This window comes from Streptomyces sp. NPDC085937 (genome assembly GCF_044540535.1).
GTDB lineage: Bacteria > Actinomycetota > Actinomycetes > Streptomycetales > Streptomycetaceae > Streptomyces.
In genome coordinates this window covers 1-55,979 of sequence record NZ_JBITSH010000015.1, presented here as the reverse complement: position 1 = coordinate 55,979, position 55,979 = coordinate 1, and the positions used below count along the sequence as shown (strand labels likewise).

At 71.8% G+C, this 55,979-nt stretch carries 52 protein-coding genes and 1 riboswitch; of the genes, 32 read left to right on the top strand and 20 right to left on the bottom strand.

Annotated elements, in window-relative coordinates; translation table 11 throughout:
* The first annotated feature begins 21 nt into the window (after positions 1-21).
* On the top strand, positions 22-1,191 hold the full coding sequence (locus tag ACIF8S_RS27020; RefSeq protein WP_400002411.1) for an NlpC/P60 family protein: 1,170 nt from the start codon (positions 22-24) through the stop codon (positions 1,189-1,191).
* Here the strand turns inward: ACIF8S_RS27020 and ACIF8S_RS27015 are convergent.
* Genes ACIF8S_RS27015 through ACIF8S_RS26995 form a run of 5 tightly spaced genes read right to left on the bottom strand, consistent with a single transcriptional unit; the run spans position 1,155 to position 7,397 of the window.
* On the bottom strand, positions 1,155-2,417 hold the full coding sequence (locus ACIF8S_RS27015; protein ID WP_400002410.1) for a styrene monooxygenase/indole monooxygenase family protein: 1,263 nt from the start codon (positions 2,415-2,417) through the stop codon (positions 1,155-1,157). The two genes, ACIF8S_RS27020 and ACIF8S_RS27015, sit on opposite strands and share 37 nt — an antisense overlap.
* Positions 2,418-2,439: 22 nt before the next feature.
* Entirely contained in the window at positions 2,440-3,078 is a 639-nt protein-coding gene (locus tag ACIF8S_RS27010; RefSeq protein ID WP_024884457.1) for an ATP/GTP-binding protein, read from the bottom strand.
* Positions 3,059-3,490 (bottom strand): DUF742 domain-containing protein, encoded by a 432-nt coding sequence (locus ACIF8S_RS27005; protein ID WP_215215538.1) that lies wholly within the window; start codon positions 3,488-3,490, stop codon positions 3,059-3,061. The genes ACIF8S_RS27010 and ACIF8S_RS27005 overlap by 20 nt, the downstream gene beginning before the upstream one ends.
* Entirely contained in the window at positions 3,487-4,044 is a 558-nt protein-coding gene (locus tag ACIF8S_RS27000) for a roadblock/LC7 domain-containing protein (protein WP_400002407.1), read from the bottom strand. The genes ACIF8S_RS27005 and ACIF8S_RS27000 overlap by 4 nt, the downstream gene beginning before the upstream one ends.
* Positions 4,041-7,397, bottom strand: a complete 3,357-nt coding sequence (locus ACIF8S_RS26995; protein ID WP_400002405.1) for a nitrate- and nitrite sensing domain-containing protein — start codon at positions 7,395-7,397, stop codon at positions 4,041-4,043. Before ACIF8S_RS26995 ends, ACIF8S_RS27000 begins: the two co-directional genes overlap by 4 nt.
* 407 nt (positions 7,398-7,804) lie before the next feature.
* Here ACIF8S_RS26995 and ACIF8S_RS26990 point away from each other — a divergent pair, with 407 nt between their 5' ends.
* The gene (locus ACIF8S_RS26990) at positions 7,805-8,599 is read left to right on the top strand and encodes a hypothetical protein (protein ID WP_400002403.1); all 795 of its coding nucleotides are present in this window, start codon (positions 7,805-7,807) and stop codon (positions 8,597-8,599) included.
* Positions 8,600-8,988: 389 nt separating this feature from the next.
* On the opposite strand, the gene ACIF8S_RS26985 is transcribed toward ACIF8S_RS26990, so the two are convergent.
* Positions 8,989-9,483 (bottom strand): MarR family winged helix-turn-helix transcriptional regulator, encoded by a 495-nt coding sequence (locus ACIF8S_RS26985; RefSeq protein WP_400002402.1) that lies wholly within the window; start codon positions 9,481-9,483, stop codon positions 8,989-8,991.
* A gap of 226 nt (positions 9,484-9,709) precedes the next feature.
* Between ACIF8S_RS26985 and ACIF8S_RS26980 the strand changes: the two genes are divergently transcribed.
* Positions 9,710-10,540, top strand: coding sequence for a lysozyme (locus tag ACIF8S_RS26980; RefSeq protein ID WP_400002400.1), 831 nt, complete (start codon positions 9,710-9,712; stop codon positions 10,538-10,540).
* A 72-nt stretch (positions 10,541-10,612) separates the two neighbouring features.
* Here the strand turns inward: ACIF8S_RS26980 and lon are convergent, their stop codons facing one another.
* Positions 10,613-13,027, bottom strand: a complete 2,415-nt coding sequence (gene lon, locus ACIF8S_RS26975) for an endopeptidase La (RefSeq protein ID WP_400002398.1) — start codon at positions 13,025-13,027, stop codon at positions 10,613-10,615.
* Between the two features lie 150 nt (positions 13,028-13,177).
* Between lon and ACIF8S_RS26970 the strand changes: the two genes are divergently transcribed.
* The 7 genes from ACIF8S_RS26970 to ACIF8S_RS26940 all read left to right on the top strand — a co-directional run bounded on the left by ACIF8S_RS26970 (position 13,178) and on the right by ACIF8S_RS26940 (position 22,482).
* On the top strand, positions 13,178-13,867 hold the full coding sequence (locus tag ACIF8S_RS26970) for a spermidine synthase (RefSeq protein ID WP_400002396.1): 690 nt from the start codon (positions 13,178-13,180) through the stop codon (positions 13,865-13,867).
* Positions 13,868-13,992: 125 nt separating this feature from the next.
* Positions 13,993-14,733, top strand: coding sequence for a response regulator transcription factor (locus ACIF8S_RS26965; RefSeq protein ID WP_019522934.1), 741 nt, complete (start codon positions 13,993-13,995; stop codon positions 14,731-14,733).
* Positions 14,730-15,872, top strand: coding sequence for a sensor histidine kinase (locus tag ACIF8S_RS26960; protein WP_400002394.1), 1,143 nt, complete (start codon positions 14,730-14,732; stop codon positions 15,870-15,872). The genes ACIF8S_RS26965 and ACIF8S_RS26960 overlap by 4 nt, the downstream gene beginning before the upstream one ends.
* A 290-nt stretch (positions 15,873-16,162) precedes the next feature.
* Positions 16,163-19,951 carry a multifunctional oxoglutarate decarboxylase/oxoglutarate dehydrogenase thiamine pyrophosphate-binding subunit/dihydrolipoyllysine-residue succinyltransferase subunit gene (locus ACIF8S_RS26955; protein WP_400002392.1) on the top strand — a complete coding sequence of 1,263 codons (3,789 nt, stop codon included), beginning with the start codon at positions 16,163-16,165 and terminating at the stop codon, positions 19,949-19,951.
* Between the two features lie 87 nt (positions 19,952-20,038).
* Positions 20,039-20,218, top strand: coding sequence for a DUF6104 family protein (locus ACIF8S_RS26950; protein ID WP_023586593.1), 180 nt, complete (start codon positions 20,039-20,041; stop codon positions 20,216-20,218).
* A 328-nt stretch (positions 20,219-20,546) separates the two neighbouring features.
* On the top strand, positions 20,547-21,419 hold the full coding sequence (locus ACIF8S_RS26945) for a DUF4097 family beta strand repeat-containing protein (RefSeq protein ID WP_400002391.1): 873 nt from the start codon (positions 20,547-20,549) through the stop codon (positions 21,417-21,419).
* Position 21,420: 1 nt separating this feature from the next.
* On the top strand, positions 21,421-22,482 hold the full coding sequence (locus tag ACIF8S_RS26940; RefSeq protein WP_400002390.1) for a helix-turn-helix transcriptional regulator: 1,062 nt from the start codon (positions 21,421-21,423) through the stop codon (positions 22,480-22,482).
* Positions 22,483-22,488: 6 nt separating this feature from the next.
* On the opposite strand, the gene ACIF8S_RS26935 is transcribed toward ACIF8S_RS26940, so the two are convergent.
* From ACIF8S_RS26935 to ACIF8S_RS26920, 4 genes are all read right to left on the bottom strand, one after another.
* Positions 22,489-23,049, bottom strand: coding sequence for a Clp protease N-terminal domain-containing protein (locus ACIF8S_RS26935; RefSeq protein ID WP_400002388.1), 561 nt, complete (start codon positions 23,047-23,049; stop codon positions 22,489-22,491).
* Positions 23,049-23,258, bottom strand: coding sequence for an HTH domain-containing protein (locus ACIF8S_RS26930; RefSeq protein ID WP_024884443.1), 210 nt, complete (start codon positions 23,256-23,258; stop codon positions 23,049-23,051). The genes ACIF8S_RS26935 and ACIF8S_RS26930 overlap by 1 nt, the downstream gene beginning before the upstream one ends.
* Before the next feature lie 102 nt (positions 23,259-23,360).
* Positions 23,361-24,326: a zinc-binding dehydrogenase gene (locus ACIF8S_RS26925; RefSeq protein ID WP_400002385.1), complete on the bottom strand. Its 966-nt coding sequence runs from the start codon at positions 24,324-24,326 to the stop codon at positions 23,361-23,363.
* A gap of 169 nt (positions 24,327-24,495) precedes the next feature.
* A complete protein-coding gene (locus ACIF8S_RS26920) occupies positions 24,496-25,731 on the bottom strand; it encodes an NADP-dependent malic enzyme (protein WP_400002383.1) in 1,236 nt (411 codons plus the stop codon).
* Between the two features lie 579 nt (positions 25,732-26,310).
* On the opposite strand from ACIF8S_RS26920, the gene ACIF8S_RS26915 reads away from it, so the two are divergent.
* Genes ACIF8S_RS26915 through ACIF8S_RS26905 form a run of 3 tightly spaced genes read left to right on the top strand, consistent with a single transcriptional unit; the run spans position 26,311 to position 29,038 of the window.
* Positions 26,311-27,279 carry an ABC transporter substrate-binding protein gene (locus ACIF8S_RS26915; protein WP_024884440.1) on the top strand — a complete coding sequence of 323 codons (969 nt, stop codon included), beginning with the start codon at positions 26,311-26,313 and terminating at the stop codon, positions 27,277-27,279.
* A gap of 32 nt (positions 27,280-27,311) precedes the next feature.
* Entirely contained in the window at positions 27,312-28,280 is a 969-nt protein-coding gene (locus ACIF8S_RS26910; protein ID WP_400002381.1) for an amino acid ABC transporter permease, read from the top strand.
* A complete protein-coding gene (locus ACIF8S_RS26905; RefSeq protein ID WP_400002379.1) occupies positions 28,277-29,038 on the top strand; it encodes an amino acid ABC transporter ATP-binding protein in 762 nt (253 codons plus the stop codon). Before ACIF8S_RS26910 ends, ACIF8S_RS26905 begins: the two co-directional genes overlap by 4 nt.
* Before the next feature lie 63 nt (positions 29,039-29,101).
* Here the strand turns inward: ACIF8S_RS26905 and ACIF8S_RS26900 are convergent, their stop codons facing one another.
* The gene (locus ACIF8S_RS26900; protein WP_400002378.1) at positions 29,102-29,872 is read right to left on the bottom strand and encodes a class I SAM-dependent methyltransferase; all 771 of its coding nucleotides are present in this window, start codon (positions 29,870-29,872) and stop codon (positions 29,102-29,104) included.
* 99 nt (positions 29,873-29,971) lie between these two features.
* On the opposite strand from ACIF8S_RS26900, the gene ACIF8S_RS26895 reads away from it, so the two are divergent.
* A complete protein-coding gene (locus ACIF8S_RS26895; RefSeq protein ID WP_400002376.1) occupies positions 29,972-30,622 on the top strand; it encodes a CGNR zinc finger domain-containing protein in 651 nt (216 codons plus the stop codon).
* Here ACIF8S_RS26895 and sodX read toward each other — a convergent pair.
* Positions 30,505-30,939 (bottom strand): nickel-type superoxide dismutase maturation protease, encoded by a 435-nt coding sequence (gene sodX, locus ACIF8S_RS26890; protein WP_400002374.1) that lies wholly within the window; start codon positions 30,937-30,939, stop codon positions 30,505-30,507. The genes ACIF8S_RS26895 and sodX overlap by 118 nt on opposite strands.
* Positions 30,940-31,084: 145 nt before the next feature.
* Here sodX and sodN point away from each other — a divergent pair, with 145 nt between their 5' ends.
* The 3 genes from sodN to ACIF8S_RS26875 all read left to right on the top strand — a co-directional run bounded on the left by sodN (position 31,085) and on the right by ACIF8S_RS26875 (position 32,516).
* A complete protein-coding gene (sodN, locus tag ACIF8S_RS26885) occupies positions 31,085-31,480 on the top strand; it encodes a superoxide dismutase, Ni (protein WP_006136256.1) in 396 nt (131 codons plus the stop codon).
* Between the two features lie 165 nt (positions 31,481-31,645).
* Positions 31,646-32,068 (top strand): helix-turn-helix transcriptional regulator, encoded by a 423-nt coding sequence (locus tag ACIF8S_RS26880; RefSeq protein WP_349798384.1) that lies wholly within the window; start codon positions 31,646-31,648, stop codon positions 32,066-32,068.
* A gap of 19 nt (positions 32,069-32,087) precedes the next feature.
* Entirely contained in the window at positions 32,088-32,516 is a 429-nt protein-coding gene (locus ACIF8S_RS26875) for a VOC family protein (protein ID WP_145827462.1), read from the top strand.
* Between the two features lie 255 nt (positions 32,517-32,771).
* Here ACIF8S_RS26875 and ACIF8S_RS26870 read toward each other — a convergent pair whose 3' ends face one another.
* The 3 genes from ACIF8S_RS26870 to ACIF8S_RS26860 form a co-directional block, all read right to left on the bottom strand.
* The gene (locus ACIF8S_RS26870) at positions 32,772-33,395 is read right to left on the bottom strand and encodes a GNAT family N-acetyltransferase (protein ID WP_400002372.1); all 624 of its coding nucleotides are present in this window, start codon (positions 33,393-33,395) and stop codon (positions 32,772-32,774) included.
* A 195-nt stretch (positions 33,396-33,590) separates the two neighbouring features.
* Positions 33,591-34,712: a family 2 encapsulin nanocompartment cargo protein polyprenyl transferase gene (locus ACIF8S_RS26865; protein WP_400002370.1), complete on the bottom strand. Its 1,122-nt coding sequence runs from the start codon at positions 34,710-34,712 to the stop codon at positions 33,591-33,593.
* A gap of 133 nt (positions 34,713-34,845) precedes the next feature.
* The gene (locus tag ACIF8S_RS26860; protein WP_400002368.1) at positions 34,846-36,249 is read right to left on the bottom strand and encodes a family 2B encapsulin nanocompartment shell protein; all 1,404 of its coding nucleotides are present in this window, start codon (positions 36,247-36,249) and stop codon (positions 34,846-34,848) included.
* A gap of 289 nt (positions 36,250-36,538) precedes the next feature.
* Between ACIF8S_RS26860 and ACIF8S_RS26855 the strand changes: the two genes are divergently transcribed.
* Complete coding sequence (locus ACIF8S_RS26855) at positions 36,539-37,132, top strand: N-acetylmuramoyl-L-alanine amidase (RefSeq protein WP_349798376.1); 594 nt, start codon at positions 36,539-36,541, stop codon at positions 37,130-37,132.
* A 162-nt stretch (positions 37,133-37,294) separates the two neighbouring features.
* Positions 37,295-38,221, top strand: coding sequence for a 1-aminocyclopropane-1-carboxylate deaminase/D-cysteine desulfhydrase (locus tag ACIF8S_RS26850; RefSeq protein ID WP_400002367.1), 927 nt, complete (start codon positions 37,295-37,297; stop codon positions 38,219-38,221).
* 169 nt (positions 38,222-38,390) lie between these two features.
* Here the strand turns inward: ACIF8S_RS26850 and ACIF8S_RS26845 are convergent, their stop codons facing one another.
* A complete protein-coding gene (locus ACIF8S_RS26845; RefSeq protein ID WP_400002365.1) occupies positions 38,391-39,983 on the bottom strand; it encodes a Na+/H+ antiporter in 1,593 nt (530 codons plus the stop codon).
* A 60-nt stretch (positions 39,984-40,043) separates the two neighbouring features.
* Between ACIF8S_RS26845 and ACIF8S_RS26840 the strand changes: the two genes are divergently transcribed.
* The 3 genes from ACIF8S_RS26840 to ACIF8S_RS26830 all read left to right on the top strand — a co-directional run bounded on the left by ACIF8S_RS26840 (position 40,044) and on the right by ACIF8S_RS26830 (position 42,100).
* Positions 40,044-40,304 carry a UBP-type zinc finger domain-containing protein gene (locus tag ACIF8S_RS26840; protein ID WP_349798370.1) on the top strand — a complete coding sequence of 87 codons (261 nt, stop codon included), beginning with the start codon at positions 40,044-40,046 and terminating at the stop codon, positions 40,302-40,304.
* A gap of 258 nt (positions 40,305-40,562) precedes the next feature.
* The gene (locus tag ACIF8S_RS26835; protein WP_004925829.1) at positions 40,563-40,976 is read left to right on the top strand and encodes an anti-sigma regulatory factor; all 414 of its coding nucleotides are present in this window, start codon (positions 40,563-40,565) and stop codon (positions 40,974-40,976) included.
* 17 nt (positions 40,977-40,993) lie between these two features.
* Entirely contained in the window at positions 40,994-42,100 is a 1,107-nt protein-coding gene (locus ACIF8S_RS26830; RefSeq protein WP_400002363.1) for an RNA polymerase sigma factor SigF, read from the top strand.
* A 79-nt stretch (positions 42,101-42,179) separates the two neighbouring features.
* Here ACIF8S_RS26830 and ACIF8S_RS26825 read toward each other — a convergent pair whose 3' ends face one another.
* Positions 42,180-42,632, bottom strand: coding sequence for a hypothetical protein (locus tag ACIF8S_RS26825; RefSeq protein WP_400002362.1), 453 nt, complete (start codon positions 42,630-42,632; stop codon positions 42,180-42,182).
* A 116-nt stretch (positions 42,633-42,748) separates the two neighbouring features.
* On the opposite strand from ACIF8S_RS26825, the gene ACIF8S_RS26820 reads away from it, so the two are divergent.
* Together ACIF8S_RS26820 and ACIF8S_RS26815 are read left to right on the top strand one after the other, a co-directional pair.
* Positions 42,749-43,717, top strand: a complete 969-nt coding sequence (locus tag ACIF8S_RS26820) for a diacylglycerol/lipid kinase family protein (protein WP_400002360.1) — start codon at positions 42,749-42,751, stop codon at positions 43,715-43,717.
* Positions 43,718-44,034: 317 nt separating this feature from the next.
* Positions 44,035-44,292 carry a WhiB family transcriptional regulator gene (locus ACIF8S_RS26815; RefSeq protein WP_003992873.1) on the top strand — a complete coding sequence of 86 codons (258 nt, stop codon included), beginning with the start codon at positions 44,035-44,037 and terminating at the stop codon, positions 44,290-44,292.
* A 238-nt stretch (positions 44,293-44,530) separates the two neighbouring features.
* On the opposite strand, the gene ACIF8S_RS26810 is transcribed toward ACIF8S_RS26815, so the two are convergent.
* On the bottom strand, positions 44,531-45,997 hold the full coding sequence (locus ACIF8S_RS26810) for a PAS domain-containing sensor histidine kinase (protein ID WP_349798482.1): 1,467 nt from the start codon (positions 45,995-45,997) through the stop codon (positions 44,531-44,533).
* 520 nt (positions 45,998-46,517) lie between these two features.
* Between ACIF8S_RS26810 and nagB the strand changes: the two genes are divergently transcribed.
* From nagB to ACIF8S_RS26775, 7 genes are all read left to right on the top strand, one after another.
* Positions 46,518-47,303 (top strand): glucosamine-6-phosphate deaminase, encoded by a 786-nt coding sequence (gene nagB / locus ACIF8S_RS26805; protein WP_349798357.1) that lies wholly within the window; start codon positions 46,518-46,520, stop codon positions 47,301-47,303.
* A gap of 158 nt (positions 47,304-47,461) precedes the next feature.
* Positions 47,462-48,226, top strand: a complete 765-nt coding sequence (locus ACIF8S_RS26800) for a GntR family transcriptional regulator (RefSeq protein WP_024884420.1) — start codon at positions 47,462-47,464, stop codon at positions 48,224-48,226.
* A 195-nt stretch (positions 48,227-48,421) separates the two neighbouring features.
* Positions 48,422-48,688, top strand: coding sequence for a DUF3311 domain-containing protein (locus ACIF8S_RS26795; protein WP_349798353.1), 267 nt, complete (start codon positions 48,422-48,424; stop codon positions 48,686-48,688).
* Positions 48,685-50,313 carry a monocarboxylate uptake permease MctP gene (gene mctP, locus ACIF8S_RS26790; RefSeq protein ID WP_400002357.1) on the top strand — a complete coding sequence of 543 codons (1,629 nt, stop codon included), beginning with the start codon at positions 48,685-48,687 and terminating at the stop codon, positions 50,311-50,313. Before ACIF8S_RS26795 ends, mctP begins: the two co-directional genes overlap by 4 nt.
* A 79-nt stretch (positions 50,314-50,392) precedes the next feature.
* Complete coding sequence (locus ACIF8S_RS26785) at positions 50,393-50,899, top strand: GNAT family N-acetyltransferase (RefSeq protein ID WP_400002355.1); 507 nt, start codon at positions 50,393-50,395, stop codon at positions 50,897-50,899.
* A gap of 12 nt (positions 50,900-50,911) precedes the next feature.
* Positions 50,912-51,083, top strand: a riboswitch (cobalamin riboswitch).
* Positions 51,084-51,207: 124 nt separating this feature from the next.
* Entirely contained in the window at positions 51,208-53,571 is a 2,364-nt protein-coding gene (locus tag ACIF8S_RS26780) for a ribonucleoside-diphosphate reductase subunit alpha (RefSeq protein WP_400002354.1), read from the top strand.
* 56 nt (positions 53,572-53,627) lie between these two features.
* Positions 53,628-54,584, top strand: a complete 957-nt coding sequence (locus tag ACIF8S_RS26775) for a ribonucleotide-diphosphate reductase subunit beta (protein ID WP_349798479.1) — start codon at positions 53,628-53,630, stop codon at positions 54,582-54,584.
* A 21-nt stretch (positions 54,585-54,605) separates the two neighbouring features.
* Here ACIF8S_RS26775 and ACIF8S_RS26770 read toward each other — a convergent pair whose 3' ends face one another.
* Positions 54,606-54,827 (bottom strand): hypothetical protein, encoded by a 222-nt coding sequence (locus ACIF8S_RS26770; protein WP_400002352.1) that lies wholly within the window; start codon positions 54,825-54,827, stop codon positions 54,606-54,608.
* 93 nt (positions 54,828-54,920) lie between these two features.
* On the opposite strand from ACIF8S_RS26770, the gene ACIF8S_RS26765 reads away from it, so the two are divergent.
* Positions 54,921-55,979 (top strand): GlxA family transcriptional regulator (locus tag ACIF8S_RS26765; protein WP_400002350.1); only part of this gene is annotated, 1,059 nt, incomplete at its 3' end.

Below are 55,979 nucleotides of genomic sequence, written 5' to 3'. Positions count from 1 at the left end.
CCCCGCGTCGGAGGTGATGGCGTGTCAGGAATGCTTCTGCGTCTGGTGTGTACGGCGGCGCTGGCGGCCGGGACCGTGCTCGCACCCGTGCCCGCGACGGCCGTCCCGGAACCGGGCGGCTCCCCCGCCGCGTCCGGCGGCCGCTCCGTCGCCGAGCTGCTGACGGACCTTCAGACCCTGTATCGCGAGGCCGAGAAGGCCACCGAACGCTACAACGCCACCGAGGAGGCGCTGACCGAGCAGCGCGCCGAGACCGCGCGGCTGGACCGGGCGCTCGCCCGCACCCGACTCTCCCTGCACGACAGCCGCGGCGCGGCCGGACGGCTCGCCCGGCAGCAGTACCAGAGCGTCACCGGCCTCTCCCCCTACCTGCGGCTGCTGCTGGCGCGCGACCCGCAGCGGGCGCTGGAGCAGGGGCACGTGATCGGGCAGCTGGCGCGGGAACGGGCGCAGACGGTGGGCCGGCTGACCGGTGACGCCAAGGAGGCCGACGAGCTGGCACGCACAGCGCGCAAGGCACTGGACGAGCGCATCGCGCTGACCGAGCGCCGCAAGAAGGAACGCGACCAGGTCGTCGAACGACTGCACGACGTCGAGGAGTTGCTGGCCTCCCTGACCGCCGACCAGCTGGCGCGGCTGGCCGAGCTGGAGCGCACCCGGGTCGCCGACGCCCAGCGGGAGCTGGTGGCGTCCGGGGCGCTGAGCGGCACGGGCGCGCCGTCGGCGGCCGGCGAGCGGGCCGTGCGGTACGCGGTCGAGCAGCTGGGCAAGCCGTACGAGTGGGGGGCGGAGGGCCCGGCGACGTACGACTGCTCGGGGCTGACGTCCGAGGCGTGGCACTCCGCGGGCGCCCCGATTCCCCGGACCAGCCAGGAGCAGTGGGCGCGGCTGGAGCGGATCGAGCTGGTGGACCTGCGCCCCGGCGACCTCGTCGTGTACTTCCCGGAGGCCACGCATGTCGCCCTCTACCTGGGCGACGGCATGGTGGTGCAGGCGCCCCGGCCCGGCGCGCGGATCAAGGTGTCGCCGATCGCGGCCAACCCGGTGCTGGGCGCGGTGCGGCCCGACCCCGGCGGGGAGCCCGTGGAGCACTATGTGCCGCCGGAGCTCCCCGAGGGGGCGACGGACGGGTCCGACGAGGGATACGGCGCCGTCTACGCGCCGGCCGCGCCGGAGACCTCGGCCAGGTAGGCATTCGTCTTCTCCGGCTCGTAGAAGAAGTTCTCGAAATCGGCCGGGTTGTCGAAGCCGTTGGCGAAGCGGTCGGCGACGGGCTGGAGCTGGCCGGCGGCGCCGATCAGGTTCAGGACGTGCTCCGGAGGCGGGGCCAGCATGGCGTTCGTCCACTTGGTGACGTGCTGTGCCGTGTCCCAGTAGCGGTCGAAGGTCCGCCGCATCCAGTCCTCGTCGAACGGCTTGTCGCCGTGTTCGAGGATGGACGCGAGGTAGGCGGCGGCGCACTTGGACGCGGAGTTGGAGCCCTGGCCGGTGATCGGGTCGTTGGCGACGACCACGTCGGCGACGCCGAGGACGAGACCGCCGCCGGGGAGGCGCCCGACCGGGTTGCGGACGGTCGGGGCGTAGCGCCCGGCCAGGGTGCCGCCGGCGTCGGTCAGCTCGACCTTGGTGGCGCGGGCGTACTCCCAGGGCAGGAACTTCTCCATCAGTTCCAGGGTCAGGGAGAGGTGCTCGGCCGGGTCCTTGACGTCCTTGAAGGCGTCCAGCGGGCCGCCGGGGACGCCCTCCCAGAAGAGGATGTCGGCGCGGCCGGACGTGGTGTACGTCGGCATGATGAACATCTCGCCGACGCCGGGGACCAGGTTGCAGCGGACCGCCTCGGTGTCCGGGTGCTCCGGGCGCGGGCCGAGGCCGTGCACGTAGGCGACGGCGAGGGCGCGCTGCGGCTCGCTGTACGGGGAGCGCTCGGCGTCCCGGGCGAACATCTGTACCAGCTCGCCCTTGCCCGCCGAGACGAGCACCAGGTCGTAGGTGCGGGAGAAGTAGTCGAGGTCGCCGACGGCGGCGCCGTGGATGACGAGCTGCCCGCCGCGCTGGGCGAAGGTCTCCATCCAGCCGGCCATCTTCACGCGCTGGTCCACGGACTGCGCGAACCCGTCGAGCCTGCCCAGCCAGTCGATGGCGCGCTGCGAGGGGCCCGGGTCGAAGGAGCCGGGGGCGGCGACCGAGACGCCGAGGCCCTGGATCTTCGGCGCCTGGGACTCCCAGAAGTTCAGCTGGAGGTCGCGCTCGTGCTGCAGGGCCGTGTGGAACATGCACTGCGTCGACATGACCCGTCCGGTGCGGATCTCGTCCGCGGTCCGGTTGGACATGAGGGTGACCTCGTACCCGTGCGACTGGAGGCCCAGGGCGAGCTGGAGACCGGACTGACCGGCCCCGACGACGAGTATCTTCCGCATACGGGGGACGCTCCTAAGGGGGCTACTCGGGGGTTTCGTCGAGCGCGTGGCCCACGAGGGACAAGAGGGTCTCGATGACCGAGATCCGGCGGCGCGCATCCATGATCATGACAGGTATGTGCGCGGGGATCGTGAGGGCCTCCCGCACGTCCTCCGGGTCGTAACGCTCGGTGCCGTCGAAGTGGTTGACGGCCACGACGTACGGCATCCCGCAGCTCTCGAAGTAGTCCAGCGCCGGCCAGCAGTCCTTCAGCCGGCGGGTGTCGGCCAGGACGACCGCGCCTATCGCGCCGCGCACCAGGTCGTCCCACATGAACCAGAACCGCTGCTGACCGGGCGTGCCGAAGAGGTAGAGCACCAGGTCGTCGTCGAGCGTGATGCGCCCGAAGTCCATGGCCACGGTGGTGGTCAGTTTGCCCGGTGTGGCGGTGAGGTCGTCGGTCTCCTCGCTCGCCTCGGTCATCAGCGCCTCGGTCTGCAGGGGCGTGATCTCGGAGACGGCGCCGACGAGGGTGGTCTTGCCGACGCCGAAGCCGCCGGCCACCACTATCTTCGTGGCGATCGGTGCCCGGGTGGGGTCCGTCTGCCAGGGCAACAGGGGCTCGTCCGCTTCGACGAGCGGGGAGACGCCGTACGCGACGTCAGAGACGGCGGAGTCCACTCAGCACCCTTTCCAGCAACGCGCGGTCCGGGCGGCCCGTGCCGTGGCCGGTTCCCGTTCCGTAGACACGGATCTTTCCCTGGTCGGCGAGGTCGCTCAGCAGGACGCGGACCACGCCGAGCGGCATCCTCAGCAGCGCGGCGATCTCGGCCACCGTGCGCATGCGGCGGCACAGTTCGACGATGGCCCGCACCTCGGGCATGACCCGGGTGCCGAACCCGCCGGAGGTGAGCTCCCGGCGCTCCTCCGCGGCTTCGAGCGCCGCCGTGCCGGCGGTGGCGCCGACGAACGTCTCGACCAGCAGCACGTGGCCGAAGCGGGTGCGGCCGCCGGTGAGCGAGTAGGGGCGCACGCGGGCGGGTTTACGGTCCCCGCCGCGGACCGGGAGATGTTTCTTCGGGGCGCTGGTCATCGGTGGCTCCCGGCGGACTCGTGCTCCGTACTCCCCGCGTTCCCTGCGCCTTCGAGGTTCTTGCGCAGTTCGCTGCGGAGTTCGGGGGTGAGGACGTGGCCGGCCCGGCCGACGAACAGGGCCATGTGGTACGCCACGACGCTCATGTCGCAGTCGGCGGAGCCGTGCACGCCGAGCAGCGAGCCGTCGCTGATCGACATCACGAAGAGGCTGCCCTCGTCCATGGCGACCATGGTGTGCTTCACGGGCCCGTAGTCCATCAGCTTCGAGGCGCCGATGGTGAGGCTGCCGATGCCGGAGACCACGGTGGCCAGGTCGGCGGAGGAACCGCGCGGCCCGGGCCGTGCGGCGCCCCGCTCACCTCGGACCGGGTCGGTTCCGCCCGGGCCGCCGCGGGCGCGGGCGAGCGTCTCGTCGGAGGAGAGGAGCAGCAGGCCGTCGGAGGAGACGACCGCGACGGAGAGGATGCCGGGCACCTCCTCGACGAGGTTCGTCAGCAGCCAGTGCAGGTTGCGGGCCTCACTGCTCAGTCCGAAGGTACTGGGCGCGGTCAACTGCTTGCCTCCTCGACGGTGCCCCCCGTGGCTTCTTCGGTTGTGGCGTCCGCCCCGGCCGGTGCCCGGTCGTGGCCGCGCCCGGTCGCCAGCTCGGCCTCGACGTCCCGCCTTCCGGCGTCCGCCCCGCGGCGGAACCCGCCGAGCCGCCGGCGCAGCGCCTCGGCGTCCACGGAGCCGGAGCGCGGCCGCGGGGGCGCCACCGGTGCGCTGATCTTCGGCGTCCGCTTCGGCAGTCCCTTGGCGGTGACGGGGTCGTCGTCGGCGGGGCCGTCCGCGACACGCGTGTGCTCGTGCCCGCCGGCGGCGTCGTCGGCGACAGGGCGGCCGGGCAGCCCGCCCCTCGCCTCCTGCGGGGCTGCCGGGGATTCGGGGGCGGTGTCCCCGGGCGCCTGTGCCGCTTCGCGAGCGGGTTCCGGACGTACGGCGTCGGCGTCGGGCCGGGTGCCGGCCGGTTCCTGCGTGCGCGGGCCGGGTGCGTGTCCGGCGCCCGGGCGTACGGCCTCGTCGGGGAGCCGGGCGGTTCCGGCTCCGTGTCCGCCGGCCGCGGTGGGGCGGTCGGCGTCCTCACCGCCGGCCGCGGTACGGCCGTCCGGCTGGGCCGGGATGAACAGCTCCATGGTGGTCTCGGCGGGCCGCTCGACGGGGGCGGTGGCCTCCGGCTCGTCACCGGTCGGTGCGGTCGGCGCCTCCGGGGCCGGTGCGGCGGGCGCCTCCGCGGTCGCGTCCGGCGCGGGGTGGCCGGCGGGCTCGTCCGTGCGGTCGGGGGCGGCGGCCTCGTCCGGCCGCGGCTCGTCCCCGGCCGCGGGATCCCCGGGCTCGCGCACGGCGTCCGGCAGGGTCTCGTCCGCATCCGGCGGCTCGGTGCCCGCCGGAACGCTTTCGTCGAGGCCGGACGCCGGCACGGTGGCCGGGGCCACGGCGGCCGAGCCCCGCGCCGGCACCGCGGCCGGACGGGCGTCACCCCGGGCCGGGTCGTCGAGGCCGTCGGTGAGGGCCGCCTCGTTCGCCGCCGCCTGGTCCACATCGCCCGGCGCGGCGGTGACCGCCCGCTCACCGGCGGGGGCGGGACCGGACGCCTGCGGGGCGTCCGCGGCCGCCGCTTCCGCCGCCGCGTGGGCCTGGACGGAGCGTTCGGCCAGGTCGACCAGGGGGTCGCCCGTCGCCGAACGACCCGGCAGCACGTTGGAGTTGGCCTCGGCGTCCGCGCCCGGCAGGGACACCGCGTGGGCGCCGCCGGGGACCGAGGCGGGGACCGCCGTGGGCGTCGCGGGCGCCAGCAGGGGGTCGGGCAGGACGACGACCGCCGCTATGCCGCCCTGCTTCTGCTTGCGCAGCTGCACCCGGACACCGTGCCGGTGGGCGAGGCGGGCCACGACGTAGAGGCCGAGGCCGAGACCTTCGTCGGACTCCGCGTCGTACGCCGCCTCCGGGTCGAACTCGGACAGCCGGGTGTTGAGCCGCTCCAGCCGGTCGGCGGCCATGCCGATGCCCTCGTCCTGGACGGAGAGCATGACCTCGCCGTTCTCCAGCAGCCAGCCGGAGACCTCGACAGGCATGTCGGGCGGGGAGAACGAGGTGGCGTTCTCCATGAGTTCGGCCAGCAGGTGGGACAGGTCGTCCGCCGCGAACCCGGCGATGTGCGCGTGCGGCGGCAGCGCCGCGATCCGCACCCGCTCGTACCGCTCGATCTCGCTCACCGCGGCGCGGACGACGTCGACCAGCGGGACCGGGCCCGCCGTGTGCCGGCCGTGCTCGGTGCCGGCGAGGACCAGCAGGTTCTCGCTGTGCCGGCGCATGACCGTGGCGAAGTGGTCGAGCTTGAAGAGGGTGGCCAGGCGGTCCGGGTCGTCCTCCCGCTCCTCCAGTCCCTCGATCACGCCGAGCTGCCGCTCGACCAGACCGAGCGTGCGCAGCGCGAGGTTGACGAACGTACCGCCGATGCTGGTGCGCAGCCGTTCCATGTGGGCGGTGGCCTCGGCGAGTTCGGTGCGCAGTTCCTCGCGGGCGTCGGCCATCTTCTGGCGCTGCCCGACCAGGTGCTTGCGGTCGGCCTCCAGCGTGGCGATCCGCTGGGCGAGTCCGGCGGCGTGCGCGTGCAGGGCGTTGACGGAGCGGACGACCTGGGCGAACTCGTCGTTGCGGCCGGTGAACGTGACCGGTTCCTCGACGGTGGGGTCCTCCGCCTCCGCGAGGCGCGCCGAGCCCCGGCGCAGCACCGACAACGGGCGGGTGAGGGTGCGGGCCATCGCCGTGGTGATGCCGACGGTGAGCAGCATGAGGGCGCCGAGGACGGCGATCCGGATCTCCAGCTCGGTGACGTCGTCGTCCCGCAGCTGGGCGAGTTCCTTGGTGCGCTCGTCGAACAGCGCGGACTCGGCCCCGCGCATGGTCTCGATGCGCGCGGTGAGCGCCGCCGCCAGCTTCTTGGGGCTGGTGTTCAGCTCGGAGTCGGAGAGGGTCGGCTTGTCGGTGAGCTTCCCCAGGTACTTCTCGGCGGTGTCGACCTCGGGGCCGGTGACCGTCGAGTCGTAGGAGGCGCGGGCGGCCTTGGGCGCGGCGTCCCGGAAGTCGGCGAGGGCCGCGTCGGAGCGCACCCGCGCCTGGAGCGCGGCGGCGGACAGCGCGTCGCGCCGCTCCTCGTCGGCCTCCGAGGTGCTGGTGGAGGTGACCGGCAGCCCGGTGATCGGGTCGATCACGGTCTCCGTGGTGCTCGGCACGTTCAGCACGGCGAGCAGCAGCCCGCGGGTGGCGGCGGCCTGCTGGACGGCGGTGTCCAGCTCGGCGAGCGCGTGCGCGCCGGACCCGGCGCGGGGCGGGGTCTCGTCGGCCAGGCGTGCGGCGAGCCGGTGCAGCTGGGAGATGGCGGTGGAGTACGCCTGGTGGGCCTCCAGGGCGCTGCTCCTGCCGGTGAGCGCGGCCCGGCGCACCGTGCCGACGGCGTCGAGCTCCTCGCGCAGCGCCGTCGAGGTGTCGGTGTCGGCGCGCAGTTCCTCGACCTGCCGGTCCACCCGGGCGCTGTGCTCCTCGGAGGGCGCCTTCGCCTTGGGGCGGCCCGCCGCGATGTAGGGGACGACCTCGTCACGCTCGTCGGCGAGGGAGTGGGCGAGGGCGAGCGCGTCCTCGGTCCGCTCGGCGAGCGTGACCAGTTCCTGCGCTTCCTTCAGCTGCTGGGAGGCCGCCAGTACGGAGGGCGCGCCGGCCCCGGCGATCGCCGCGGCCACCACGGCCACGGCGACGACGAGCCGGTTGCGTACGTGGGTGGGGCGGCCTTTGCCCACGGTGGGCGTCTGCTGCGCGTCCCCCGTGAGGGCCGCCTGCTTGTCCTTGCGACGAGGCCGCGTCTTCTGCACCGGTGCTCGCATTCCTGACTCGTGTACCCGTGGGCCCGCGTGACGCTCCGTCAACGGGCGCGGGCGCTCCTCCCGAGCCGCTGGCCGCGCTCGGACAGCGAGGCGCCCCCATCGCTCCCCGACCCTCCCAGTGCCCGTGGACAGTGGATGCGCATCACCTGACCCGCCACTCGAAGGAGTGAACATCGGAGGCGAGTTGAGGAGCAAGTTCCGTTGCGCCCCGCAGCGGGCCCGCGCGGAGGGCCGGTTGGACGTCTGCGGCGGGCGGTGGCAATATTCGCCGCCACGCCTTCCCGGAGCCCTTCATTCCCTCCCAAACCAGGCGTCTGACCTGCGCGCCTGTGGAGAACGTACGAGCCCTGCCCGGCTTCTGCGGGCGTTGTGGGGAGCTCGTGCAGACTGGCCGGATGCGCACGGAACTTGTTTCGGAGCCCGGTGATCCGGGACGCCCCAACGAGGACTTCGCGAGCGTCGGACTTCCGGCCTCGGGACAGGGCGGTTCACTCGTGGTCCTGGACGGCGTCACGCCGCCGTCCGACGGGGGCGGCTGTCTGCATTCGGTGCCCTGGTTCACCGCCCGGCTGGGCGGCGCGCTGACCGAACTGACCGTTTCCCTCCCGGATGTTCCGCTGGCCGAGCTGCTGTCCCGGGGCATCGCGCGCACGGCCGGGAGCCATGCGGCGACCTGTGACCTTTCTCACCCCCGAACGCCGCAGGCGACGGTGGTGCTGGCCCGCTGGTCGTCCGACTCCGTGGACTGGCTCGTGCTGTCCGACTCGGTGCTGCTGGTGGAGTCGACGGACGGCTCGGTCACGGCGGTCAGGGACGACCGGCTGGACCGGCTGCCCCCTTCGGCCCTGGCCAGCCACACCGTCGTGGACACCACGCTGCGCAACAAGGAGGGCGGCTTCTTCACCGCGGCGGCCGACCCGGCGGTGTCCTCCCGGGCGGTCACGGGCTCCCTCCCGCGCGGGCGGGTCCGCGCGCTGGCGGCGCTGACGGACGGCGCGGCGCGGTGGGTGGAGCGGTTCGGCGAGGGCGGCTGGGCGGACTGCCTCGCCCTGATCCGCGAGAAGGGCGCGCGGACGCTGGTGGACCGGGTCCGGTCCCTGGAGCACGGGGACGCGACCCGCGTCCCGCCCCGCCGCGGCAAGCCCCACGACGACGCGACGGTCGTCCACACCGAGCTGCCCCCCGCCTGACGGGACGGCCGTCGTCCGCACGGCGAACTGTCCCCGCCCGAACGGCCGGGCACCACCCCCACGGCGGACACCTGCCGGCCGCTCGCCACCGACGTGTGGCCTCGGGGCTCCCTCCCCGGGACACGGGCACCAGCCCCCACCCCGCGAACCCGGTCACGCGGCGTCCCCGCACCCACCCGCGCCGCAGGGGCCGCCCCCCGATGCGCTCGGGGCCCCGGGTCACGGACACCGGCCCCCACGCCGCGACCCCCGGTCACGCGGCGCCCGGCACCCGGCACCCGGCACCCGGCACCCGGCACCCGCAGGCACCGTGGTGCCCGCACCCGCCGGATCACGGTCCGGGCCTCCCGGCCGTCCCCGCGCCCGTAGCCGGGCGGCGGAGCCGCCCCCTATCGTTCCGTCCCCCGGTTCAGCCGGTTGAGCAGGCGGGCGAGTTCCGTGACCTCCTTCGGGTCCCAGTCGGCGAACCGGCCGGCGTAGAGGGCGCGGCGGGCCTCGCGCACCCTGCTCACCCGCTGCCGCCCCTCGTCCGTGAGGGTGACGAGCCAGGCGCGCCCGTCGGCGGGGTCCGGCTCGCGCCCGACGAGTCCGAGCTCTTCGAGAGCGCGCAGCTGGCGGGACATCGTCGCCTTGCCCACGCCGATGTAGGCGGCGAGTTCGGTGGCCCGCTGCCGGCCGCACTCATCCAGACGGACCAGCAGGCCGTACGCGGACGGCTCCAGGTCAGGGTGGACCTCGCGCGCCATCTCCCCCTGGCTGGCCCGCGCCCGGCGCAGCAGAACCGTCAACTCCCGTTCCAGGGCCAGGAACGCGGGCGGTTCCACACCGGACGCGGGCTCCGGCGAGGCGGCGTGTTCCCCGCCGCCGTTTACGTCTTCGTGCACGTGTGCCCCTGCCTCGGTTTCCGGTTCTGAAAGTCTGGCGCCAAGTGGCGACGTCGCCCCAGCTCCATAAGTATTTCGCAGGCGTAGACCAACGGCAGCGCGGCGGTCCGCCCGCCCGCCGTGGTCGACGTCCGCAGTTCCTCTACCAGGCCATTACGTGGCGTGCCCACTACATGCGATGTGGGTCACATTCCGGGTTCGCCCCACGACCGTTCGGAGATGCGTCATGCCTGTGCCCAGATCCCGGCTCGTCCGTATACGCGCGCTCGGGGCCGCAGGTGCCGTCCTGCTCGCGGCCCTCACCCTCCCGCACAAGTCGGCCGGCGCCGACGAGTCCGCCCCCACGGTCCCGCCGCGCGGCTCCGCCCACATGGGCATGGGCGTCATCGCCCACGACGGCCGGGCCGGCCTGCCCACCGCGCGTTCCACCCAGACGGAAGGGGTGGACGTCTCCAGCCACCAGGGCAACGTCGCCTGGCCGACCCTGTGGAACAGCGGGGTCCGCTGGGCCTACGCCAAGGCAACGGAGGGCACGTACTACACCAACCCGTACCACTCCCAGCAGTACGACGGCTCCTACGACGTCGGCATGGTGCGCGGCGCCTACCACTTCGCGACGCCGGACACCGCGAGCGGCGCGGCCCAGGCGGACTACTTCGTGGACCGCGGCGGCGCCTGGTCCGCCGACGGCCGCACCCTGCCGGGCGTCCTGGACATCGAGTGGAACCCGTACGGCGACGCCTGCTACGGCAAGTCGGCGAGCTCGATGGTCAGCTGGATCCGCGACTTCCTCGACCAGTACCGCGCCCGTACCGGCCGCAGCGCCGTCATCTACACCGCCACCAGCTGGTGGCAGCAGTGCACCGGCGACTACGCCGGCTTCGCCTCCACCACCCCGCTGTGGATCGCCCGGTACGCCTCCACCGTGGGCGACCTGCCCGCCGGCTGGGACACGTACACGATGTGGCAGTACACCTCGACCGGCCCGACGGTCGGCGACCACGACCGCTTCAACGGCACCCTCGACCGGGTGCAGGCCTTCGCCGCCGGCAGCTGAGCCACGAGCGGTGAGGGAAAGGCCCGGGCCTCCCTCACGGGACCCGGGCCTCCCCTCATCCGGCGGCCTCCGTCACGCGGCCACCGGAACCTCCGGCGCCGCCCCGTTCGTGGCGGGCGACAGCGCCAGCTCCAGCACCTGGCGGACGTCGGTGACGGCGTGCACGTCCAGCTTCTCCAGCACCTCCGCCGGGACGTCGTCCAGGTCGGGCTCGTTGCGCTTGGGGATGATCACGGTCGTGACCCCCGCCCGGTGCGCGGCGAGCAGCTTCTGCTTCACCCCGCCGATCGGCAGCACCCGCCCGGTCAGCGACACCTCACCGGTCATCGCCACGTCCGTGCGGACCAGCCGGCCGGAGAGCAGCGAGGCCAGCGCGGTGGTCATCGTGATGCCCGCGCTCGGGCCGTCCTTGGGCACCGCGCCCGCCGGGAAGTGGATGTGCACGCCCCGGTCCTTCAGGTCGGCCACCGGCAGCTCCAGCTCGGCGCCGTGACTGCGCAGGAAGCTCAGCGCGATCTGCGCGGACTCCTTCATCACGTCGCCCAGCTGCCCGGTCAGGGTCAGCCCCGCCGCGCCCGTCTCCGGGTCGGCCAGGGAGGCTTCCACGTAGAGGACGTCCCCGCCGGCCCCGGTCACGGCGAGCCCGGTGGCGACACCGGGGACGGCGGTGCGGCGTTCGGCCGGCTCCTGGGCGGACTCCGGCACGTGGTGCGGCCGCCCGATCAGGTCCCGCAGGTCGCCCTCGGTGACGGTGAACGGCAGTTCCCGCTCGCCCAGTTCGTGCCGGGCGGCGATCTTGCGCAGCAGCCGCGCGACCGACCGCTCCAGGGTGCGCACGCCGGCCTCGCGCGTGTACTCACCGGCCAGCTTGCGCAGCGCCCCTTCCTCGATCGTCACCTCGTCCGCCTGGAGACCGGCGCGCTCCAGCTGGCGCGGGAGCAGGTGGTCGCGGGCGATGACGACCTTCTCGTCCTCGGTGTAGCCGTCGAGGCGGACCAGCTCCATGCGGTCGAGCAGGGCCTCCGGGATGGCTTCGAGGACGTTGGCGGTGGCGAGGAACACCACGTCGGACAGGTCGAGCTCGACCTCCAGGTAGTGGTCCCGGAACGTGTGGTTCTGCGCCGGGTCGAGGACCTCGAGCAGGGCGGCGGCCGGGTCGCCCCGGAAGTCCGACCCCACCTTGTCGATCTCGTCGAGCAGGACGACCGGGTTCATCGAACCGGCCTCCTTGATCGCCCGCACGATCCGGCCGGGCAGCGCGCCGACGTAGGTACGGCGGTGGCCGCGGATCTCGGCCTCGTCGCGGACGCCGCCGAGGGCGACGCGGACGAACTTCCGGCCCATGGCGTGCGCGACGGACTCACCGAGCGAGGTCTTGCCGACGCCGGGCGGGCCCACCAGGGCCAGCACGGCACCGCCGCGCCGTCCGCCGACCACGCCGAGACCCCGGTCGCTGCGGCGCTTGCGCACCGCCAGGTACTCGGTGATGCGCTCCTTCACGTCCTGCAGACCCGCGTGCTCGGCGTCCAGGACGGCCTGGGCGCCCCGGATGTCGTAGGCGTCCTCGGTGCGCTCGTTCCACGGCATCTCCAGGACCGTGTCGAGCCAGGTGCGGATCCAGGAGCCCTCCGGCGACTGGTCGGAGGAACGCTCCAGCTTGTCGACCTCCTTGAGCGCGGCCTCGCGCACCTTCTCCGGCAGGTCGGCGGCCTCGACGCGGGCGCGGTAGTCGTCGGACTCCTCGCCCTCCTGGTCGCCGTTGAGCTCGCGCAGCTCCTTGCGGACCGCCTCCAGCTGACGGCGGAGCAGGAACTCGCGCTGCTGCTTGTCGACGCCCTCCTGGACGTCCTTGGCGATGGTCTCGGCGACGTCCTGTTCGGCGAGGTGGTCGCGCAGCTGCTGGGTGGCGAGCTTCAGCCGGGCCACCGGGTCGGTGGTCTCCAGCAGGGCGACCTTCTGGTCGGTGGTGAGGAACGGCGAGTAGCCGGAGTTGTCGGCGAGCGCGGAGACGTCGTCGATGGCCTGGACCCGGTCCACGACCTGCCAGGCGCCGCGCTTGCGCAGCCAGGCGGTGGCGAGCGCCTTGTACTCCTTGACCAGGTCGGACACGTGTCCCGGCAGCGGCTCGGGCACGCTCTCGTCGATGCGGGTGCCCTCCACCCACAGCGCCGCGCCCGGCCCGGTGGTCCCGGCGCCGATGCGCACCCGGCCCCGGCCGCGGATCAGGGCGCCCGGGTCGCCGTCGGCCAGCCGGCCGACCTGCTCGACGGTGCCCAGCACGCCGGTCCCGGCGTAGGTCCCGTCGACGCGCGGCACCAGGAGCACCCGGGGCTTGCCCGGTTCGTCGCGGGCGGCGGCCTGGGCGGCCTCCACCGCGGCGCGCACCTCGGAATCGCTCAGGTCCAGCGGAACCACCATCCCGGGCAGCACGACCTCGTCGTCGAGCGGCAGCACAGGCAGGGCGAGCGGTGTGGACTCAGCAGCCATGATCTCCCCTTCGGCAGTCAAGTTGAGCTATGCCGACTCAATGCAGGGGAGCCGCCGAATGTTCCCGGACGCGCGTTCGCTGTCAGCGATCACCGGCCGCGGGTCCCCCGTCCCCGGTTCCCGGGAAGGGTGAGCTGCCAGGATGAACGCATGTCCACCCCGTACGACATTCCCGAAGCTCCTGAAGTCCTGGACCGCCGCGAGGGCCCGTACGGCGAGGTCGTGCTGCGCCGGCACGGCGACCTGCTGCAGATCATCGCCAACGGCTGCTTCCTGATGGACACCTCCGACGGGCGTTCCGAGCGGCTGCTCGTGGACGCCGCCCTGGCCGCCCTCGACCCGGAGGCGGCCGGACCGCGGGTGCTGATCGGCGGACTGGGCGTCGGCTTCTCCCTCGCGCACGCCGCCGGGCAGTCCCGCTGGGGGCGGATCACCGTGGTGGAGCGGGAGCCCGCCGTCGTCGGGTGGCACCGCGCGGGCCCGCTGTCGGCGCTCTCCGGGCAGGCCCTCGCCGACCCGCGCACGGAGATCGTCGAGCAGGATCTGATCACGTACGTCAATGAGACGTCCGACACATTCGACGCGCTGTGCCTCGACATCGACAACGGGCCCGAATGGACCGTCACCGAGGGCAACGAGGGCCTTTATTCGCCGAGCGGACTCGCGGCATGTGCAAGGGTGTTGAAGCCGCGCGGGGTCCTCGCGGTATGGTCCGCCAAGCCTTCCCCGGAATTCGAGGGAACCTTGCGGAATGCCGGGTTCCGGCAGGTGCGTACCGAAGAGATCCCCGTTGCCCGGGGCGTTCCGGACGTCGTGCACATCGGCGTCCGCCCTGGATAGCAAACGAGTGGTGCATCCCCGTACGCTGCTGCCTTGGCGCGGATCATTCAAGCGTCAATCGCAGTGATGCGCAGACGACGGATCACCCCACGGATTCCGGATAAAGCACACCTCAGGGGCGGGCGATGGAGCAGACACACACCTCCCACAACGGCACGGCGACGACCACCCCCGGCGCTCAGCGCAGGGTCCTGGTGGTCGAGGACGACGCGACGATCGTGGACGCCATCGCGACCCGCCTTCGTGCCGAGGGATTCCTGGTGCAAACGGCGGGCGACGGCCCGTCCGCGGTGGACACGGCGGAGGCCTGGCAGCCCGACCTGCTGATCCTCGACATCATGCTGCCCGGCTTCGACGGCCTGGAGGTCTGCCGGCGCGTGCAGGCCCAGCGGCCGGTGCCGGTGCTGATGCTCACCGCGCGCGACGACGAGACCGACATGCTGGTCGGCCTCGGTGTCGGCGCCGACGACTACATGACCAAGCCGTTCTCCATGCGGGAACTGGCGGCCCGGGTGCACGTGCTGCTGCGCCGCATGGAACGCGCGGCCCTCGCGGCCACCACCCCGCGCAGCGGCATCCTGCGCCTGGGCGAACTGGAGATCGACCACGCCCAGCGCCGGGTGCGCGTGCGCAGCGAGGACGTCCACCTCACGCCCACCGAGTTCGACCTCCTGGTGTGCCTGGCCAACACCCCGCGCGCGGTGCTCTCCCGTGAGCAGCTGCTGGCCGAGGTCTGGGACTGGGCGGACGCCTCCGGCACCCGGACCGTGGACAGCCACATCAAGGCGCTGCGCCGGAAGATCGGTGCCGAGCGCATCCGCACGGTGCACGGCGTGGGCTACGCCCTGGAGACGCCGACGCCATGAGCGCGGGTCCGGGGGGCCACGGACAGGGGCGGCAGGGACGGCACGGGCGACAGGGCGGGCGCACCGGACAGCCCTGGGGCGGGGTGCGCCCGTTCTCGATCAAGACCAAGCTGGGCGCCCTGGTCGTCGTCTCGGTCCTGATCACCACCGGACTGTCGGTGATCGCCGTGCACACCAAGACGGAGCTGCGCTTCATCACGGTGTTCTCGATGATCGCCACGCTGCTCATCACCCAGTTCGTGGCGCACTCCCTCACCGCTCCGCTGGACGACATGAACGCGGTCGCCCGGTCCATCTCGCACGGCGACTACACCCGCCGGGTGCGCGAGAGCCGACGCGACGAGCTGGGCGACCTGGCGCAGACGATCAACGTCATGGCCGACGAGCTGGAGGCACAGGACAGCCAGCGCAAGGAACTTGTGGCCAATGTCTCGCACGAGCTGCGCACGCCCATCGCGGGTCTGCGCGCGGTGCTGGAGAACATCGTCGACGGCGTCACCCGGCCCGACCCGGAGACGATGCGCACGGCCCTGAAGCAGACCGAGCGGCTCGGCCGCCTGGTGGAGACGCTGCTGGACCTCTCGCGCCTGGACAACGGCGTGGTCCCGCTGAGGAAGCGCCGCTTCGAGGTGTGGCCGTACCTGTCGGGCGTGCTCAAGGAGGCCAACATGGTCGCCTCGGCCCGCGCCGGCATGGCCTCCGGATCCGGCAGCCACACCCGTACCGACGTCCATCTGCACCTCGACGTCACCCCGCCCGAGCTCACCGCGCACGCCGACCCGGAGCGGATCCACCAGGTGGTGGCCAACCTGATCGACAACGCGGTCAAGCACAGCCCGCCGCACGGCCGGGTGACGGTCCGGGCCCGCCGGGGCGCCGAGCCGGAGTCGCTGGAGCTGGAGGTGCTGGACGAGGGTCCGGGCATCCCGCGGACCGAGTGGCACCGGGTCTTCGAGCGGTTCAACCGCGGCAGCGTCAACCGTCCGCACGGCCCCGGCAGCGACGGCGGCACCGGGCTGGGTCTGGCGATCGCCCGCTGGGCCGTGGATCTGCACGGCGGCCGGATCGGAGTGGCGGAATCCGAGCGGGGTTGCCGGATCCTGATCACTCTTCCGGGGCCCACCTCCACCCCAAGTTGACGTAAAGTTCGAAGTGAGCTTCAAGATCCATCGGTGTTCGCCCTGACGGACACGTGTGATCAGGCACAGGCCCGCGCGCAGGGCGCGTCGGACCCCGGTCGAGCGATGCCTGATACCGTCAAGAGAAGCGGAACCTCGCTTGTTTCCCGCCAATTCCAGCGCCGAAACACCCGTTGAGATGTGATGTGCACGACGTTGCTCGGGCCCGGCCTGACCTTCTCGCGCGCGGAGGCGTAGCCTTTATTTCCGCTGTCCATCATCTTGCGAAGCGGAAGAGGGCGGTTGACGCCGTGTCGCCACAGTCCCCCAGTAACTCGAGCATCTCGACCGACACCGACCAAGCGGGCAAGAACCCCGCTGCGGCCTTCGGTGCCAACGAATGGCTCGTCGACGAGATCTACCAGCAGTACCTCCAGGACCCGAACTCGGTGGACCGAGCCTGGTGGGACTTCTTCGCCGACTACAAGCCGGGCGCGCCTGCGACCTCGGCTCCGGCGGGTGACGCGGCCGCGGGGGCCGCTGTGACCCCCACCGCTGCGGCCCAGCCGGCCGCTCCCGCGAAGGCGGACGTGCCCGCCCCGGCCGCGCAGCCCGCTGCCGCCGCCCCGGCGGCCAAGGCCCAGGCTCCCGCCCCGGCGAAGGCGGCCGCTCCGGCCGCCCCCGCCGCGAAGCCGGCCCCGGCCAAGAAGGCAGAGCCCGCGGGTGAGGCCAAGAGCGGGCCCGAGCGGGTGACCCTGCGCGGTCCGTCCGCCGCCGTGGCGAAGAACATGGACGCCTCGCTGGAACTGCCCACGGCCACGTCCGTGCGCGCCGTCCCGGTGAAGCTGCTGTTCGACAACCGCATCGTCATCAACAACCACCTGAAGCGGGCGCGGGGCGGGAAGATCTCCTTCACGCACCTCATCGGCTACGCCATGGTGCAGGCCATCAAGGCCATGCCGTCGATGAACCACTCGTTCGCGAAGGTGGACGGCAAGCCGACCCTGGTGAAGCCGGAGCACATCAACCTCGGCCTCGCCATCGACCTGGTCAAGCCCAACGGCGACCGCCAGCTCGTCGTCGCGGCGATCAAGAAGGCCGAGACGCTGAACTTCTTCGAGTTCTGGCAGGCCTACGAGGACATCGTCCGTCGCGCCCGCGACAACAAGCTGACGATGGACGACTTCAGCGGTGTCACGGTCTCCCTGACCAACCCCGGCGGCCTCGGCACCGTCCACTCCGTGCCGCGCCTGATGCCCGGCCAGTCGGTCATCATGGGCGTCGGCGCCATGGACTACCCGGCGGAGTTCCAGGGCACCTCCCAGGACACCCTGAACAAGCTCGGCATCTCGAAGGTCATGACGCTCACGTCGACCTACGACCACCGGGTGATCCAGGGTGCCGCCTCCGGCGAGTTCCTCCGCCAGGTCGCGAACCTCCTGCTCGGCGAGAACGGCTTCTACGACGAGATCTTCGAGGCGCTGCGCATCCCCTACGAGCCGGTCCGCTGGCTCAAGGACATCGACGCCAGCCACGACGACGACGTCACCAAGGCCGCCCGGGTCTTCGACCTGATCCACTCCTACCGGGTCCGCGGCCACGTCATGGCCGACACCGACCCGCTGGAGTACAAGCAGCGCAAGCACCCCGACCTGGACATCGTCGAGCACGGCCTCACCCTGTGGGACCTGGAGCGCGAGTTCGCCGTCGGCGGCTTCGCCGGCAAGTCGATGATGAAGCTGCGCGACATCCTCGGCGTGCTGCGCGACTCGTACTGCCGCACCACCGGCATCGAGTTCATGCACATCCAGGACCCCAAGCAGCGCAAGTGGATCCAGGACCGGGTGGAGCGCGGCCACTCCAAGCCGGAGCGCGAGGAGCAGCTGCGCATCCTGCGCCGCCTGAACGCCGCCGAGGCGTTCGAGACCTTCCTGCAGACGAAGTACGTCGGCCAGAAGCGCTTCTCCCTGGAGGGCGGCGAGTCCGTCATCCCGCTGCTCGACGCGGTGCTGGACTCGGCCGCCGAGTCCCGCCTCGACGAGGTCGTCATCGGTATGGCCCACCGCGGCCGGCTGAACGTGCTCGCGAACATCGTCGGCAAGTCGTACGCGCAGATCTTCCGCGAGTTCGAGGGCAATCTCGACCCGAAGTCGATGCACGGCTCCGGCGACGTGAAGTACCACCTGGGCGCCGAGGGCACCTTCACCGGCCTGGACGGCGAACAGATCAAGGTTTCGCTGGTCGCCAACCCCTCGCACCTGGAGGCGGTCGACCCGGTCCTGGAGGGCGTCTCCCGCGCCAAGCAGGACATCATCAACAAGGGCGGCACGGACTTCACCGTCCTGCCGGTGGCGATCCACGGCGACGCGGCCTTCGCGGGCCAGGGCGTGGTGGCCGAGACCCTGAACATGTCGCAGCTGCGCGGCTACCGCACCGGCGGCACGGTCCACGTCGTCATCAACAACCAGGTCGGCTTCACCGCGGCCCCCGAGTCCTCGCGTTCCTCCATGTACGCGACGGACGTGGCCCGCATGATCGAGGCCCCGATCTTCCACGTGAACGGCGACGACCCGGAGGCGGTGGTGCGCGTCGCGCGCCTGGCCTTCGAGTTCCGCCAGGCGTTCAACAAGGACGTGGTGATCGACCTCATCTGCTACCGCCGCCGCGGCCACAACGAGTCCGACAACCCGGCCTTCACCCAGCCGCTGATGTACGACCTGATCGACAAGAAGCGCTCGGTGCGCAAGCTGTACACCGAGTCCCTCATCGGTCGCGGCGACATCACCCTGGAAGAGGCCGAGCAGGCGCTGCAGGACTACCAGGGCCAGCTGGAGAAGGTCTTCACCGAGGTGCGCGAGGCCACCTCGCAGCCGTCCACGGTGGCGCCCTCGGACCCGCAGGCCGAGTTCCCGGTCGCCGTGAACACCGCGGTGACCACGGAGGTCGTCAAGCGGATCGCCGAGTCCCAGGTGAACATCCCCGACCACATCACCGTCCACCCGCGTCTGCTGCCGCAGCTGCAGCGCCGGGCGGCGATGGTCGAGGACGGCACCATCGACTGGGGCATGGGCGAGACCCTCGCCTTCGGCTCGCTGCTGCTGGAGGGCGTCCCGGTCCGGCTCGCCGGCCAGGACTCCCAGCGCGGCACCTTCGGCCAGCGCCACGCGGTCATCATCGACCGCAGCACCGGCGAGGAGTACACGCCGCTGCAGTACCTCTCCGAGGACCAGTCGCGGCTGAACGTCTACAACTCCCTGCTCTCCGAGTACGCGGCCATGGGCTTCGAGTACGGCTACTCGCTGGCCCGCCCGGACGCGCTCGTGCTGTGGGAGGCGCAGTTCGGCGACTTCGTCAACGGCGCGCAGACGGTCGTGGACGAGTTCATCTCGTCGGCCGAGCAGAAGTGGTCCCAGACCTCCGGTGTGGTCCTGCTTCTCCCGCACGGCTACGAGGGCCAGGGCCCGGACCACTCCTCGGCCCGCCCGGAGCGCTTCCTCCAGCTCTGCGCCCAGAACAACATGACGGTCGCGATGCCGACCTCGCCGTCGAACTACTTCCACCTCCTGCGGTGGCAGGTGCACAACCCGCACCACAAGCCGCTGGTCGTCTTCACCCCGAAGTCGATGCTGCGCCTGAAGGCCGCCGCGTCGAAGGCGGAGGAGTTCACCACGGGCCAGTTCCGCCCGGTCATCGGCGACACGGTCGACCCGGCCGGGGTGAAGAAGGTCGTCTTCTGCGCCGGCAAGGTCTACTACGACCTCGAGGCCGAGCGGAAGAAGCGCGGCGCGACGGACACGGCGATCATCCGCATCGAGCGCCTGTACCCGCTGCCGGGTGCCGAGCTCCAGGCGGAGATCAAGAAGTACCCGAACGCCGAGAAGTACCTGTGGGCCCAGGAGGAGCCGGCGAACCAGGGTGCCTGGCCGTTCATCGCGCTCAACCTGATCGACCACCTCGACCTGGCGGTCGGTGCCGACCTCCCGCACGACGAGCGCCTGCGCCGCATCTCGCGGCCGCACGGTTCGTCGCCCGCGGTCGGCTCCGCCAAGCGCCACCAGGCCGAGCAGGAGCAGCTGGTGCGTGAGGTCTTCGACGCCTGACCGGCGGCGCCACGCGCCACGCGAGCGGGCCGCACCCCTTCACGGGGGTGCGGCCCGCCCCGTTTTCCGGCACATATCCTTGTCCTCATGTACTTCACGGACCGTGGCATCGAGGAACTGGAGAAGCGGCGCGGGGAGGAGGAGGTCACCTTCGAGTGGCTCGCGGAGCAGCTGCGGACCTTCGTCGACCTCAACCCCGACTTCGAGGTCCCGGTGGAACGCCTCGCCACCTGGCTGGCCCGCCTGGACGACGAGGACGAGGAGTAGTACCTGGTCCCCCGCGGGCAGTCGTGCCTCCCCCAGTGCCTTGAGGGCCTGGGAGGTGCCCCCAGCGGCACGGGTGGGCGGTGGGGGCACCGCCCGCTCGAGCGAAGCCGGGAGTGGGGGGAGGCACCCCGCCGGCGCCGGGCTGCGCAACACCCCCCGGCCCACCTCGGCGAACGCTCACCACAACGGCATACCGAACCTTCCAAGGCACCGTTCACCAGAACGAGTGCCTTGACTTTCGCCTGCCGCGATATATCGTGAATCGAGTAATACGCGATATGACGCATCGCCCGCGCCCAGAGGCACACCCGCGATCAGGAGGCCGTCCATGCCCGAGTGGTCCGTCAAGGACAAGACCAAACTCACCTTCGACGCCCCCCTGACCCACCTCAACGTCCGCATCGTCAACGGCACGGTGAACGTGGTCGGGACGGACGAGGCCGAGGCCCGCCTGCACGTCTCCGACATCGAGGGCCCGCCCCTGGTCGTCACGCACCAGGACGGTGTCCTGACCGTCGCCTACGACGACCTCCCGTGGAAGGGCTTCCTCAAGTGGCTCGACCGCAAGGGCTGGCGCCGCAGCGCCGTCGTCTCCCTGGCGGTCCCGGCCCGCACCAAGGTCGAGGTCGGGGTCGTCGGCGCCACCGCCGTCGTCTCCGGCGTCCACGGCCCCGCCACGGTGAAGGGCGTCGCGGGCGACACCACCCTCGTCGCCCTCTCCGGCCCGGTCCGTGCGGACACCGTCGCCGGCAACGTCGAGGCGCAGTCCGTCACCGGCGACCTCCACTTCGCCTCCGTCTCCGGCGACCTCACGGTCGTCGAGGGCTCCGGCCCGTCCGTCCGGGCGGACACGGTCAGCGGCTCGATGATCGTGGACCTCGACCCCGAGGGCCCCACCGACATCCGGCTGACCAGCGTCTCGGGCGAGATAGCGGTCCGGCTGCCCGACCCGGCCGACGCCGACGTCGAGGCCAACACCGCGAGCGGCGCCATCTCCAACGCCTTCGACGACCTCCGGGTGCAGGGCATCTGGGGCGCCCACAAGCTCACCGGCCGGCTGGGCGCGGGCAGCGGAAAGCTGCGGGCCACCACCGTCTCCGGCTCCATCGCCCTGCTGCGCCGCCCACCCCGGGAGGACGAGCCCGGCCGGCGGGACGGCTCGGGAGACAATGCCGGTACGACCGACAAGAAGGTGCTCTGACATGCCCCCCGTCTTCGCCCACGGACGCCTCCGCCTGTATCTGCTGAAGCTGCTCGACGAGGCCCCCCGCCACGGTTACGAGGTGATACGCCTCCTCGAGGAGCGCTTCCAGGGGCTGTACGCACCGTCGGCGGGCACGGTCTACCCCCGGCTGGCCAAGCTGGAGGCGGAGGGGCTGGTCACCCACACCACCGAGGGCGGCCGCAAGGTGTACTCGATCACCGACGCGGGCCGGGCCGAACTGGCCGACCGCAGCGGCGAACTGGCCGACCTGGAACTCGAGATCCGCGAGTCGGTCGCCGAGCTGGCCGCGGAGATCAAGGCCGACGTCAGCGGCGCGGCGGGTGATCTGCGCCGCGAGATGCGCGCCGCGGCCGGCCGGGCCCGCCAGTCCCGGGGCGGGGACACCTCGGGCGGCAAGGAGGGCGTGGCCGACGGCTTCGGCGACTTCGGCGACTTCGGCGACTTCTCGATGTTCGGCGACAAGGACGCCTGGCGCGCCGCGAAGGAGGAGATGCGCCGCGCCAAGCAGGAGTGGAAGGAGCAGGCCCGGCGCGCCAAGGACGAGAGCCGGCGCTCCCGTGAGGAGGCCCAGCGTGCCCGGCGCCAGGCCAAGGAGGCGCAGGACAAGGCGCAGGAGCAGGTGCAGCGCATCGTCCGGCAGGTGCAGGAGCAGGTGCAGGACCACTTCACCCGCGGCGACTGGCCGTCCGGTCTGCGCGAGGGCCTGGGCGACCTGGTCAAGGAGATGAGCGACTTCGGCAAGGACTTCGCCTTCGGCCGCACGGCCGCCGGTGAACCGGCGGACTCCCGGCCGTCGTACTCCTCGACCCCCGAGGACTTCCCCGCCGACTACGCCCCCTCCTGGGGGCACGAGAGCGCGGCGGACTCCACCGGTGACCCGGCGCGCGACCTGGAGCGGCTGCTGGACCGCTTCCGGGACGACGTCCGGGACGCCGCCCGGGACCACGGGGTCACCGCGGACCAGCTCCGGGACGCCCGCCGACATCTGTCGACGGCGGCCGCCCGGATCGGCGCGCTGCTGCGCGCGCCGAAACCCTGAGCCGGGTCAGCTCGCCTGGGCCTCGCCGTCGCCGTACAGCACCCGGGTCACCGACGCGTAGGTCACTCCGTGGTCGGCGAGGACCTCCGCGGGCACGCCGGGGCGGGCGGTGAGGGCGAGCAGCAGGTGCTCGTCGCCGATGTGCCGGTGGCGCCGGGCGGTGGCGGTGCGCAGCGCCCCGGCGAGGACGTCCTTGGCCGCCCGGTCGAAGGGGCGGTGCCCGGGCCATCGGCCGCGGACCCGGCTCCCGGACAGCGCTCCGGGTCCGTGGGCCTCCTCCACCCGGGCGACGATCTCCGGTACGTCGATGCCCAGTCCGGCGAGGGCGTCGGTCTCGGCCTGGGTGAGTCCGCCCCGCCGTCGCGCCTCCTCCAGCGCCTCCCGCACGGCCTCGCGGCGGTCGCCGAGTCCGAGGGCGGTCAGGGCGAAGGAGGCCCGGCTGCCCTCCCGGTCGAGGAGGGCGAGGAGCAGGTGCTCGGTGCCGACGTGGCCGGCCCCCGCCCGTTCCGCCTGGGCGACGGCCCCTTTGACCACGTCGCGGGCGTCCTTGGTGAACCGCTCGAACATCAATGCCTCCCGTACTTCTTGTGCACGGCCTGCCTGCTGACCCCGAGTTCGGTCGCGATCTCCTGCCACGACCAGCCGTGGTTGCGCGCGTTGCGCACCTGCACGGCTTCCAGTTGTTCGAGCAGCCTGCGCAGCGCGGCGACGGCCCGCAGGCCGACCCGCGGATCGCGGTCACCGGCCCGCTCGGCGAGATCGGTTGCCTCAGTCATGATGTCAACTTATGTTGACATGCAGGCCTTGTCAACCGCAGTTGACATGCCGACGGCCGGCCCGGAACACCGGACCGGCCGTGAGGAGGGAGAGGCTCCGCCTCAGTGGTTGGTGAGCACGATCTTGCCGAAGAGCTCGCCGGACGCCATGCGTTCGAAGCCCTCGCGGGCCCGGTCCAGGGGCAGCGCCTCGTCGATGACGGGCCGCACCCCGGTCGCGGCGCAGAAGGACAGCAGGTCCTCCAGCTCGTCCTTGGTGCCCATCGTCGACCCCACGATCCTCAGTTCCAGGAAGAAGACCCGGGTCAGCTCGGCGTGCGAGGGACGGTCACCGCTGGTGGCGCCGGAGATCACCAGCGTCCCGCCGGGGCGCAGCGACTTCACCGAGTGCGACCAGGTGGCCGCGCCCACGGTCTCGATCACCGCGTCGACCCGCTGCGGCAGCCGCGCGCCGGGTTCCACCGCCTCCACGGCGCCCAGTTCCAGCGCCCGCTTGCGCTTGGCCTCGTCCCGGCTGGTGGCGAACACCCTCAGGCCCGCCGCCTTGCCGAGCACGATCGCGGCGGTGGCGACACCGCCGCCGGCGCCCTGCACCAGCACCGAGTCACCGGGCCGCACGCCGGCGTTGGTGAACAGCATGCGGTAGGCCGTCAGCCAGGCCGTGGGCAGGCAGGCCGCCTCCTCGAAGGAGAGCTCCTTGGGCTTGGGCAGGATGTTCCAGGTGGGCACGGCGACCTGTTCGGCGAAGGTGCCCTGGTAGCGCTCGGTCAGGATGGAGCGGGGCTCCTTGGGCCCCACGCCGTGACCGCTCTGTCCGATCACCGAGTGCAGGACGACCTCGTTGCCGTCCTCGTCGACACCGGCTGCGTCGCAGCCGAGGATCATCGGCAGCTTGTCCTCCGCGAGGCCGACGCCCCGCAGGGACCAGAGGTCGTGGTGGTTGAGGGAGGCGGCCTTGACCGTGACGGTGCTCCAGCCCGGCCGGGACTCGGGAGCGGGACGCTCTCCCGACTCCAGACCCGTGAGCGGCTGGTCGCGATCGATTCGGGCGGCGTAGACAGCGAACATGACCTTGACGATAGGGTCCGCGCCGCGCCGAAGGAACCGTGCCCGCCTGTGACACACGCCCTCTTGCCCCGGGCCGGGTCACGTCGCCCCGGCCGGGTCACGCGCCCCGCCCCCGGGGCAAACGCGGGGGCCCCGTCCACAGGCGTGGCGGGGCCCCTCTCCCGTGCGCTCAGCGCCGGGCGACACCCTCCGCCCGGGCGGCGGCGGCCACGGCGGCCGTCACCGCGGGGGCGACCCGCTCGTCGAACGGGGACGGGATGACGTAGTCGGCGGCGAGGTCGTCACCGACGACCGCGGCCAGCGCCTCGGCGGCGGCCAGCTTCATGCCCTCGGTGATCCGCGAGGCCCGCACCTGCAGCGCGCCCGCGAAGATGCCGGGGAACGCCAGCACGTTGTTGATCTGGTTCGGGAAGTCCGACCGGCCGGTGGCCACGACGGCCGCGTACTTGTGCGCGACCTCCGGGTGGACCTCCGGGTTCGGGTTGGCCATGGCGAAGACGAAGGCGCCCTCCGCCATCGACGCCACCGCGGACTCCGGGACCGTGCCGCCGGAGACGCCGATGAACACGTCGGCCCCCGCCAGCGCGGACTCCAGCGGGCCGGAGATGCCGGCCTTGTTGGTGAACGACGCCAGCTCCGCCTTGATCGGCGTGAGGTCCTCGCGGTCCCGCGAGACGACGCCCTTGCGGTCGGCCACCGCCACGTCGCCGATGCCGGCCTCGACCAGCATCTTGGCGATGGCGACACCCGCCGCGCCCGCGCCGGAGATCACCGCCCGCAGCTCGCCCAGCGGACGCCCGCTGAGCCGCGCCGCGTTGCGCAGCGCCGCGAGCGTCACGACGGCCGTGCCGTGCTGGTCGTCGTGGAAGACCGGGATGTCCAGGCGCTCCTGGAGCCGCCGCTCGATCTCGAAGCACCGGGGGGCCGAGATGTCCTCGAGGTTCACACCGCCGAAGGACGGGGCGAGCCGGACCACGGTCTCGACGATCTCGTCGACGTCGGTGCAGTTCAGCGCGAGCGGGACCGCGTCGATGCCACCGAACTGCTTGAAGAGGATGGCCTTGCCCTCCATCACGGGAAGGGAGGCCTCGGGCCCGATGTCGCCGAGCCCCAGCACGGCCGTACCGTCCGTCACGACGGCGACGACCGACGACTTCCATGTGTAGTCGTGGACGAGTTCCGGCTGCTCGGCGATCGCGCTGCACACCTTCGCGACGCCGGGCGTGTACGCCAGGGACAGATCGTCCTTGTCGCGGACGGGCACGGTGGCCTGCACGGCCATCTTGCCTCCGCGGTGCAGCGCGAACGCCGGGTCGAAGGACTCCAGGGGCTCGGCCCCTCCGCCCTGCTCGGAAGCGTCCCGGTTCTCGCTGTCGCTGCGAGGATTCACAATCTCCGCTGCCACTTGGTTTTACCCCTTAAGTGTTCATTGTTTGAGGGTTGCCACTCCTGGTGAGGGGTGGGCGGGACCGCGCAAGGCCCGGAGGGATGATGCGTACGGGCCGAACACGACGGGCGCGCCGCACACGCGCCCTTGAGCCCCGGATGAGGGGTGTAAAGAACCTTCTTACCGGACGGATGCCGTCGGCGACGAGTCCATAACGCGAAGGTCACATGCCGACACCGCGAATCATCGTCCGATATCAGGACAAGACCTGGACGAACTCCCAGCAAGCCCGCAAGTGCCCCATCATCTCGGCGTGTCGCCCGCGCAACCGGGGCATCGGAGAAGATCTTGCGGCCGGAATGAAGGATTCCCGAAGAGTCTCCGGTCGCGATGTACCCAAGTGGTCGGGTTCGGGGACCCGCCGTTATCCGATTTTGACATCACAGGCCCCCTGAACGGCCCAATCCGAATGGCAAGATGCGGTAATCACACGAGGTCGCGGCACTCGAAGGTGTGTGCCCCCGTCGACCCCGAGGCGATACCGACAGGCAGTCGCCGGCCCATCGGCACTCCACCCATCCGCCGGAGGAACCCACCATGACCGCAAGCACCACCCGTCGTACCACCGCCGCGCGCTCACGGATTGCAGCGGTCGGCGCGATCGCGGTCGCAGGCGCACTGCTTCTCACCGGCTGCGGTGACCAGACCGACGACAGCGGCAGCAGCGGCAAGGACAAGGACTCGGGCAAGACCAGCTCGGCCCCGCTGTTCGACAAGCTGCCCAAGAAGATCCAGGACGCGGGCGTCCTGAAGGCCGGCACCAACGCCGAGTACGCCCCGATGGAGTTCCAGGAGGGCGGCAAGATCGTCGGCGTCGACCCCGACCTCGCCGCCGCGCTGGGCGAGAAGCTCGGCGTCAAGGTGGAGTTCACCTCGGGCTCCTTCGACGGTCTCATCACCTCCCTGAACTCGGGCCGCTACGACATCGCCATGTCGTCCATCACGGACAACAAGCAGCGTCAGGAAGGCCTGGACGACAAGGGCAAGAAGCTCGGCCCGGGTGTCGACTTCGTCGACTACTTCGTCGCCGGCACCGCCGTGTACGTCCAGAAGGGCAACCCCAAGGGGATCAACTCCATCGAGGACCTCTGCGGGCAGCCGGCCGCCGTGCAGCGCGGCACCACGTACGAGAAGGCGCTGCAGGACCAGTCCAAGAAGTGCACGGACGCCGGCAAGAAGGCGGTCAAGATCCAGTCGTTCGAGAACGACACCGAGGCGCAGACCCGTGTGAAGTCGGGCGGCGCGGTGGCGGGCGTCAACGACTACCCGGTCGCGGTCGACCTGGTCCGCAAGGCGGACAACGGCAACGCGTTCGAGATCGTCGGCGAGCAGGTGGACGCCGGTCCGTTCGGCATCGCGGTCAACAAGGACAACAAGGAGCTCACCGCGGCCCTGGAGGCCGCCGTCAACGCGATCATCGAGGACGGCACCTACACGAAGATCCTCGAGAAGTGGGGCGCCGAGACCGGCGCCGTCGACAAGGCCGTGGTCAACGGCGGCAAGTGACGCGCTCGGGCACGTACTGAAGGGCAGTCACAGTGAGCGACAAATTCGACAAGGAGACGGCCGACGCCCGACCGGTGGCCGGCGTCTCCAAGGACGACGGGGCACCCGTGCCGCCCGCGGCGATCAAGGCCATCCCGGTCCGCCACTACGGCCGGTGGGTCAGCGCCGCGGTGGTGCTGGCCCTGGTGGCCCTCCTCGTCAACGCCTTCGCCACCGCTGAGAAGATCCAGTGGCAGGCCGTCGGCGACTACGTCTTCGACGGCACCGTCCTGGCCGGCGCCGGCCGCACCCTGCTGATCAGCGTCCTGGCGATGATCATGGGTGTGGTCCTCGGTGTGATCCTCGCCGTGATGCGGCTGTCGAAGAACCCGGTGACCAGCTGGGTGGCGTGGGTCTACATCTGGTTCTTCCGCGGCACGCCGGTGTACGTGCAGCTCCTGCTGTGGTTCAACCTGGCGCTGATCTTCCCGGTGCTCAACCTCGGCCCGTTCTACAAGGACGAGATGGTCGACGTCATGACGCCGTTCATGGCGGCCCTGCTGGGCCTCGGCCTCAACGAGGCGGCGTACATGGCGGAGATCTGCCGCGCCGGTCTGCAGTCCGTCGACGAGGGCCAGACCGAGGCGTCGCACGCGCTGGGCATGAGCCACGGCAAGACGCTGCGGCGCATCGTGATCCCGCAGGCGATGCGGGTGATCGTGCCGCCGACCGGCAACGAGTTCATCAACATGCTGAAGACCTCGTCGCTGGTGTACGCGGTGACGTACAACGAACTGCTGCGCGCCACCTCGACGATCGGCTCCACGTCGTACGCCGTGATGGAGATGCTGTTCGTGGCGTGCATCTGGTACCTGGTCATCACCAGCGTGTTCAGCGTCGGCCAGTACTACCTGGAGCGCCGCTTCGCGCGCGGCTCGTCCCGGAACCTGCCCGCGACTCCGTGGCAGAAAGTCAAGGTCAACCTGATGGCCTTCAGCCGCGAGAGGGGCAGCACGGTATGACGGCCATGGTGAAGGCCGAGGGCGTCCACAAGTCCTTCGGCGGGGTGCAGGTCCTCAAGGGCATCGACCTGGAGGTGAAGACCGGCGAGGTGTTCTGCCTCATCGGCCCCTCCGGCTCGGGCAAGTCGACCTTCCTGCGGTGCATCAACCACCTGGAGAAGATCAACGCCGGCCGGCTGTACGTCGACGGCGAGCTGGTGGGTTACCGCCAGAAGGGTGACAAGCTCTACGAGCTGAAGGACAGCGAGGTCGCCCGGCAGCGCCGGGACATCGGCATGGTCTTCCAGCGCTTCAACCTGTTCCCGCACATGACGGCCGTCGAGAACGTCATGGAGGCGCCGGTCCAGGTCAAGGGCGTCAACCGGGCGAGCGCACGGCAGCGGGCGCTCGAACTGCTGGACCGGGTGGGCCTGGCCGACAAGGCCGGGAGCTACCCCTCCCAGCTCTCCGGCGGCCAGCAGCAGCGGGTGGCGATCGCGCGTGCGCTCGCCATGGACCCCAAGCTGATGCTGTTCGACGAGCCCACCTCGGCGCTCGACCCGGAACTGGTCGGTGACGTCCTCGACGTCATGCGCGACCTGGCCGAGTCGGGCATGACGATGATCGTCGTCACGCACGAGATGGGCTTCGCCCGCGAGGTGGGCGACAGCCTGGTGTTCATGGACGGCGGTGTGGTGGTCGAGTCCGGCCACCCCCGGGACGTGCTGACCAACCCGCAGCACGAGCGCACCCAGTCGTTCCTGTCCAAGGTGCTCTGACCTCGGCACCCACGCACGGCGAAGGGGCGGTACGGGACTCCCGTACCGCCCCTTCCGTGTGCGCTACTTCGACGCCAGCAGCAGGGTGTCCGAGGGGGAGCACCACACCGGGCGGGCCTCCGCGAAGCCCGCCTCGCGCAGCACGCGCGCGTGCCACGCCGGGGACGGCATGTCGCCGTCGGCGTGCTCCCCGTAGATCTCGAAGCGGCGGGCCGTCGGCCCGGCGAGCACGGGGTCCTTGGCGGCGAGCTGCCACCACTCGGCCCAGTCGAGGGCGCCCTCGGACCTGGCCTGATCCATGCGGGCGTGGCGCTGCGCGCGCTCGGCCGCGTTGATCCGGGGCGTGGTCTCGTCGATCATGTGGTCGGCGTTCATGAAGACACCGCCGTCGCGGACCAGGCCCGCGATGTGTCCGTAGAGGTCCGCGAGGGGTTCCCGGTGCAGCCAGTGCAGGGCCGTCGCGGTCAGTACGGCGTCGTAGGAGTCGTGCGGCAGTTGCCTGGCCCAGCCGGGGTCCTTGAGGTCGGCGGTGACGAAGGTGACCCGGTCGTCGCCGGCGAACGTGCCCTCGGCGATGGCGAGCAGTGCCGGGTCCAGGTCGACGCCGGTGCTGGTGGCGTCGGGGAACCGGTCGAGCAGCCGGGCGGTGATGGTACCGGTGCCGCAGGCCAGGTCCAGGACGCGCGGCGCGGTGCCGACGAGGGCCTCGACCATGTCGAGCATGACCCGGAAGCGTTCCTCCCGGTCGGGCATGTACCACTCCTGCTGCCGGTCCCAGCTCTCCTGCCAGGCCTGCCAGTCGGTGCCGGCCGTGGTGGTGTGCGGGTCCGTCATCGAGCCCCTCCCTCGCAGCGCTACGTAATACCCTGGACGCACGATCGTCTGTTACCCGACCGCACGCACGACCATAGAGCCCCTGCGTAAGGACTACAAGTGGAACTGGCCTATTACTCGGACTACGCCGTACGTCTTGTGAACACCGAGGAACCGGCCCGGGGCACGGACGCGCTGACCTCGGTCGAGGCCGTCCGGGAGCTGTTCGGCGGCAACCAGTCGGCCGCCCGGCGGGCCACCGACGCCGACGTGACGCGGTTCCGCTCGGTCCGGGCCAGGCTCCGCTCGGTCTTCGAGGCGGCCGACGGCGGCGACGAGACCCTCGCGGTGGACCTGCTGAACTCCCTGCTGCTGGAGTTCCCGGTGAGCCCGCAGATCTCCGGCCACGACTTCCGCGACGACGACGGCCGCCCGCTGTGGCACATGCACCTGGCCGACCATCCGTCCAACGCCACCGCCGGCTACGCCGCGACCGCCGCGATGGGCCTGGCCTTCCACCTCACCGAGTACGGCGTGGACCGCCTGGGCCTGTGCGAGGCCGCGCCCTGCCGCAACGCCTACCTGGACACCTCGACCAACCGCTCCCGGCGCTACTGCTCGGACCGCTGCGCCACCCGTGCGAACGTGGCCGCCTACCGGGCCCGCAAGCGCCTGGAGGCGGAGCGTCCGGAGAACACCGGCCGCGCCGAGGTGAGCGCCCAGACCACCGCGGCCAGCGGCGAGCGCCGGCCGGAACCGCGCGGGCGGTAGCGGAAGCGGACCCGGCCCAGCACCAGTTCGTCGGGGACGACGCCGTAGTCGGTGCTGTCGCCGCCCGCGTACGCGTTGTCCCCGAGCACCCACCAGCCGCCGTCGCGCCGCTCGGCCGCCCGCTTGACGACCAGCAGGTCCTGCTGGAACGGGTGGCGCAGCACGACCACGTCGCCGCGTTTCACCCGCGCCCCGTAGTGCACCAGGAGCCGGTCCCCGTGGTGCAGCGTGGGCACCATCGACGGACCGGTCACCTCGGCCACCCCGAAGGGCAGCGGCGCCCTCACCCGCTCGGCGTCCTGCGACAGCTCCGGCATCTCCCGGCACCTCCCCGGTTCTTCCTCCACCAGTCTCAGTCTGACCCCGGACTTTTGTCCTAAGCCCCCGGGGGCACTCGCGAAAAGCCGTCCGTCACGGAGTAATGTCCCCTGTGAGAAGACGATCACGAGGAAGGAACGCTTCATGCTTTCCCGCCTGTTTGCCCCCAGGGTCAAGGTCAGCGCGCACTGCGACCTGCCCTGCGGTGTGTACGACCCCGCCCAGGCCCGCATCGAGGCGGAGTCGGTCAAGGCCGTCCAGGAGAAGATGGCCGGCAACGACGACCCGCACTTCCAGGCCCGCGCCACGGTCATCAAGGAGCAGCGCGCCGAGCTGGCGAAGCACCACGTCTCCGTGCTGTGGAGCGACTACTTCAAGCCGCCGCACTTCGAGAAGTACCCGGAGCTGCACCAGCTTGTCAACGACACCCTGAAGGCCCTCTCGGCCGCCAAGGCGTCGACGGACCCGGCCACCGGCCAGAAGGCGCTGGACTACATCGCCCAGATCGACAAGATCTTCTGGGAGACCAAGAAGGCCTGACCCGGCCCGACTGCTCCCGACGGCCGGCGGTCGGTGCACCATCGCAGGTCGTGGGCTCTTCCGAAGGGGGCCCGCCGCAGTGTGCGGCGGGTCCCCTTCGGGCTTGCCGGGCGGCGCGGGGACGTTTCCCGGGAACGCCCGCGCGGGGCGTGGGATGCTGGGCGGATGGAGCTCGAGGACTTGGTCAGGCTGCGGCGGGCCCGGGACCGGATGGACCGGGAGTACGCCGAGCCGCTCGACGTCGCGGAGCTGGCGCGGACGGCCCTGATGTCCCCCGGCCACTTCCAGCGCAGCTTCCGCGCGGCGTACGGTCAGACGCCGTACGCCTATCTCATGACCCGGCGGATCGAGCGTGCCAAAGCGCTGCTGCGGCGGGGCGACCTCACGGTGACGGAGGTGTGCATGGCGGTCGGGTGCACCTCCCTCGGGTCGTTCAGCTCCCGGTTCACCGAGCTGGTCGGGGAGACACCGAGTGCCTACCGGGCGCGCTCGCACGAGGAGAGCGCGGTCATCCCGCCGTGCGTGGCGCGCATGTACACCCGGCCCCTGCGGGTCCGCAGGCGGGCCGATCCGAGCGGAACCTTCTAGCGTGGACGGCATGGACGGTATGGACAGGGCAACGGACGTGAGGCTCGCGCAGTGCTTCGTCGCGGTCGACGACCACGACAAGGCGCTGGCCTTCTACTGCGACGTCCTCGGGCTCGAGGTGCGCAACGACGTGGGGTTCGAGGGGATGCGCTGGGTGACGGTCGCCTCGCCGGAGCGGCCGGACGTGGAGATCGTCCTGGAACCGCCCGCCGCGAACCCCGACTCCTCCCCCGCCGACAAGCAGGCGATGGCCGAGCTGCTGGCCAAGGGCATGCTGCGCGGGGTCAACTTCACCACCACCGACTGCGACGCCCTTTTCGAGCGCGTACGGGCGTCCGGCGCCGATGTGCTGCAGGAGCCGGTGGACCAGCCGTACGGGGTGCGGGACTGCGCGTTCCGCGACCCGGCGGGGAACATGGTGCGCTTCCTGGAACGCCCGGCGGACTGAACGCCCGCCGTGCGCGGACCGCTTCCGGTCTTCCGGCCTCATGTCCGCGCCGGTGCCCGAGGAGGAGGGCCGCTCACCCGCGTCCCCGGTGCGCCGTCGCGCGATGGGCCGCGCGGCCGTGGCGGACGGCGGTGACGAGGGCGGCCGACGGGCGCCGCCCGCGAGTCGGTGAAGCCGGGCGGCGCGGTGCCGTACAGGGCCGAACATCCCTGCACGGCGCGGGCTCAACGCACGGCAGGGGCGTCGGACGGGGCGTCAGTCCTGGAATCCGGTGGGCCGGGGTTCACGCCACAGCGGGTACATGAGCGGGCCGTCCGGGAGCCTCAGGGGCTCGCCGGCCGGTTCGAATCCGAGGCGGCGGTAGAGCCGGGCGCTGCGCTCGCTGCTCGCCTCCAGGTACGCGGGACGCCCCTCACGGTCGCAGCGGTCGAGGACGGTGCCGATGAGCGCGGTGCCCAGACCCTCGCCCTGCCGGCCGGGGGCCACGCCGATCATCCACAGGTACTCGTGGGCCCGCCCCTGGGGGTGGATGCCCGCGGTGAGCCGGCCGATCAGCTCCACCCGCTCGTTGTCCGGGTCGACGGCCCGGCGCAGCTCCGCGAACTCGTCGCCGTCGGGCCCCTCGTCAGCGTGACCGGGGTCGTCCGCCGGCACGGACATCCACAGGGCGCACGCCGAGCCGTCCTCCGCGAGGTCGACGCGTCCCTCGGCGAGCGTGGCGTCGGTGAAGGCCGCCATCAGCCGGTGGTGCGTCGTACGGCGGTACTCCTCGCCGGGAAACACCCAGCTGCTGACCGGATCGTCCTGGAACGCCTCGTCCAGCAGCCGGACCACCCGCTCCCGGTCGTCGCCGCCGGCCGTCCGGATCGCCACGCCCATGTCCGTCCCTTCGTCCCAACCATCGCTGTCCGTGCGGGCGTTGAGACTATCCGGGGCGGGTGACGGAAGGGAGGCGGGCCCCGCACACCGTGGGGAAGTGCGGGACCCGCCGGGCCGGGACCACGCCGCCGTGAGGGTCAGGGCCGCACGGCGGTGCGTGGCTCCGGGGTCGGGGGGACGGCCGGGGCCGCCCCGTCAGGTGCTGCGCCGGGTCACGAACTCGGCCAGCGCCAGCAGCCCGTCCGCCGCCTCCGGGTCCGGCACCGCACGGGCCACCTCCTGCATGGCGCGGGCCATCCGGTCGGCCGCCTGGGTCTGCGCCCAGTCCCGGCCGCCGGCCGCCTCCACCAGCCGGGTGAGGCGTTCGACGTCCTCCTCCCGGTGCGGAGCGGCGTACGCGGTGGCGAGCTCCGCTGCCTCCGGAGTGCCGGAGGTCAGGGCGGCGACGACCGGCAGCGACTTCTTGCGGGCGGCGAGGTCCGCCCCGGCCGGCTTGCCGGTGCGGCGCGGGTCACCCCATATGCCGATCACGTCGTCGATCAGCTGGAACGCCAGTCCGGCCTCCCGGCCGAACGCGTCCATCGCCGCCACCTCCGCGTCGCCCGCTTCCGCGTACAGCGCGCCGACGGCGCAGGCGCAGCCGAGCAGGGCCCCGGTCTTCGCCTCGGCCATGGCGAGCGTCTCGGCGAGGGTGACCTCGTCGGGGGCGCGCCGCTCCATGGCCGTGTCCGCGTGCTGTCCCGCGCACAGCTCGACCACGCACTGGGCTAGCCGGGCCGCAGCGGCCGGGGCCGCCGGGTGGGGGTCCTCGGCGAGCAGCCGCAGGGCGAGCGCCTGGAGGGCGTCCCCCGCGAGGATCGCGTCGGCGTCCCCGAAGACCGTCCACACCGTGGGGCGGTGGCGGCGGGTGGTGTCCCGGTCCATCACGTCGTCGTGCACGAGCGTGAAGTTGTGGACCAGTTCCACGGCGGCCGCCGCCCGCAGGGCCGTCGTCCGGGCGGCGGGGCCGCCCAGCGCGGAGGCCGCCGCGAGCACCAGGGCGGGCCTGATCGCCTTCCCCGCGCCCCCGTCGGCCGGGGTGCCGTCCGCGTTCTGCCAGCCGAAGTGGTAGAGCGCGACCCGGCGCATCGGGGCGGGCAGCGAGCCGAGGGCGGTCCGCAGCACCGGATCGACCGCCGCCCTCGTCCGCTCCAGCAGGGTCGTCGCCTCGTGTCCGTCCGCGGGGTGGGGCTGCGGCGCGGTGGTGCTCTCCGGCGCGGTGCGGGCCGTGCGCTGCTCCGGTCGGCCCGCCTTCGGCTGGATCATCGACTCCGTCATCGGCTTCCCCCTGGGAGCGACTCGGTGGAGGAGCGGAGAGGTGGCGCTTCCGCCCCTGTCGAGCACGGTCCTCCGTGATGTACCCGCCCGGACGGGCGGGGACACGGCGCGGGCGACGGGAGCCGGCGGTCGGTCACCGCCACCGGCCGATCTCGACGTTCTCCAGGACGCCGAGCGCGTCCGGCACCAGGACGGCCGCCGAGTAATAGGCCGTGACCAGGTACTTGATGATGGCCTGTTCGTTGATGCCCATGAACCGCACGGACAGACTCGGCTCGATCTCGTCGGGGATGCCGGCCGCCCGCAGACCGATGACGCCCTGGTCCTCCTCCCCGGTGCGCAGCGCGATGATCGAGGTCGTACGGGCCTCGGTCACCGGGATCTTGTTGCACGGGTAGATCGGCACGCCCCGCCAGGTCGGGATGCGGTTGCCGCCCACGTCGATCGTCTCCGGGACGAGTCCCCGCTTGTTGAGCTCGCGGCCGAACGCGGCGATCGCGCGCGGGTGGGCGAGCAGCAGCTTGGTACCCCGGCGCCTGCTCAGCAGTTCGTCCATGTCGTCGGGGCCGGGCACCCCGTCGTGCGGCTGGATCCGCTGGTCGTACTCGCAGTTGTGCAGCAGGCCGAAGTCGCGGTTGTTGACGAGCTCGTGCTCCTGACGTTCCTTCAGCGCCTCGACGGTCAGCCGGATCTGCTGTTCCGTCTGGTTCATGGGCTGGTTGTAGAGGTCGGCCACGCGGGTGTGGATGCGCAGCACCGTCTGGGCGACGCTCAGTTCGTACTCGCGGGGCCGCGCCTCGTAGTCGACGAACGTGTGCGGGATGTCCGGCTCGCCGCTGTGGCCGGCCGCGAGGTCGATCTCCTTCTCGCCGTACTTGTTGATGCGCTCGTCCGGGACGAGGCTCCGGCGCAGGTGCTCGCGCAGCGACTCCGACCGCTCGGCGACCTGTTCCACGGCGTCGCGCGGCAGCACCAGCACGGTGCAGGCGGTGAGGGTGCGGGCCGTGTACTCCCAGATGGCGTCCTCGCCCTTGAGCGCCTGCTCACCGAAGTAGGCGCCGTCGGCCAGGACGCCGAGGGACTCGTCGTCGCCGTAGGGGCCGGTGCCGACGCGCTCCACCCGGCCGTGCGCCAGCAGGTACACCTCGTCGGCCGGGCTGCCGAAGGAGGCGATCACCTGGCCGGCCTCGATCTCCCGCTGCCGGCAGCGGGACGCCAGCTCGGACAGCACCTCCTCGTCCTCGTAGGACCGCAGGACCGGAAGCTCCCCCAGCTCCGCGGGGATGATCTCCACCCGGTCGCCCGTCTTCACGAACGTCAGCCGGCCGTCGCCCACGGCGTAGGTCAGCCGCCTGTTGACCCGGTACGTACCGCCCTGCACGTCGACCCAGGGCAGCATCCGCAGCAGCCAGCGGGAGCTGATCTCCTGCATCTGCGGCACGGACTTGGTCGTGGTGGCCAGGTTCCGCGCCGCCGCCGTACCGAGGCTCTGCTGCTGCCTGGCCTGCTCCGCGCGGACCTCTTCGCCTACCGACATAGGAAATTGCCCTCCCCAATAGATCTCCGCCCGGCCGCGCCGGGCGTCGCACTGCGTGATCAAGGGTTCCTCACCCACCGTGCCCGCGCCATTACACGATCGAGCGGGGTTGGATCTTGAGAGGGGTGGGCACACTGAGGCGCCGTCCAACGGCGGTCGAACGGAAGGAAATTGTCCGGATCGACTCGCACAGCAGCCGAACGAGTACTTGAATCCCCGACTTTCGGCTATAGGCCCTGTATTAGACGGCCGCGGACGGCGGCCGTCGCCGGCACGAAGGAGGGCGGTCATGGCCCCACCCATGTCCGCGAGCGCGTTCCTGCGCGCTCTCAAGGCGGAGGGCCTCACGGTCGTCGAGGTCGGCGACTGGCGTGACCACAACCGCAACCACAAGGGCCCGTGGGGCCCGGTGCACGGTGTGATGATCCATCACACCGTGACCAAGGGCAGCGCCGCGACGGTGAACATCTGCCGCAAGGGCTACTCCGGCCTGCCCGGACCGCTGTGCCACGGCGTCATCACCAAGGACGGCCGGGTCCACCTCGTCGGCTACGGCAGGGCCAACCACGCGGGGCTCGGCGACGACGACGTACTGCGGGCGGTGATCGCCGAGAAGCAGACGTTTCCGTCCGACAACGAGGCCAACACCGACGGCAACCGGCACTTCTACGGCTTCGAGTGCGAGAACCTCGGCGACGGCAAGGACCCGTGGCCGGCGGCTCAGCTGGAGGCCATCGAGCGGGCCGCGGCCGCGGTCTGCCGGTTCCACGGCTGGAACGAGAGGTCGGTCATCGGCCACCTCGAGTGGCAGCCGGGCAAGGTGGACCCGCGCGGGTTCACCATGAACGCGATGCGCAACCGGATCCGCGACCGCCTGAAGTGACGCGTCCGCCCGGCGACGCGGATCCCCGCCGCCGGTGTTCCGCCTTCCGGACACCCCCCACGCGGAACACCGACGCCGCCCCTCACCACGGCGGTCACCGGACGACGGGAGCAGCCGGCCCGCGGGCCGTCCGGCAGCGGCCGTGCGCGGCTCCGGGCGACAATGACCCCCGTGACCAGCTCCGACGCCTCCCGCCCCGACGCCCTGGCCGGCCTGCGCCCACGGCTGCCTTCGCCGTTGCGGGAGGTCGTCGACGGGCGGTTCGAGCGGCACGGGGTCCGGCTGCTGCTGAAGCGGGACGATCTCATCCACCCCGAGCTGGTCGGCAACAAGTGGCGCAAGCTCGCGCCGAACCTCGCGGCGGCGGACGGGCGCACGGTGCTCACGTTCGGCGGCGCGTACTCCAACCACCTGCGGGCCACGGCCGCCGCCGGCCGGCTGCTCGGCCTGCGCACGGTCGGAGTGGTGCGCGGCGAGGAGCTCGCCGGCCGGCCGCTCAATCCGTCGCTGGCCCGGTGCGCGGCCGACGGCATGCGGCTGCACTTCGTCCCGCGGTCGGTGTACCGCCGCAGGACCGACCCGGACACCCTCACGGACGTCCTGCGCGCGGCGGGCGCCGGGGACGCGTACGTGGTCCCCGAGGGCGGCAGCAACGCCGCGGCCGTGCGCGGGTGCCGGGACCTCGGCCGGGAGCTGGCGGGAGAGGCGGACGTGGCCGCGGTGGCCTGCGGCACCGGCGGCACGCTCGCGGGGCTGGCCGCCGGGTTCACCGGGTCCGGGCGCACGCTGGGCATACCGGTGCTCCGGGGCGGCTTCCTCACCGGGGACATACGGGCGCTGCAGACCGAGGCGTTCGGCGGCCCGCGCGGGCACTGGAGCCTGGACGAGCGCTTCCACGCGGGCGGCTTCGCGCGCGTCCCGGCCCCCCTGGAGGCGTTCGCCGCCGACTTCGAACAGCGCCACGGCGTCCCCGTGGAACGTCTCTATGTCGCCAAGTTGCTTCATGCCCTTGTCACCCTCGTGGAAGAGGGCGCCTTCCCGCGCGGGAGCTCGGTCGCCGCGGTGATCACCGGTCGGCCGTTCCCCTGAGCCGGGCGGTCCGCTGAGCCGGGCGGTCCGCTGAGCCCGGCCGTCCCTCGGAGCCCGGCCGCCCCCCGTGTGCCCGGCCCTCCCACGCGCCCGGTCCACGCGGCCGGAACGGCCCGTCCCTCAGGACCGGCCGGCGCGCCTACTCCGACTCCCGGGAAGGACAGCGCCCCTACTCCGACTCCCGGAAGGCCGCGGCCTCCTCCAGGTCCAGCCGGCGCAGCAGCGTCCGCAGCATCTCGTCGTCGATGTAGCGCCCGTCGCGCAGTTTGACGAACATGTCCCGCTCGGCGCTGATCATCTCCCGGGACAGCCGCCGGTAGGTGTCGTCCACCGACTCGCCCGTGACGGGGTTGACCTGTCCGAGCCGCTCCCAGACGGCGTTGCGGCGGCGCTCCATCACGCCGCGCAGCCGGTCGGCCAGCGGCTCCGGCAGGGCGTTGCGCTCGTCGGCGAGCAGTTCGTCGAGGCGTTCCTCGGCCACCCGGGACGCCTGCGCCTGCGCGTTGGCCTCGGCCAGGGTGTCGGCCTGCTGATCGCGTCCCGGGAGCTTCAGCAGCCGGATCAGCGGGGGCAGGGTCAGCCCTTGCACGACGAGGGTGCCGATGACGGTGGTGAAGGTCAGGAACAGCAGCAGATAGCGGTGCGGGAAATCCTCTCCCTCGGCGGTGACCGGGATCGAGAAGGCGATCGCCAGCGAGACCACCCCGCGCATGCCGGCCCACGAGATCACGAACGGGCCCTTCCAGCCGGGCCGCCGTTCCCGCGCCCGGACCCGTGCCGAGAGCAGCCACGGCAGCCAGATCGCGGGGTACACCCACATGAACCGCACGACGACGACCACCGCGAAGACGACGACGGCGTACCAGGCGGACGCGATCCCCTCGTGCTCGCCGAGCCCGCGCATGACGACCGGCAGCTGCAGTCCGATCAGGGCGAAGACGGCCGACTCCAGGACGAACGCCACCATCTTCCACACCGCCTCCTCCTGGAGCCGGGTGGCGAAGTCGACCTCCCACGCGCGGTGGCCCAGGTACAGGGCGACCACGACGACGGCGATGACTCCGGAGGCCTCCACCTGCTCCGCGACGGCGTACGCGACGAACGGGATCAGCAGCGAGAGGGTGTTCTGCAGCAGCGACTCCCGGAGGTGGGTGCGCAGCCAGTGCAGCGGCACCATCAGCACCAGGCCGACCACCGTGCCGCCGATCGCCGCCAGCAGGAACTCGCCCACTCCCCCGGCCCAGCTCACGCCCTCGCCGACGGACGCGGCGACGGCCACCCGGAACGCGGTGATGGCGGTGGCGTCGTTGAACAGGGACTCGCCCTGCAGGATCGTGGTGATCCGCGAGGGCAGGCCGACCCTGCGCGCCACCGCCGTCGCCGCGACGGCGTCCGGCGGGGCCACCACGGCGCCGAACACCAGCGCCGCGGTCAGCGGCAGGGCCGGGACCAGCACATGCACGAACCAGCCCACGGCGAGGGTCGCGAACAGCACGTACCCGACGGACAGCAGGGTCACGGGCCGCAACTGCGCCCTCAGGTCGAGGTAGGAGCTCTCCACGGCCGCCGTGTAGAGGAGCGGCGGAAGGATCAGCGGCAGCACGATGTGCGGGTCCAGCGCGTAGTTGGGCACGCCGGGGAGGTAGCTGACCACCAGGCCGGCCGCCACCAGCAGCAGCGGCGGCGGCACCGGTGTCCGCCGGCCGGCGGCGGCGATCGCGGCGCTGCCCGCCACGAGCAGCAGCAGGGGCATCACGTCCATGTCGGGCCCACCCTCGTTTTTCCGCGCGGTCGTCCGCGCGCCCGTCGTAATCTGGCAATCATGAAACAGTGCACGCACCTCGACGCGTTGCCGCACCCGGAGCCGGCCCCGCTCGGCACGACGTGTCCGGAGTGCCTGCGGGACGGCACGGACCCGGTGCAGCTGCGTCTCTGTCTGACCTGTGGCCACGTCGGGTGCTGCGACTCGTCGCCGAACCGGCACGCGACGCAGCACCACAAGGAAACCGGCCACCCCGTGATGCGAACCCACGAACCCGGCGAGGAGTGGCGCTGGTGCTTCGTCGACCACGTACTGGCGTGACGCGGTGGGCCCCGGCGCCGGACGGTTCGACGGTCCTACGCGTGGGTACGTCAATGCGGCGCGCGCACTTCCCATTTGGCGGTCGCAGACCCCTAGCCACGGAGCGTGTTCAGAGTTTTACTATGAGTGACAGCAACGGGGTCGGGGTCCCGGCGACAGGATTGCCGGGAGCGCGATAGCGTCACCGCTGAACCACGTAGCGCGTTGCCCGGGGGCGAAACCAGGCCCTGAAACGCTTGTACCACCTTGGAGGTGAGGGTGTCCCAGATCGCAGGCGAGCCCGCGACCCAGGACTTCGTGGAAGTCCGGCTGCCGGCCGCGGGGGCCTACCTGTCGGTGCTGCGTACGGCCACGGCCGGTCTCGCGGCCCGTTTGGACTTCACCCTCGACGAGATCGAGGACCTGCGCATCGCGGTCGACGAGGCCTGCGCGATCCTGCTCCAGCAGGCCGTGCCGGGCTCGGTGCTCAGTTGCGTCTTCCGGCTCGTCGACGACTCGCTCGAGGTCACGGTCTCGGCGCCCACCACGGACGGTCACGCCCCGTCCCGGGACACCTTCGCCTGGACCGTGCTGTCCGCGCTCGCGGGGAAGGTCTCCTCCGCCGTCGACGAGGACAAGACCGTGTCGATCAGCCTCTACAAACAGCGCGGCGCGGGACCCGGGCCGGCGTGAGGAGCGAGGACGGGCCGGTGCGGGACGAAGAACGCGGCACACGGGAGCTGCCGGCCGAGCGCGTGCCGGACGGCATCGACGGCATCCCCGAGCAGGCCCGGCCGCATCCGGAGGACGACCCCGCGGAGGGCGTCCTGCCGGGCGGCGGGCAGGGCGACGGCGCCGCGCGGGGCGCGTCCGCAGCCGGACCGGCCGCACCCGGCGGGGACGCCCCCGCCCGGGCCGAGCCGGTGGCGGGGGACGAGGCGAGCGCTCGGGGAAGGGCGACGGGCGGGACGATGAGCGAGCACGAGCGACAGGCCGAGGACCGGGCGGCGCCGCCGGCCACCGGCGCGCGGAGCACACCGGGCACGCACGCGCACCACGACCCGCACGACCGCAGCGGGGCGCGCGCCCTCTTCCTCGAACTGCGCGCACTGCAGGACGGCAGTCCGGAGTACGCGGAGCTGCGCAACCGGCTGGTGCGCATGCACCTGCCGCTCGTCGAACACCTGGCGCGCCGGTTCCGCAACCGCGGCGAGCCCCTGGACGACCTCACGCAGGTCGCCACCATCGGGCTGATCAAGTCCGTCGACCGTTTCGACCCGGACCGTGGCGTGGAGTTCTCCACCTACGCGACCCCGACCGTCGTCGGTGAGATCAAGCGGCACTTCCGCGACAAGGGCTGGGCGGTGCGTGTGCCGCGCCGGCTGCAGGAGCTGCGGCTGGCGCTCACCACGGCCACGGCCGAGCTGTCCCAGCTGCACGGCCGCTCCCCCACCGTGCACGAGCTGGCCGAGAAACTGGCCATCTCCGAGGAGGAGGTCCTGGAGGGCCTGGAGTCGGCGAACGCCTACTCCACGCTGTCCCTGGACGTCCCCGACACCGACGACGAGTCCCCGGCGGTCGCCGACACCCTCGGCGCCGAGGACGAGGCGCTGGAGGGCGTGGAGTACCGGGAGTCGCTCAAGCCGCTGCTGGAGGACCTCCCGCCACGCGAGAAGCGGATCCTGCTGCTGCGCTTCTTCGGCAACATGACCCAGTCGCAGATCGCGCAGGAGGTCGGCATCTCCCAGATGCACGTCTCCCGGCTGCTGGCCCGCACCCTGGCCCAGCTGCGGGAGAAGCTGCTCGTGGAGGAGTGAGCTGGCGACCGCCCGGCGGGAGACCGCCCGGCGCGCGACCGCTCGCGCCGAGCGCCCGCGACGAGCGCCCGCGGGCGCGTCACTTGGCGGCGTCGTCCGCGTTCCCGGGTCCGCGGATGCCGAGGGCCCGGGTCGTCTCGGCGTTGATCAGCAGCACCAGCGCGGTCACGGCCACCACGGCGAGCACGATCCCGGCGGGGATCGCCACCCCGTCGGACCGCAGCATGTTGTAGGCCACCGGCAGCGCCACGACCTGCGTGACGACGGCGGGCCCGCGGCTCCAGCCGCGCCGGGCCAGCAGGCCGCGCGCGGCCAGCAGCGGCAGCAGCGCCAGGACGATCAGCGTGACCCCGCCGGTGACGGCCTGCTGCCGGTCGTCCGGCTCCCCCATGAGCCCGAGGGCCAGCATCCACACCCCGCCGGCCACCAGCGCGAGGCCTTCCAGCGCGGCCAGGGCCGCCGCGTACGTCAGACGGCGCGGGCGGGTGCCGGCGTCGTCGGGGGCGGTGGTGGAGGTCTGCTCGCTGCTCACCCCTGCAGGGTAGCCCGCGCCGGGGAGCCGCCCCGTGTCGAGGTTCACGCCCCGCCCGGTCCGCGGGGTGGACCTCGGTCTGGGCCAGGTACCGCTCAGTAGGTACCCTGCACGTCATGCGTGCACTTCTCGTGGTCAACCCGGCGGCAACCACCACCAGTGCGCGCACGCGCGACGTGCTGATCCACGCGCTCGCCAGCGAGATGAAGCTGGAGGCGGTCACCACCGAGTACCGCGGTCACGCGCGCGACCTGGGACGGCAGGCGGCGGAGAGCGGCGAGGTCGACCTCGTCGTCGCCCTCGGCGGCGACGGCACGGTGAACGAGGTCGTCAACGGCCTGCTGCACGCGGGCCCCGATCCGGAGCACCTGCCCGGTCTCGCCGTGGTGCCCGGCGGCTCCACCAACGTCTTCGCCCGCGCCCTGGGGCTGCCGAACCAGCCCGTGGAGGCGACCGGCGTGCTGCTGGACGCCCTGCGCGAGGGCCGGGAGCGGACCGTGGGCCTGGGGCTGACCTCGGGCACGCCGGGCACGGAGGACGAGGCGGTGCCGGCCCGCTGGTTCACCTTCAACGCGGGCCTGGGCTTCGACGCGGGCGTGGTGGGCCGGGTGGAGCAGCAGCGGGAGCGGGGCCGGAAGTCGACCCACGCGCTGTACATGCGCCAGGTGGTGCGTCAGCTGCTGGGCGACCCGCACCGCCGGCGCGGGGTGATCACGCTGGAGCACCCGGGCGAGGACCCGGTCGAGGACCTGGTGCTGTCCATAGTCTCGAACACCTCGCCGTGGACGTTCCTCGGCAACCGCCCGATCTACGCGTCGCCCGAGGCGTCGTTCGACACGGGACTCGATCTCTTCGGTCTGAGCCGGATGTCCACCGCCGCGGTTGCCCGGTATGGCACCCAGTTGCTCACTTCGTCCCCGGAGCGCGGCCCGCGCGGCAGACACGCGGTGTCCCGGCACGACTTGACACGCTTCACCTTGCATTCGAAGGTGCCGCTGCCCCTTCAGATGGACGGTGACCACCTCGGGCTGCGAACCAGCGTGACGTTCACAGGCGTACGCCGTGCACTGCGTGTGATTGTGTGAGCAGAAAGGGCCAAAGTCCTTTCAGTCGAACGTTTAGGCCAGGGTCCACCCCATGGAAGTACGGCTGTGACCTAGTCGACACCGAAGAATCAAAAAAAACTTTTCGGAAGGGGTTGTATCCGCCGCCGAGGTTTGCGAGTCTCTTCTTGGCGATCGGGACGGCCCGCAACACCGGCCTCCACAGATCACCGGAACCCCTCTTCAAACCCAAGGACCACGCCAGGGAACCTGGCGGTCGGCCCTTCCCTTGTTGGGGGATTCGTGAAAGCGTTCACATTCACAAGCACTTGCAGTAATACCAAGGAGAGGTAGCAGCCATGGACTGGCGTCACAACGCCGTTTGCCGCGAGGAAGACCCCGAGCTCTTCTTCCCCATCGGCAACACCGGTCCCGCGCTGCTGCAGATCGAGGAAGCCAAGGCCGTCTGCCGCCGCTGCCCGGTGATCGAGCAGTGCCTGCAGTGGGCGCTCGAGTCCGGTCAGGACTCCGGCGTCTGGGGTGGTCTCAGCGAGGACGAGCGTCGCGCGATGAAGCGCCGCGCGGCCCGCAACCGGGCGCGTCAGGCCTCCGCCTGACGACCCCACCCCTGGTGACAGCCTGAGCTTGGCGGCGCGTGTGCGCCCGTCCGGAAGATTCCGTGGACGGCGCACACGCATCTCCCGCCCCGAGCCGCAGCGCGCGGTTCCCCCCGAAGCCCGACCCCGTTCGAGCAGGGGAACCCGAAGGAACGAGCATCAGCCCCGGACCCCGGTCCGGGGTCTTTTGCTGTCCGGGGTCATGCACGGCGGACCGGGCCCTGTGAGGGCCCGGAGATCACGCGTCTCCCTGGACGGGGATGTCGAGGATCACGCGGGTCCCCCGGTCCGGGGCCGGGACCATGTCGAAGGTGCCGCCCAACTCGCCCTCCACCAGCGTCCGTACGATCTGCAGGCCCAGGTTGCCCGCGGTGTGCGGGTCGAAGCCCTCGGGCAGGCCCACCCCGTCGTCCTGCACGGTGACCAGCAGGCGCGCCTCCCTGGACGTGCCGCCGCGGACCGCGGACACCTCGACGGTGCCGGTCTCGCCCTCCCGGAATCCGTGCTCCAGGGCGTTCTGCAGCACCTCGGTCAGCACCATCGACAGCGGTGTGGCGACCTCGGCGTCGAGTATGCCGAAGCGGCCCGAGCGCCGGCCGGTGACCTTGCCGGGCGAAATCTCGGCGACCATCGCGAGCACCCGGTCGGCGATCTCGTCGAACTCCACCCGCTCGTCCAGGTTCTGGGACAGCGTCTCATGGACGATGGCGATGGACCCCACCCGTCGCACGGCCTCCTCCAGCGCCGCCCGGCCGCGCTCGGAGCCGATCCGGCGGGCCTGGAGCCGCAGCAGCGCGGCCACCGTCTGGAGGTTGTTCTTCACCCGGTGGTGGATCTCCCGGATGGTCGCGTCCTTGGTGATCAACTCGCGTTCGCGGCGGCGCAGTTCGGTCACGTCACGGAGCAGCACCAGCGACCCGATGCGGGTGCCCTTCGGCTTGAGCGGGATCGCGCGGAACTGGATCACCCCGTCGCCGGACTCGATCTCGAACTCGCGGGGTGCCCAGCCGCTGGCGACCTTGGACAGCGCCTCGTCCACCGGCCCGCGTGAGGGCGCCAGTTCGGCGGTGGTCTGCCCGAGGTGATGGCCCACCAGGTCGGCGGCCAGGCCCAGGCGGTGGTAGGCGGACAGGGCGTTGGGGGACGCGTACTGCACCACACCGTCGGCGTCGAGCCGGATCAGCCCGTCGCCGACCCGCGGCGAGGCGTCCATCTCCAGCTGCTGGTTCGCGAACGGGAAGGAGCCGGCCGCGATCATCTGGGCCAGGTCCGAGGCGCTCTGCAGATAGGTGAGCTCCAGCCGGCTGGGGGTGCGCACGGTGAGGAGGTTGGTGTTGCGCGCGATGACGCCGAGGACCCGCCCCTCGCGCCGTACCGGGATGGACTCCACCCGGACGGGGACCTCCTCGCGCCACTCCGGGTCGCCCTCGCGCACGATGCGGCCCTCGTCCAGGGCCGCGTCCAGCATGGGCCGGCGGCCGCGCGGGACGAGGTGCCCGACCATGTCGTCCTGGTAGGAGGTGGGGCCGGTGTTGGGTCGCATCTGGGCGACGGAGACGTAGCGGGTGCCGTCGCGCGTGGGGACCCACAGGACCAGGTCCGCGAAGGAGAGGTCGGAGAGCAGTTGCCACTCCGAGACCAGCAGGTGGAGCCACTCGAGATCGGTGTCGTCGAGAGCGGTGTGCTGGCGTACGAGTTCGTTCATGGAGGGCACGTCAGCGAGCGTACCCGCGGGATCGTCCGGCCCGGAAACACCCGCGGGCCGCGGCGCCTGGGAGGGACCCTCAACCCTCCCGGCACCGCAGCCCGGAGCAATATCGGCCGTGGGGTGTGCGGTCCCGGTCGGCCGAAGGATGAGGAGCCGGGGCAGTCAGGGCAGAGAGCTCCGGATCCTCGGTCCGCCTTCCTGTGCGGGGAAGGCAGGCTTGTGTGTCCTGCTACGCATTGTGGACTAGACCACTGCCCCTGTAAATGCGTGGAACACCGTTCTTTTGTCGTCGCTCCGCGTCCACCCGGACGCAGACGCGTCCCCACCGCAGCCTAACCCGAGCGGGTGGCCCGCGGGGGCGGTCGGCGGCGGGAATTTCGGCGCGACCGCGCCCGACGGCCCGTTTCACCTCGGCCTGCGGGCCCCGCTCTGCTAGATTGAGATTGGTCTAAACCACATGGTCCCGCGCCCCGGGACCCGTCCCAGTCGAGTCCACCGGAAGATCGGCAGGCCCACCGTGGAAGTTGTCATCGTTGCGGACGCCAAGGCGGGAGGCGAGACCGTCGCCGAGGCCATGGCCCAGCTGCTGCGGCGCAAGCCCGACGCCCTGCTGGGCGTGGCCACGGGGTCCACGCCGCTGCCCGTCTACGAGGCGCTGGCGGCGAAGGTCCGCTCCGGTGCCACCGACATCTCCCGGGCGCGGGTTGCCCAGCTCGACGAGTACGTGGGGCTGCCGGCCGACCACCCCGAGTCCTACCGCTCGGTGCTGCGCCGCGAGGTCCTCGAGCCGCTCGGCATCCCGATGGAGTCCTTCCTCGGCCCGGACGGAACCGCCGAGGACGTGCAGGGCGCCTGCGAGCGCTACGACCGGGAGCTGGCCGAGGCCGGCGGCGTGGACCTGCAGCTGCTGGGGATCGGCACGGACGGGCACATCGGGTTCAACGAGCCGTGCTCCTCGCTCGCCTCGCGCACCCGGATCAAGACCCTGACCGAGCAGACCCGGGTGGACAACGCCCGCTTCTTCGACGGTGACATCGAGCAGGTGCCGCACCACGTCATCACCCAGGGCATCGGCACCATCCTGGAGGCCCGGCACCTGGTCCTGCTGGCCACCGGCGAGGGCAAGGCGGACGCGGTGGCCGCCACCGTCGAGGGACCGGTCGCGGCGGTGTGCCCGGCGTCCGCGCTTCAGCTGCACCCGCACGCCACCGTGGTCGTCGACGAGGCCGCCGCCTCCAAGCTGAAGCTCGCCGACTACTTCCGGCACACCTACGTCAACAAGCCGGAGTGGCAGGGACTCTGACCACCGCCCGTGGTCTGGACCAGCACCAGCCCCAGGGGTATACAAAAGGGATCACGGAGCGTACGGGGGGCAGCTCCCCGTCCCGAGCCGTGCCACGATGTCAGCCGTGGCCGACGGATCGTCGGCCGCTTCGGCAGCCGGAGCCGGGAAGGCAGAGCATGAGCACCGACGTCAGCAGTGCGGAGAACGAGGGTGGGACCGCGGTCCGTACGGCGCGTGTGCCTAAGTACTACCGGCTCAAGAAACACCTGCTCGACATGACCGAGACGGCGCCTCCCGGCACCCCGGTCCCGCCCGAGCGCACCCTGGCCGCCGAGTTCGACACCTCGCGCACCACCGTGCGCCAGGCGCTGCAGGAACTGGTGGTCGAGGGGCGTCTGGAGCGCATCCAGGGCAAGGGCACCTTCGTCGCCAAGCCCAAGGTGTCCCAGGCGCTCCAGCTGACCTCGTACACCGAGGACATGCGCGCCCAGGGCCTGGAGCCGACGTCGCAGCTGCTCGACCTCGGGTACATCACCGCCGACGACCGGCTCGCCGGCCTGCTGGACATCACGGCCGGCGGACGGGTGCTGCGCATCGAGCGGCTGCGCATGGCCAACGGCGAGCCGATGGCCATCGAGACCACCCACCTCAGCGCCAAGCGCTTCCCCGCGCTGCGCCGCAGTCTGACCAAGTACACGTCCCTCTACACCGCCCTCGCCGAGGTGTACGACGTCCATCTCGCGGAGGCGGAGGAGACGATCGAGACGTCCCTGGCCACCCCGCGCGAGGCGGGCCTGCTCGGCACCGACGTCGGTCTGCCGATGCTGATGCTGTCGCGGCACTCGCTCGACCGGGGCGGGCAGCCGGTGGAGTGGGTGCGTTCGGTGTACCGGGGCGACCGGTACAAGTTCGTCGCGCGCCTCAAGCGCCCCCAGGACTGAGACGGGCAGCCGGCCTCCGACGTCACCGCAAAACCCGACAGACCGGGTGGTTGACAGGATTTTCGTTGCTGTTGCCTCTCGGTTGGGCGGCTGCTGAGTACCGCCCCTCCAACGGGGGGTTACGACCGCCCCGCCCCCTCACCTACATTGCCGCGAGCCAACGTCGGCGATCAGTGAGGGGACGGGAGCCGTCTGATGTCACAAGCCCCAGAAACAACACGAGAGCCGGTGGTGACGCCCGTACGCGTCGTCATCGGCCTCTGTCTCGTCGCACCGTTCGTGGCCATGCTGTGGGTCGGGTCCTACGCCAAGACCGACCCGGCCTTCATCGGTATCCCGTTCTTCTACTGGTACCAGATGGCCTGGGTGCTGATCTCGACCGCGCTGACGATGATCGCGTACAAGCTCTGGCAGCGTGACCAGCGCGGTCGCTCGGCCGCGAAGGGCGGTGCGGAGCAGTGAACGACGGCGTGAACGGCGTGGCACTCGCCGTCTTCATCTTCTTCTTCGTGCTCGTCACCGTGATGGGCTTCCTGGCCGCCCGCTGGCGCAAGGCGGCCAACGAGCACACCCTCGACGAATGGGGCCTGGGAGGGCGGTCGTTCGGCACCTGGGTCACCTGGTTCCTGCTGGGCGGCGACCTGTACACCGCGTACACCTTCGTGGCCGTCCCGGCGGCGATCTACGCGGCGGGCGCGGCCGGCTTCTTCGCGGTGCCGTACACGATCCTGGTGTATCCGCTGATCTTCACCTTCCTGCCCCGGCTGTGGTCGGTGTCGCACAAGCACGGCTACGTGACGACCTCGGACTTCGTGCGCGGCCGGTTCGGCTCGAAGGGCCTGTCGCTGGCCGTCGCGGTCACCGGCATCCTGGCGACGATGCCGTACATCGCGCTGCAACTGGTCGGCATCCAGGCCGTGCTGGACGTGATGGGCGTCGGCGGCGGCGAGAACACCAACTGGTTCGTCAAGGACCTGCCGCTGCTCCTCGCCTTCGGTGTGCTGGCCGCGTACACCTACTCGTCGGGGCTGCGGGCGCCCGCCCTGATCGCGTTCGTCAAGGACACGCTGATCTACATCGTGATCGCGGTGGCGATCATCTACATCCCGATCAAGCTGGGCGGGTTCGACGAGATCTTCGCCTCCGCGCAGGAGGCGTACAGCGAGACCAACCCGGCCACCGGTGCCCCGCGCGGCGCCCTGGTGCCGGGCGAGGCGGGCCAGTGGACGTACGCCACGCTGGCGCTGGGCTCGGCGCTCGCGCTGTTCATGTACCCGCACTCGATCACGGCGACGCTGTCCTCGCGCAGCCGTGAGGTGATCCGCCGCAACACCACGATCCTGCCGCTGTACTCGCTGATGCTGGGCCTGCTGGCGCTGCTCGGGTTCATGGCGATCGCGGCCGGGGTGAAGGTGCAGAACGGCCAGCTGGCCATCCCGCAGCTGTTCGAGAACATGTTCCCGGACTGGTTCGCCGGTGTGGCCTTCGCGGCGATCGGCATCGGCGCGCTGGTGCCGGCGGCGATCATGTCGATCGCGGCGGCGAACCTGTTCACCCGCAACATCTACAAGGACTTCATCAAGCCGGACGCGACCCCGAAGCAGGAGACCGCCGTCTCCAAGGTCGTGTCGCTGCTGGTGAAGGTGGGCGCGCTGGTCTTCGTGCTGACCATGGACAAGACGGTCGCCATCAACTTCCAGTTGCTGGGCGGCATCTGGATCCTGCAGACCTTCCCGGCGCTGGTGGGCGGCCTGTTCACCCGCTGGTTCCACCGCTGGGCGCTGATCGGCGGCTGGGCGGTCGGCATGATCTACGGCACGGTCGCCGCGTACGGGGTGGCCTCGCCGACCCAGAAGCACTTCGGCGGTTCGGCGAAGGAGATCCCGGGGATCGGCGAGATCGGCTACATCGGTCTCACCGCCTTCGTGATCAACGTGGTGGTCACGGTGGTGCTCACGTTCGTCATGCGGGCGTTCAAGGCGCCGGAGGGCGTCGACGAGACCGAGCCGCAGGACTACACGGCGGACGCGGGCGACCCCGGCGTCCAGACCGAGCTCCCGCCGGCCACGGCGGGCAGCACGCACTGACGCCGCGGGTGCACAGGGCAGCGGGCCGCCGGTGGAAAACCGGCGGCCCGCTGTCGTCCCCGTACGGCAGACTCCCCGCATGGACATCGTCATCCGGCCGGTGACGCCCGGCGAGTACGCGGACCTCGGTGAGATCACCGCGCAGGCCTATCTGCAGGACGGCCTGCTGGACTTCGGGGAGAGCGACGCCTACCTCGGTGAGCTCAGGGACGTGGCGAAGCGGGCGGCCGCCGCCGAGGTCCTGGTCGCGGTGGAGCACGGCACACTGTTGGGCGGGGTGACCTTCGTGCCGGGGCCCGGACCGATGGCGGACATAGCGCGGTCGGACGAGGCGGAGATCCGGATGCTGGCGGTGGCCGCGTCCGGCCGGGGGCGGGGCGCCGGGGAGGCCCTGGTGCGCGCCTGCGTCGAGCGGGCACGGGCGATCGAGGGCCGCGCCCGGGTCGTGCTGTCGACCCAGCGCACCATGCGCGCCGCCCACCGCGTCTACGAACGGCTGGGCTTCATTCGCACCCCGGAGCGGGACTGGAACCCGCTGCCGGAGCTGGACGACATCATGCTCCTGACCTACGAGCTGACACTCTGACCGCGAGCCGACACAACATATGGGGTTGCTGGCGGCACCCGGCACAAGATGTATGCTCATGCTCGCTGTCGCCGCAGGGGAATCCGGTGCGAATCCGGAACTGTCCCGCAACGGTGTACCCCTGCCTGCCCACGGGCGCGCACGGGAGTCAGTCCGAGGACCTGCCGACAGTGCGCCCGGCCCGACCGGTCCGGGTGCCCTGACGTCCGGGCCTCGCGGAATGGGCCGGTGGACGCGACGCCGCGTGCGTTCGTGTGCTGCCCCCTGCGCTCTTCGAGGCCCCCGTGCCGAGCGAGGGAGAGCCCCACGTGACCATCGCGCCAGCCGATCCGGCTTCAGCGACCCGCGTGACCGAGGAGGGCGACGGCCCCGGGGCCGCGCTGCTGCGGACCCTGACCGAGCTGACCGCCGACCTGCCCGACGCCGACCCCGGCCGGGTCGCCGCGGCCGCGCTGCGCGGCCGGTCCGCCGCCGCCGACGAAGCGGAGCTGCGGGAACTGGCCACCGAGGCGGCGGCCGGCCTGATCTCCGAGGACCCCGCCTACTCCCGGCTCGCCGCCCGGCTGCTGACCCTCGGCATCCGCGCCGAGGCCGCCTCGCAGGGCGTCACCTCCTTCACCGGGTCGGTCGCCGCCGGGCACCGGGAAGGACTGATCGGCGACCGGACCGCGGCCCTGGTCCGGCTGCACGCCACGCGCCTCGACGCCCTGGTCGACACCGCGGCCGACGACCGCTTCGGTTACTTCGGGCTGCGCACCCTGCACAGCCGCTACCTGCTGCGCCACCCCGTCACCCGCAAGGTCGTCGAGACGCCCCAGCACTTCCTGCTCCGGGTGGCCTGCGGACTCGCCGAGGACGACAGCGAGCGGGCGCTGGAGGAGGTCGCCGCCCTGTACGGGCTGATGAGCCGGCTGGACTACCTGCCCTCCTCCCCCACGCTGTTCAACTCCGGCACCCGCCACCCGCAGATGTCGTCCTGTTACCTCCTCGACTCCCCCAAGGACGAGCTGGACTCCCTCTACGACCGCTACCACCAGGTCGCCCGTCTTTCGAAGCACGCCGGCGGCATCGGCCTGTCCTTCTCCCGCGTCCGCGCCCGGGGCTCGCTGATCCGCGGCACCAACGGGCACTCCAACGGCATCGTCCCGTTCCTGAAGACGCTGGACGCCTCGGTCGCCGCCGTGAACCAGGGCGGCCGGCGCAAGGGCGCCGCCGCCGTCTACGTGGAGACCTGGCACGCGGACGTCGAGGAGTTCCTGGAGCTGCGCGACAACACCGGTGAGGACGCCCGCCGTACGCACAACCTGAACCTGGCGCACTGGGTCCCGGACGAGTTCATGCGCCGGGTCGACGCCGACGCCCAGTGGTCGCTGTTCTCCCCCGTCGACGTGCCCGAGCTGGTCGACCTGTGGGGCGAGGAGTTCGACGGGGCCTACCGCGCCGCCGAGGCGAAGGGCCTGGCCCGCAGGACGCTCCCGGCCCGCGAGCTGTACGGCCGGATGATGCGCACCCTGGCGCAGACCGGCAACGGCTGGATGACCTTCAAGGACACCGCCAACCGCACCGCCAACCAGACCGCCGAGCCCGGCCACGTGGTCCACTCCTCGAACCTGTGCACGGAGATCCTGGAGGTGACCGACGACGGGGAGACGGCGGTCTGCAACCTGGGGTCGGTCAACCTCGCGGCCTTCGCCGGCCCGGACGGCATGGACTGGGAGCGCCTGGACGCGGCCGTCCGCACCGCGGTGACGTTCCTGGACCGTGTGGTCGACATCAACTTCTACCCGACCGAGCAGGCGGCCCGGTCCAACTCCCGCTGGCGCCCCGTCGGTCTGGGCGTGATGGGGCTGCAGGACGTCTTCTTCCGGATGCGCATGCCGTTCGACTCCCCCGAGGCGAAGGCGCTCTCCACCCGGATCGCCGAGCGGATCATGCTCGCCGCGTACGAGACGTCCGCCGGGCTGGCCGAGCGGCACGGCCCGCTGCCGGCCTGGGAGAAGACCCGTACCGCCCGGGGCGTGCTGCACCCCGACCACTACGGTGTCGAACTCACCTGGCCGGAGCGCTGGGAGGCGCTGCGCGGCCGGATCGCGGCCACCGGCATGCGCAACGCGCTGCTGCTGGCCGTCGCGCCGACCGCCACCATCGCGTCCATCGCGGGCGTGTACGAGTGCATCGAGCCGCAGGTGTCCAACCTGTTCAAGCGCGAGACGCTGTCCGGGGAGTTCCTCCAGGTCAACTCGTACCTGGTGGAGGACCTCAAGCGGCTCGGCGTGTGGGACGCGCGCACCCGGGAGGCGCTGCGTGAGGCGGGCGGCTCGGTGCAGCACTTCGCCTGGATCCCGGAGGACGTCCGGCGGCTGTACCGCACGGCCTGGGAGATCCCGCAGCGCGGCCTGATCGACATGGCCGCCGCGCGCACCCCGTTCCTGGACCAGGCGCAGTCGCTGAACCTGTTCCTGGAGACGCCGACCATCGGCAAGCTCTCCTCGATGTACGCCTACGCCTGGAAGCAGGGGCTGAAGACCACCTACTACCTGCGCTCCCGCCCGGCGACCCGGATCGCCCGGGCGGCCCGCGCCGCCGTCCCCGTCCCCGTCCAGCAGCCGGCCGATCCCGAGGCCGTCGCCTGCTCCCTCGAGAACCCCGAATCCTGTGAGGCCTGCCAGTGACCACCAGCGTGACGAAGAACCTGCTCGACCCCGGCTTCGAACTCACCCTGCGCCCCATGCGCTACCCCGACTTCTACGAGCGCTACCGGGACGCGATCAAGAACACCTGGCACGTCGAGGAGGTGGACCTGCATTCGGACGTCGCCGACCTGGCGAAGCTGACCCCCGAGGAGCAGCATCTGATCGGCCGGCTCGTGGCGTTCTTCGCGACCGGCGACTCGATCGTGGCGAACAACCTGGTGCTCACGCTGTACAAGCACATCAACTCGCCCGAGGCGCGGCTGTACCTGTCGCGGCAGCTGTTCGAGGAGGCCGTGCACGTCCAGTTCTACCTGACGCTGCTGGACACCTATCTGCCCGATCCGGACGACCGGGCGGCGGCCTTCGCGGCCGTGGAGAACATCCCGTCCATCCGGGAGAAGGCCGAGTTCTGCTTCCGGTGGATGGACTCGGTGGAGAAGATCGACCGGCTGGAGTCGCGGGCGGACCGGCGCCGCTTCCTGCTCAACCTGATCTGCTTCGCCGCGTGCATCGAGGGCCTGTTCTTCTACGGCGCCTTCGCCTACGTCTACTGGTTCCGCAGCCGGGGTCTGCTGCACGGGCTGGCGACCGGAACCAACTGGGTGTTCCGCGACGAGACCATGCACATGTCGTTCGCGTTCGACGTGGTGGACACCGTGCGCAAGGAGGAGCCGGAGCTGTTCGACGAGGAGCTCGGCCGGCAGGTCACCGACATGCTGCGCGAGGCGGTCGAGGCGGAACTGCAGTTCGCGCGGGACCTGTGCGGCGACGGGCTGCCGGGCATGAACACCGCGTCGATGCGGGAGTATCTGGAGTGCGTCGCGGACCAGCGGCTGGTGCGGCTGGGCTTCGCGCCGGTGTACGGGTCGGAGAACCCGTTCTCCTTCATGGAGCTGCAGGGCGTCCAGGAGCTGACCAACTTCTTCGAGCGCCGTCCGTCCGCGTACCAGGTCGCCGTGGAGGGCACGGTCGACCTGGACGAGGACTTCTAGCGCTCGGGCGCCGGGTCCGTCTCACGCCGCGCGTGCGTGGCGGCGGGAGGCGGCCCGGTGCTCCGGGCGGGACGCGGCCGGCGCGTCGGGCGGCTCGGTGACGGGGGCCGCCTGGGCCCGGCGGATCTGCCGGTCGATGCGGCGGTCGCGCAGGATGCCGATCACGGCGGGCGCGGTCATCAGGACGAACAGGCCGAGAACGGCCACCATCGAGATCAGTGCTTCCATCTGCGTCGTGTTCATGTACACCACTGTCGCGCCGGACACTCCTGACCGGCAGTGGCAGGACTGCCGTACACCCTCGATTTACTGCCAAGCGTGCGGCACACTGAAGGCATGCTCCGGAATGTGGCGGCCGTCCTGCTCGACGGCGTGAACCCCTTCGAACTCGGCGTGGTCTGCGAGGTGTTCGGCATCGACCGCAGCGACGACGGGCTGCCGGCCTACGACTTCGCCGTCGCCTCGGCGGACGGGCCGTCGGTGCGGGCCAGTACCGGCTTCTCGCTCCAGGTCGAGCACGGTCTGGAACGTCTGGAGACGGCGGACCTGATCACCGTGCCGGCCGGTGCCTCCTACGTGACGCGGGAGTTCCCTCCCGACCTGCTGGACTCCCTGCGCCGGGCCGTGGACCGGGGCGCCCGGGTGCTGAGCGTGTGCTCGGGGGTGTTCGTGCTGGCCGCCGCCGGACTGCTGGAGGGCCGCCGCGCCGCCGTCCACTGGAAGCACGCGGAGGAACTGGGCCGCAGGCACCCTCACCTGACGGCGGAGCCCGACGTGCTCTACGTCGACGAGGACCCGGTGTTCACCTCGGCGGGCACCGCCGCGGGCATCGACGCCTGTCTGCACCTGGTACGCAAGGAGCAGGGCCCGGAGGTGGCCAACCGGATCGCCCGCCGGATGGTGGTACCCCCGCACCGCGACGGCGGGCAGGCCCAGTACATCGAGCGCCCGCTGCCACAGCCCGGGGGCGACTCCGTCGCCGAGGTGCTGGTCTGGATGGAGCGGCACCTCGACGAGGAGGTCACCGTCGAGCAGCTCGCCGCCCGCGCCCACATGTCCCCGCGCACCTTCGCCCGCCGCTTCCAGCAGGAGACCGGCACCACGCCCTACCGCTGGATCCTGGGTCAGCGGGTGCTGCTGGCCCAGCACCTGCTGGAGCGGACGGACGAAACGGTGGACGCGATCGCCGGCCGTACCGGCTTCGGCAACGCGGCCGCGCTGCGCCACCACTTCGTCCGCGCGGTGGGGACCACGCCGCAGTCCTACCGGCGCGGGGGGGGGGGGGGGGGGGGGGGGGGGGGGGGCGGGCCCGCCCCCCGGGGGGGGGGCCGGGCCCCCCCCCCCCCCCGGCGGCGCGGGGGGGGGGGGCGGGGGGGCGGGCGGGGGGGGGGCCCG

Bases quoted from the DNA above. Each gene is read 5' to 3' on its own strand.
- ACIF8S_RS27015 (WP_400002410.1), bottom strand. From the start codon at position 2,417: ATGCGGAAGATACTCGTCGTCGGGGCCGGTCAGTCCGGTCTCCAGCTC.
- ACIF8S_RS27005 (WP_215215538.1), bottom strand. From the start codon at position 3,490: ATGACCAGCGCCCCGAAGAAACATCTCCCGGTCCGCGGCGGGGACCGT.
- ACIF8S_RS26990 (WP_400002403.1), top strand. From the start codon at position 7,805: ATGCGCACGGAACTTGTTTCGGAGCCCGGTGATCCGGGACGCCCCAAC.
- ACIF8S_RS26980 (WP_400002400.1), top strand. From the start codon at position 9,710: ATGCCTGTGCCCAGATCCCGGCTCGTCCGTATACGCGCGCTCGGGGCC.
- lon (WP_400002398.1), bottom strand. From the start codon at position 13,027: ATGGCTGCTGAGTCCACACCGCTCGCCCTGCCTGTGCTGCCGCTCGAC.
- ACIF8S_RS26970 (WP_400002396.1), top strand. From the start codon at position 13,178: ATGTCCACCCCGTACGACATTCCCGAAGCTCCTGAAGTCCTGGACCGC.
- ACIF8S_RS26965 (WP_019522934.1), top strand. From the start codon at position 13,993: ATGGAGCAGACACACACCTCCCACAACGGCACGGCGACGACCACCCCC.
- ACIF8S_RS26960 (WP_400002394.1), top strand. From the start codon at position 14,730: ATGAGCGCGGGTCCGGGGGGCCACGGACAGGGGCGGCAGGGACGGCAC.
- ACIF8S_RS26950 (WP_023586593.1), top strand. From the start codon at position 20,039: ATGTACTTCACGGACCGTGGCATCGAGGAACTGGAGAAGCGGCGCGGG.
- ACIF8S_RS26945 (WP_400002391.1), top strand. From the start codon at position 20,547: ATGCCCGAGTGGTCCGTCAAGGACAAGACCAAACTCACCTTCGACGCC.
- ACIF8S_RS26940 (WP_400002390.1), top strand. From the start codon at position 21,421: ATGCCCCCCGTCTTCGCCCACGGACGCCTCCGCCTGTATCTGCTGAAG.
- ACIF8S_RS26935 (WP_400002388.1), bottom strand. From the start codon at position 23,049: ATGTTCGAGCGGTTCACCAAGGACGCCCGCGACGTGGTCAAAGGGGCC.
- ACIF8S_RS26930 (WP_024884443.1), bottom strand. From the start codon at position 23,258: ATGACTGAGGCAACCGATCTCGCCGAGCGGGCCGGTGACCGCGATCCG.
- ACIF8S_RS26925 (WP_400002385.1), bottom strand. From the start codon at position 24,326: ATGTTCGCTGTCTACGCCGCCCGAATCGATCGCGACCAGCCGCTCACG.
- ACIF8S_RS26915 (WP_024884440.1), top strand. From the start codon at position 26,311: ATGACCGCAAGCACCACCCGTCGTACCACCGCCGCGCGCTCACGGATT.
- ACIF8S_RS26905 (WP_400002379.1), top strand. From the start codon at position 28,277: ATGACGGCCATGGTGAAGGCCGAGGGCGTCCACAAGTCCTTCGGCGGG.
- ACIF8S_RS26900 (WP_400002378.1), bottom strand. From the start codon at position 29,872: ATGACGGACCCGCACACCACCACGGCCGGCACCGACTGGCAGGCCTGG.
- sodX (WP_400002374.1), bottom strand. From the start codon at position 30,939: ATGCCGGAGCTGTCGCAGGACGCCGAGCGGGTGAGGGCGCCGCTGCCC.
- sodN (WP_006136256.1), top strand. From the start codon at position 31,085: ATGCTTTCCCGCCTGTTTGCCCCCAGGGTCAAGGTCAGCGCGCACTGC.
- ACIF8S_RS26880 (WP_349798384.1), top strand. From the start codon at position 31,646: ATGGAGCTCGAGGACTTGGTCAGGCTGCGGCGGGCCCGGGACCGGATG.
- ACIF8S_RS26875 (WP_145827462.1), top strand. From the start codon at position 32,088: ATGGACAGGGCAACGGACGTGAGGCTCGCGCAGTGCTTCGTCGCGGTC.
- ACIF8S_RS26870 (WP_400002372.1), bottom strand. From the start codon at position 33,395: ATGGGCGTGGCGATCCGGACGGCCGGCGGCGACGACCGGGAGCGGGTG.
- ACIF8S_RS26865 (WP_400002370.1), bottom strand. From the start codon at position 34,712: ATGACGGAGTCGATGATCCAGCCGAAGGCGGGCCGACCGGAGCAGCGC.
- ACIF8S_RS26860 (WP_400002368.1), bottom strand. From the start codon at position 36,249: ATGTCGGTAGGCGAAGAGGTCCGCGCGGAGCAGGCCAGGCAGCAGCAG.
- ACIF8S_RS26855 (WP_349798376.1), top strand. From the start codon at position 36,539: ATGGCCCCACCCATGTCCGCGAGCGCGTTCCTGCGCGCTCTCAAGGCG.
- ACIF8S_RS26850 (WP_400002367.1), top strand. From the start codon at position 37,295: ATGACCCCCGTGACCAGCTCCGACGCCTCCCGCCCCGACGCCCTGGCC.
- ACIF8S_RS26845 (WP_400002365.1), bottom strand. From the start codon at position 39,983: ATGGACGTGATGCCCCTGCTGCTGCTCGTGGCGGGCAGCGCCGCGATC.
- ACIF8S_RS26840 (WP_349798370.1), top strand. From the start codon at position 40,044: ATGAAACAGTGCACGCACCTCGACGCGTTGCCGCACCCGGAGCCGGCC.
- ACIF8S_RS26820 (WP_400002360.1), top strand. From the start codon at position 42,749: ATGCGTGCACTTCTCGTGGTCAACCCGGCGGCAACCACCACCAGTGCG.
- ACIF8S_RS26815 (WP_003992873.1), top strand. From the start codon at position 44,035: ATGGACTGGCGTCACAACGCCGTTTGCCGCGAGGAAGACCCCGAGCTC.
- ACIF8S_RS26810 (WP_349798482.1), bottom strand. From the start codon at position 45,997: ATGAACGAACTCGTACGCCAGCACACCGCTCTCGACGACACCGATCTC.
- ACIF8S_RS26800 (WP_024884420.1), top strand. From the start codon at position 47,462: ATGAGCACCGACGTCAGCAGTGCGGAGAACGAGGGTGGGACCGCGGTC.
- ACIF8S_RS26795 (WP_349798353.1), top strand. From the start codon at position 48,422: ATGTCACAAGCCCCAGAAACAACACGAGAGCCGGTGGTGACGCCCGTA.
- ACIF8S_RS26785 (WP_400002355.1), top strand. From the start codon at position 50,393: ATGGACATCGTCATCCGGCCGGTGACGCCCGGCGAGTACGCGGACCTC.
- ACIF8S_RS26775 (WP_349798479.1), top strand. From the start codon at position 53,628: ATGCGCTACCCCGACTTCTACGAGCGCTACCGGGACGCGATCAAGAAC.
- ACIF8S_RS26770 (WP_400002352.1), bottom strand. From the start codon at position 54,827: ATGAACACGACGCAGATGGAAGCACTGATCTCGATGGTGGCCGTTCTC.